At 48.4% G+C, this 57,671-nt stretch carries 50 protein-coding genes, 1 tRNA gene and 4 pseudogenes (2 of these 55 only partly in view); 11 read left to right on the top strand and 44 right to left on the bottom strand.

Going from position 1 to position 57,671, the window contains the following annotated elements:
- The 12 genes and pseudogenes from C1A09_RS06520 to C1A09_RS06465 form a co-directional block, all read right to left on the bottom strand.
- A protein-coding gene (locus tag C1A09_RS06520) for a hypothetical protein (RefSeq protein ID WP_005809185.1) crosses the window boundary here: on the bottom strand, window positions 1-750 show its 5' portion. The gene continues 42 nt to the left of window position 1, outside the view; only the first 750 of its 792 coding nucleotides appear in the window; its start codon is at window positions 748-750; its stop codon lies off the left edge, out of view.
- A gap of 160 nt (window positions 751-910) precedes the next feature.
- Window positions 911-1,438 (bottom strand): glycoside hydrolase family protein, encoded by a 528-nt coding sequence (locus C1A09_RS06515; protein WP_005809187.1) that lies wholly within the window; start codon window positions 1,436-1,438, stop codon window positions 911-913.
- On the bottom strand, window positions 1,435-1,941 hold the full coding sequence (locus C1A09_RS06510) for a DUF3872 domain-containing protein (RefSeq protein ID WP_005809189.1): 507 nt from the start codon (window positions 1,939-1,941) through the stop codon (window positions 1,435-1,437). Before C1A09_RS06510 ends, C1A09_RS06515 begins: the two co-directional genes overlap by 4 nt.
- A gap of 11 nt (window positions 1,942-1,952) precedes the next feature.
- Window positions 1,953-2,843: a DUF8464 domain-containing protein gene (locus C1A09_RS06505; protein ID WP_005809191.1), complete on the bottom strand. Its 891-nt coding sequence runs from the start codon at window positions 2,841-2,843 to the stop codon at window positions 1,953-1,955.
- Between the two features lie 8 nt (window positions 2,844-2,851).
- A complete protein-coding gene (locus C1A09_RS06500) occupies window positions 2,852-3,427 on the bottom strand; it encodes a conjugal transfer protein TraO (RefSeq protein ID WP_005809192.1) in 576 nt (191 codons plus the stop codon).
- A gap of 2 nt (window positions 3,428-3,429) precedes the next feature.
- Window positions 3,430-4,488 (bottom strand): conjugative transposon protein TraN, encoded by a 1,059-nt coding sequence (gene traN, locus C1A09_RS06495; protein ID WP_005809194.1) that lies wholly within the window; start codon window positions 4,486-4,488, stop codon window positions 3,430-3,432.
- A gap of 54 nt (window positions 4,489-4,542) precedes the next feature.
- Window positions 4,543-5,961, bottom strand: a complete 1,419-nt coding sequence (gene traM / locus C1A09_RS06490; RefSeq protein ID WP_005809196.1) for a conjugative transposon protein TraM — start codon at window positions 5,959-5,961, stop codon at window positions 4,543-4,545.
- A complete protein-coding gene (locus tag C1A09_RS06485; protein WP_005809197.1) occupies window positions 5,942-6,250 on the bottom strand; it encodes a TraL conjugative transposon family protein in 309 nt (102 codons plus the stop codon). The genes traM and C1A09_RS06485 overlap by 20 nt, the downstream gene beginning before the upstream one ends.
- 6 nt (window positions 6,251-6,256) lie before the next feature.
- Entirely contained in the window at window positions 6,257-6,880 is a 624-nt protein-coding gene (traK, locus tag C1A09_RS06480; RefSeq protein WP_004308925.1) for a conjugative transposon protein TraK, read from the bottom strand.
- A 31-nt stretch (window positions 6,881-6,911) separates the two neighbouring features.
- Complete coding sequence (gene traJ, locus C1A09_RS06475; protein WP_005809199.1) at window positions 6,912-7,916, bottom strand: conjugative transposon protein TraJ; 1,005 nt, start codon at window positions 7,914-7,916, stop codon at window positions 6,912-6,914.
- A 3-nt stretch (window positions 7,917-7,919) separates the two neighbouring features.
- Window positions 7,920-8,333, bottom strand: a pseudogene (locus C1A09_RS06470) (DUF4141 domain-containing protein); the annotation flags it as partial.
- 115 nt (window positions 8,334-8,448) lie between these two features.
- Window positions 8,449-10,254, bottom strand: coding sequence for a reverse transcriptase/maturase family protein (locus tag C1A09_RS06465; RefSeq protein ID WP_101542997.1), 1,806 nt, complete (start codon window positions 10,252-10,254; stop codon window positions 8,449-8,451).
- A 431-nt stretch (window positions 10,255-10,685) separates the two neighbouring features.
- Between C1A09_RS06465 and C1A09_RS16300 the strand changes: the two genes are divergently transcribed.
- Window positions 10,686-10,826, top strand: a complete 141-nt coding sequence (locus C1A09_RS16300) for a hypothetical protein (RefSeq protein ID WP_005944145.1) — start codon at window positions 10,686-10,688, stop codon at window positions 10,824-10,826.
- Here the strand turns inward: C1A09_RS16300 and C1A09_RS06460 are convergent.
- The 8 genes and pseudogenes from C1A09_RS06460 to C1A09_RS06425 form a co-directional block, all read right to left on the bottom strand.
- A pseudogene (locus tag C1A09_RS06460) lies at window positions 10,820-11,032 on the bottom strand (DUF4141 domain-containing protein); the annotation flags it as partial. The gene C1A09_RS16300 and the pseudogene C1A09_RS06460 sit on opposite strands and share 7 nt — an antisense overlap.
- Before the next feature lie 26 nt (window positions 11,033-11,058).
- Window positions 11,059-11,442 carry a DUF3876 domain-containing protein gene (locus tag C1A09_RS06455; protein ID WP_005809203.1) on the bottom strand — a complete coding sequence of 128 codons (384 nt, stop codon included), beginning with the start codon at window positions 11,440-11,442 and terminating at the stop codon, window positions 11,059-11,061.
- Window positions 11,443-11,475: 33 nt separating this feature from the next.
- The gene (locus C1A09_RS06450) at window positions 11,476-13,977 is read right to left on the bottom strand and encodes a TraG family conjugative transposon ATPase (protein WP_005809205.1); all 2,502 of its coding nucleotides are present in this window, start codon (window positions 13,975-13,977) and stop codon (window positions 11,476-11,478) included.
- The gene (locus tag C1A09_RS06445) at window positions 13,974-14,306 is read right to left on the bottom strand and encodes a DUF4133 domain-containing protein (protein ID WP_005809208.1); all 333 of its coding nucleotides are present in this window, start codon (window positions 14,304-14,306) and stop codon (window positions 13,974-13,976) included. The genes C1A09_RS06450 and C1A09_RS06445 overlap by 4 nt, the downstream gene beginning before the upstream one ends.
- A 10-nt stretch (window positions 14,307-14,316) precedes the next feature.
- A complete protein-coding gene (locus C1A09_RS06440; RefSeq protein ID WP_005809211.1) occupies window positions 14,317-14,628 on the bottom strand; it encodes a DUF4134 domain-containing protein in 312 nt (103 codons plus the stop codon).
- A gap of 200 nt (window positions 14,629-14,828) precedes the next feature.
- Entirely contained in the window at window positions 14,829-15,545 is a 717-nt protein-coding gene (locus C1A09_RS06435; RefSeq protein WP_005809212.1) for a hypothetical protein, read from the bottom strand.
- Window positions 15,542-15,823 (bottom strand): DUF3408 domain-containing protein, encoded by a 282-nt coding sequence (locus tag C1A09_RS06430; RefSeq protein WP_255419346.1) that lies wholly within the window; start codon window positions 15,821-15,823, stop codon window positions 15,542-15,544. The genes C1A09_RS06435 and C1A09_RS06430 overlap by 4 nt, the downstream gene beginning before the upstream one ends.
- Window positions 15,804-16,157 (bottom strand): DUF3408 domain-containing protein, encoded by a 354-nt coding sequence (locus C1A09_RS06425; protein ID WP_005809216.1) that lies wholly within the window; start codon window positions 16,155-16,157, stop codon window positions 15,804-15,806. The genes C1A09_RS06430 and C1A09_RS06425 overlap by 20 nt, the downstream gene beginning before the upstream one ends.
- A 216-nt stretch (window positions 16,158-16,373) precedes the next feature.
- On the opposite strand from C1A09_RS06425, the pseudogene C1A09_RS16500 reads away from it, so the two are divergent.
- Window positions 16,374-16,481: pseudogene (locus C1A09_RS16500) on the top strand (IS110 family transposase); the annotation flags it as partial.
- 2 nt (window positions 16,482-16,483) lie between these two features.
- On the opposite strand, the gene C1A09_RS06415 reads toward C1A09_RS16500, so the two are convergent.
- Window positions 16,484-16,924, bottom strand: a complete 441-nt coding sequence (locus tag C1A09_RS06415) for a DUF3408 domain-containing protein (RefSeq protein ID WP_032538179.1) — start codon at window positions 16,922-16,924, stop codon at window positions 16,484-16,486.
- 2 nt (window positions 16,925-16,926) lie between these two features.
- Entirely contained in the window at window positions 16,927-17,688 is a 762-nt protein-coding gene (locus C1A09_RS06410; RefSeq protein ID WP_005809222.1) for a ParA family protein, read from the bottom strand.
- A 709-nt stretch (window positions 17,689-18,397) separates the two neighbouring features.
- On the opposite strand from C1A09_RS06410, the gene mobA reads away from it, so the two are divergent.
- The 3 genes from mobA to mobC are packed head-to-tail and all read left to right on the top strand — an operon-like array spanning window position 18,398 to window position 22,092.
- A complete protein-coding gene (gene mobA / locus C1A09_RS06395) occupies window positions 18,398-18,826 on the top strand; it encodes a conjugal transfer protein MobA (RefSeq protein ID WP_005809224.1) in 429 nt (142 codons plus the stop codon).
- The gene (gene mobB, locus C1A09_RS06390) at window positions 18,805-20,052 is read left to right on the top strand and encodes a conjugal transfer protein MobB (RefSeq protein WP_032543188.1); all 1,248 of its coding nucleotides are present in this window, start codon (window positions 18,805-18,807) and stop codon (window positions 20,050-20,052) included. Before mobA ends, mobB begins: the two co-directional genes overlap by 22 nt.
- Window positions 20,053-20,082: 30 nt before the next feature.
- Window positions 20,083-22,092, top strand: coding sequence for a conjugal transfer protein MobC (gene mobC / locus C1A09_RS06385; protein ID WP_032543187.1), 2,010 nt, complete (start codon window positions 20,083-20,085; stop codon window positions 22,090-22,092).
- Window positions 22,093-22,173: 81 nt separating this feature from the next.
- Here mobC and C1A09_RS06380 read toward each other — a convergent pair whose 3' ends face one another.
- The 15 genes and pseudogenes from C1A09_RS06380 to C1A09_RS06310 all read right to left on the bottom strand — a co-directional run bounded on the left by C1A09_RS06380 (window position 22,174) and on the right by C1A09_RS06310 (window position 44,478).
- Window positions 22,174-22,779, bottom strand: coding sequence for an RteC domain-containing protein (locus C1A09_RS06380; protein ID WP_032543186.1), 606 nt, complete (start codon window positions 22,777-22,779; stop codon window positions 22,174-22,176).
- Window positions 22,780-23,017: 238 nt separating this feature from the next.
- A complete protein-coding gene (locus C1A09_RS06375) occupies window positions 23,018-23,440 on the bottom strand; it encodes a dihydrofolate reductase family protein (RefSeq protein ID WP_004291474.1) in 423 nt (140 codons plus the stop codon).
- A 301-nt stretch (window positions 23,441-23,741) separates the two neighbouring features.
- A complete protein-coding gene (locus tag C1A09_RS06370) occupies window positions 23,742-23,993 on the bottom strand; it encodes an efflux RND transporter periplasmic adaptor subunit (protein ID WP_005809234.1) in 252 nt (83 codons plus the stop codon).
- On the bottom strand, window positions 23,993-25,036 hold the full coding sequence (locus C1A09_RS06365) for an ABC transporter permease (protein ID WP_005809236.1): 1,044 nt from the start codon (window positions 25,034-25,036) through the stop codon (window positions 23,993-23,995). Before C1A09_RS06365 ends, C1A09_RS06370 begins: the two co-directional genes overlap by 1 nt.
- 2 nt (window positions 25,037-25,038) lie before the next feature.
- Window positions 25,039-25,266: pseudogene (locus tag C1A09_RS06360) on the bottom strand (hypothetical protein); the annotation flags it as partial.
- Window positions 25,267-25,387: 121 nt separating this feature from the next.
- The gene (locus C1A09_RS06355; protein WP_005809240.1) at window positions 25,388-26,746 is read right to left on the bottom strand and encodes an efflux transporter outer membrane subunit; all 1,359 of its coding nucleotides are present in this window, start codon (window positions 26,744-26,746) and stop codon (window positions 25,388-25,390) included.
- Window positions 26,747-29,860, bottom strand: a complete 3,114-nt coding sequence (locus C1A09_RS06350; RefSeq protein WP_005809243.1) for an efflux RND transporter permease subunit — start codon at window positions 29,858-29,860, stop codon at window positions 26,747-26,749. It lies immediately after the preceding gene.
- Window positions 29,857-30,978, bottom strand: a complete 1,122-nt coding sequence (locus C1A09_RS06345) for an efflux RND transporter periplasmic adaptor subunit (protein ID WP_005809248.1) — start codon at window positions 30,976-30,978, stop codon at window positions 29,857-29,859. Before C1A09_RS06345 ends, C1A09_RS06350 begins: the two co-directional genes overlap by 4 nt.
- A complete protein-coding gene (gene tet(Q), locus C1A09_RS06340) occupies window positions 30,975-32,921 on the bottom strand; it encodes a tetracycline resistance ribosomal protection protein Tet(Q) (RefSeq protein WP_101542859.1) in 1,947 nt (648 codons plus the stop codon). Before tet(Q) ends, C1A09_RS06345 begins: the two co-directional genes overlap by 4 nt.
- Window positions 32,922-33,578: 657 nt before the next feature.
- Entirely contained in the window at window positions 33,579-39,395 is a 5,817-nt protein-coding gene (locus tag C1A09_RS06335) for a helicase-like domain-containing protein (protein ID WP_004291462.1), read from the bottom strand.
- Window positions 39,385-39,837, bottom strand: a complete 453-nt coding sequence (locus tag C1A09_RS06330) for a DUF1896 domain-containing protein (RefSeq protein ID WP_004304266.1) — start codon at window positions 39,835-39,837, stop codon at window positions 39,385-39,387. Before C1A09_RS06330 ends, C1A09_RS06335 begins: the two co-directional genes overlap by 11 nt.
- 162 nt (window positions 39,838-39,999) lie before the next feature.
- Window positions 40,000-42,087, bottom strand: a complete 2,088-nt coding sequence (locus C1A09_RS06325) for a type IA DNA topoisomerase (protein WP_032542968.1) — start codon at window positions 42,085-42,087, stop codon at window positions 40,000-40,002.
- 55 nt (window positions 42,088-42,142) lie between these two features.
- Window positions 42,143-43,744 (bottom strand): DUF3945 domain-containing protein, encoded by a 1,602-nt coding sequence (locus tag C1A09_RS06320; RefSeq protein WP_005809263.1) that lies wholly within the window; start codon window positions 43,742-43,744, stop codon window positions 42,143-42,145.
- A gap of 20 nt (window positions 43,745-43,764) precedes the next feature.
- Window positions 43,765-44,115: a helix-turn-helix domain-containing protein gene (locus tag C1A09_RS06315; RefSeq protein ID WP_032538123.1), complete on the bottom strand. Its 351-nt coding sequence runs from the start codon at window positions 44,113-44,115 to the stop codon at window positions 43,765-43,767.
- Window positions 44,116-44,118: 3 nt separating this feature from the next.
- On the bottom strand, window positions 44,119-44,478 hold the full coding sequence (locus C1A09_RS06310; protein ID WP_032538124.1) for a helix-turn-helix domain-containing protein: 360 nt from the start codon (window positions 44,476-44,478) through the stop codon (window positions 44,119-44,121).
- A gap of 207 nt (window positions 44,479-44,685) precedes the next feature.
- On the opposite strand from C1A09_RS06310, the gene C1A09_RS06305 reads away from it, so the two are divergent.
- Genes C1A09_RS06305 through C1A09_RS06295 form a run of 3 tightly spaced genes read left to right on the top strand, consistent with a single transcriptional unit; the run spans window position 44,686 to window position 46,384 of the window.
- Window positions 44,686-44,979 carry a helix-turn-helix domain-containing protein gene (locus tag C1A09_RS06305; RefSeq protein ID WP_023056835.1) on the top strand — a complete coding sequence of 98 codons (294 nt, stop codon included), beginning with the start codon at window positions 44,686-44,688 and terminating at the stop codon, window positions 44,977-44,979.
- A gap of 30 nt (window positions 44,980-45,009) precedes the next feature.
- Window positions 45,010-45,315 (top strand): helix-turn-helix domain-containing protein, encoded by a 306-nt coding sequence (locus C1A09_RS06300; protein ID WP_032538125.1) that lies wholly within the window; start codon window positions 45,010-45,012, stop codon window positions 45,313-45,315.
- A gap of 34 nt (window positions 45,316-45,349) precedes the next feature.
- A complete protein-coding gene (locus C1A09_RS06295) occupies window positions 45,350-46,384 on the top strand; it encodes a DUF2971 domain-containing protein (RefSeq protein ID WP_245874968.1) in 1,035 nt (344 codons plus the stop codon).
- 107 nt (window positions 46,385-46,491) lie between these two features.
- Here the strand turns inward: C1A09_RS06295 and C1A09_RS06290 are convergent, their stop codons facing one another.
- Complete coding sequence (locus C1A09_RS06290) at window positions 46,492-46,854, bottom strand: hypothetical protein (RefSeq protein WP_005809276.1); 363 nt, start codon at window positions 46,852-46,854, stop codon at window positions 46,492-46,494.
- Between the two features lie 12 nt (window positions 46,855-46,866).
- On the bottom strand, window positions 46,867-48,102 hold the full coding sequence (locus tag C1A09_RS06285; protein ID WP_032542969.1) for a site-specific integrase: 1,236 nt from the start codon (window positions 48,100-48,102) through the stop codon (window positions 46,867-46,869).
- A gap of 463 nt (window positions 48,103-48,565) precedes the next feature.
- Here C1A09_RS06285 and C1A09_RS06280 point away from each other — a divergent pair, with 463 nt between their 5' ends.
- A complete protein-coding gene (locus C1A09_RS06280; RefSeq protein ID WP_101542858.1) occupies window positions 48,566-49,759 on the top strand; it encodes a BamA/TamA family outer membrane protein in 1,194 nt (397 codons plus the stop codon).
- Window positions 49,746-51,458, top strand: a complete 1,713-nt coding sequence (locus C1A09_RS06275) for a phosphoethanolamine transferase family protein (RefSeq protein ID WP_101542857.1) — start codon at window positions 49,746-49,748, stop codon at window positions 51,456-51,458. The genes C1A09_RS06280 and C1A09_RS06275 overlap by 14 nt, the downstream gene beginning before the upstream one ends.
- 93 nt (window positions 51,459-51,551) lie before the next feature.
- On the opposite strand, the gene C1A09_RS06270 is transcribed toward C1A09_RS06275, so the two are convergent.
- The 3 genes from C1A09_RS06270 to C1A09_RS06260 all read right to left on the bottom strand — a co-directional run bounded on the left by C1A09_RS06270 (window position 51,552) and on the right by C1A09_RS06260 (window position 53,981).
- Window positions 51,552-51,624 (bottom strand) — tRNA-Lys (locus C1A09_RS06270).
- 93 nt (window positions 51,625-51,717) lie between these two features.
- Entirely contained in the window at window positions 51,718-52,521 is an 804-nt protein-coding gene (locus tag C1A09_RS06265; RefSeq protein WP_101542856.1) for an MBL fold metallo-hydrolase, read from the bottom strand.
- Window positions 52,522-52,598: 77 nt separating this feature from the next.
- Window positions 52,599-53,981 (bottom strand): peptide MFS transporter, encoded by a 1,383-nt coding sequence (locus tag C1A09_RS06260; RefSeq protein ID WP_101542855.1) that lies wholly within the window; start codon window positions 53,979-53,981, stop codon window positions 52,599-52,601.
- A 136-nt stretch (window positions 53,982-54,117) separates the two neighbouring features.
- Between C1A09_RS06260 and C1A09_RS06255 the strand changes: the two genes are divergently transcribed.
- Complete coding sequence (locus C1A09_RS06255) at window positions 54,118-54,522, top strand: BT0820 family HAD-type phosphatase (protein ID WP_101542854.1); 405 nt, start codon at window positions 54,118-54,120, stop codon at window positions 54,520-54,522.
- 14 nt (window positions 54,523-54,536) lie between these two features.
- On the opposite strand, the gene C1A09_RS06250 is transcribed toward C1A09_RS06255, so the two are convergent.
- Both C1A09_RS06250 and C1A09_RS06245 read right to left on the bottom strand, forming a co-directional pair.
- On the bottom strand, window positions 54,537-56,885 hold the full coding sequence (locus tag C1A09_RS06250) for a GumC family protein (protein WP_101542853.1): 2,349 nt from the start codon (window positions 56,883-56,885) through the stop codon (window positions 54,537-54,539).
- A gap of 29 nt (window positions 56,886-56,914) precedes the next feature.
- A protein-coding gene (locus C1A09_RS06245; protein WP_101542852.1) for a polysaccharide biosynthesis/export family protein crosses the window boundary here: on the bottom strand, window positions 56,915-57,671 show its 3' portion. It continues 35 nt past the right edge of the window; the window shows 757 of its 792 coding nt (coding positions 36-792); the start codon falls outside the window, past its right edge; the stop codon is at window positions 56,915-56,917.

Genomic DNA, 57,671 nt, shown 5'->3' with positions numbered 1-57,671 from the left:
TGTTAATTTATTGTTTAGTTTTTTGTACACAGAATTACTATTCGGAGATTTATTATATGCCAATGTCGTTTCATATTCAAGTACCATATATATAGCATCCTGAATAGTTTTATTTTTAGTTGATTTAGGTGTGCTAAAAATTTGTTTGAATTTATCACACAAATTCTTTAATCTAAAAAAGAATGCTATGTGGTATATCAGTTCTATTAAGAACAATGACGATAAAAATAGTTGCAAGAATGGTATGGCAACGACGTTATCTTTTATTCCGTAGTATGCAAATATCAAAAGCAAACCAAATAGTATTGTGTTCTTTATTGCCATTTTAGGCAACATCACTTTAATGATATTATATGTAAAAAAACAATTCTCATAACAATTAACCAACATTTTATATGGTCCTTTCTCAATAGAATCATTATCGTAATAATTCAAAACTGGCTTTTCCAGCAATTTCGTGCCTAATGAATTGTCGATAAATCCTTTCCGTCTTTCATTAGCAGCCATAGGTTGCATTATAATTTCTACGATTATATATAATATACCATACCCTATAATAGAAATATAATTCAAAACATTAAACAAATTAGCAATCCATTTTATAGAATCTAATGAATGGCTTATACAATTTATTTGGAACGTTTGGAGTAATATTGAACATATGAATGTACTCCAGAGGAATCCATTTTCGATATTGCGCCAAAAAGCAATCGTCTTGTAGCTTATCTCATACGGTAATTGTCTATCCATATCCTTTATTTTTTGCAAAGTTACATGAAAAAAGCGAAACTACTTGAATGAGTCACTTGTAAAATCAAGTACTGACCATCAATTAAAATATTGATATAACATAAACTCCGATAAAGCATCCCCAACTTCATCGGAGTTTATGTTGTCGGACACTTACTTTTTATGGTACATACAGTAGCGCAAACTCCGCCTTTCTCCGTTTGAGCAGCATGGCATGACGTTTACCCTTGTAGTTGCAGAAAGCGATATACTCCCGATAGATGTTCCTATCGCCTGCCTCCAACTTTCGGATCAGCGTGCTTTTGGGTATCTTTCCGCTTCCCAACAGACGGTACGGACCGACATTGTAGGCGAGCGTGGCAAGCAAGAGCGAATCCTTCCCGAACTGCCGGAACATCGCGCAGAACTTCCGCAGGTCTTTCCGCAGAAGCGCGTCCGCCTGCCGCTTCGTCATGGTGCGTGCCGAATACCTTTCGCCCGGCTGCAACCGATGTCCATATCCTACATACGGGTGATGTTTTTCCGAATGCCAGCCCTCAAAATACTTCGTGCATCGTACTGCCCTCTCGAATGGTGGCAGCCGGTAGATAGCCGCCTGCCCGTCCGTTCCCTCATGGCGGCTGTCCCGTGCGGACACGGAACAGACCGTCAGAAGCGAACAGAGGATAGCCATGAATACACGCATCATCGTGTAAGGGGCTTGAAGTTCCCGATGGGGACAACAGTGATAACCCCGTCATCCTTCACGTTTCGGTTGTTGAAGTCAAATTCCAACTCATAGGAGTTGCCGAAATTGTCCTCCACTACCACGATGAAGTTGTGCGCCTCCTCACCATCCGCCGTGTAGTACAGCCGGAACTTCTCGTTTTCGAGCAGGTAGCGGTCATTGGGCAGGAACGTGATACCGTTGTCCATTTTCAGCGTTCCTTCTCCCTCGAACTGGAAATACCGGATAGTATAGAGGGTATTGGCGAAGTCGCCCGTCTTTTTCAGCTCACAGCGTATTTCAACCGTCTGTCCCTTCGTCACTTTGTTCGGCACAGGCATAGTTTCCACCGTGAAAGGATAGGATTGCTGGATGTCCATATCGTCGTCACACGAAATAAGCGTGAGCGACACGGCGGCGAACAGGCAGAGTGCCAACGCCTTGAAGATTGATATTCTCTTGTTCTTGTTGTTCAGTATGTTCATTGTCTTTTGATTTATAAGTTATTGTTCATTTCTTTTTTCGTTGTCAGTTGCAGATACTCGTTCAAGTCCTTGCAACCGTCATAGAGGGCGGAACGGTCACAGACACGTTCCCCATAGTGTCCTTTCAGCATTTCCAACGTCCGCCGTCCGGCTTCGTCACGGTCGAGGTAACAGTCTATGCGCCCGTAACCGTCCAGATACCTCATAGCCTTTTCCACATTGGCGACGGAGTTCAGCACAAGGCAGTCGCCCGTTTCCAATCCGAGCGTGACGGCGGAAAGAAAGTCCATGAAGCCCTCGAACACGCTGCACACATCAGCCTGAGAACTTTCCATTTTGACCAGCGACACATCCTTCGGAGGCACGCTGCCTTTGAAAAAACGGCTGCGGATTTCAAAGCCGCCCGCTACGTTCGGAAAACCGACGGCGAAATACCGCTTGCCACGCACTCTATAATTCAGTCGGCAACAATACCGGGATGCAATGCCGTAAGGGATGCCACGTTCCGCCAGATAGTCCGTCAGTGGAGAATGAAGCAGTGGGGCGGTTTCCATACCCTCAAAGGCAGGTTCTGACCGTTTAGGCAGGAAAGTCGGTTTACTCACTTCGGGAACAGGCATAGGCATATTGGCGGTTTCCGCTATGAACTTCACTTGTTCCATGAAGTCGTTGCTTCCGATAAACTCCCCGGCAAGCGTGAAGATGTCACCGCCCTTGCCCGTTCCGAAGTCGTACCAAAGCTGTTTTGCCACGTTCACACGGAAAGAGGGCGTGCGCTCATTGCGGTATGGCGCACGATACCACAACTCGTTGCCGCTTCTTCGGACAGGCTCATGTCCTAACCGTGCGAGGAAGTCCGCAAGGGGTATCTGCCTCATGGCGTCGATTTCCGTCCGTTCCATGCAGTGCGTTAGTTAATGATAAACTTGATGCCCACGCCCCACTGCGTATGAAACTTCCTCGTGTCGCCACCCCACAGGCAACGCTCCCGGAGATTGGCAAGCAGAGCAATACGGTCAGCCACGTAAAGCTCCATATCGAGCGTCAGCGCACCACCGTAGATGAAGGCGTCCCGGTCATGGAGCGTGGAGCCGTCATGCAGCACCTTCTCGCCCCAGTTCACTGATTCATATCCGGCAAGAGCCGAAGCCCCTGCATAGACGAACACGATTTTTCGGGCATCGGAAAGTATTTTGAAGTAGTATCCGCCCTCCGCCGTGAACTGCGCCACGGGTATTTTCCCGTCCTTGTAAGGGTTGTTCTTCAACAGGTATTCGCCACCGAACACCCATTTGTTCCCCTTTTTCGTGTAGGTGGAAAGAGCCGCCCCGAAACTGTATCCGCCGTCGTTGCCGCCGGGATTGAAGCCGTCCGCCATATTCGCCCTGACCTCGATGCCCTGCATCTTCGGCAGGCATCGCTGGGCGTGCGCTTGCCCCGTACACAGGGCAAGCGACGCGATGATTATTGCGATGTACTTTCTCATGGTCAGCGCACTTGAAGTTCGTTGATGGTATTGGCACGTACCAAGTCCTCGTTTTCAATCACGAAAGACTGGTGGCGACCTCCGTTCTTCTCGTTGAGTTCCACCACGATGCATTTGTCATCGGGGATGGTGAACTTCGCCATCGTGAATACCGTGCGCTCGCTCTTCTTGCCCGGCACGAGCGTGGCGTAATTCTGCGCACGGAGCGGCAAGATGATCTGCTCCTGCACGGCGGTACGCTTCGCCACCTTCTTGTCCACGATTTTCCATGTGACGTAGTCCACATCGAAAGGCACGTTGCTCTGGTTCTTTATCTCCGTATGGAAATAGAGCAAACCGTTATGCGTGTAGATACCTTTAAGCAGGTACTGGATGCCGAATCGCTTGCAGCCGATGTGCTTCACCTCGCGCTTGTTCTGCTTGTGGATGGACTTCATGATAAGGCGCACCAGCATCGGGCTTTCGCTACCCAGTTCCTTCAGATAGATTTCCTGCGCGTTGTTCGGGCGGTTTACCTTCTCGCCGTCATGGATGAAGTCGCACATCTCCACGTTGAGCAGCAGCGGTTCGGCTGCATATTTCACGTTGAAGGTATAGAAACTACCGTCCTCCGTTATAACGGACATATTGGTTTCGTTCGGGAAGTTCCTCACGGTAGCTTTCACGCGGATGACGTTCTCCGCTCCGTCGGCTTTGCCCGCAATCAGGTCGGGCGAGCCTAAATCGACATAACGCACTTCCGAGGGGAAAATGACGTGGACGGTCTTGTCGTAGGTCACTTCCAAACCGTGCGGGGGAACCATGCGGTCGAAGGTCAGCTTCTTTGTCAGCCCGTGATACAGGTCGCCGTCCGCCTCCTTCTGCGGATAGACCTCCTTTGTCAAGGTCGGTTGTTGGCTTTGCCTTCCTCCTCCTTGCAAGGCATAGTCAAGCGAGCTTGCCTCTGCTCTCGCTTCGTTCGTCGGTTCACTTCCATTGTCCGTTCCAACGGTTACGTTCTCCTGCGCGTTGGCAGTTACGATGCCCATAGCGAGGGCAAACATGATGATTACTTTTCTCATTACTTTGGATTTTAGTGGTAAATAAAAATTGGATTGTTGTTGCTTTTTCTGTTTTCAATTTCTGTCCTGATAGAGCATGACCTTGTACCCGGCTTTCAGATGCACTTTGACGGTACGCATCTTCTTGGCGATATACTGGCTCGTGCCTTGTATCAGCCCCTTGCCCAAGTCGGAGGCGAGCTGTGCCCCTGCGTTGGTGGATATATTGATGCTGCTGCCCAGCGATCCGCCCATGTTGGCGGCAACCTCCCTAACGGCATTCATTTCCATAGAGTTCGGAATGAAGATACCGGGCTGCCCGTCCGTGTCATACACCTCCAGCTCTACCGGGATAATCGTACCAGCATATTCCAGCGACGTGATTTCAATATCAAGCCGTTCGCCCTGAATCTTTGCCGTGCCTACCACCACCGCATTACGGGGGATGATTTTGTCCGCTACCGCCATCGGCTCCAACAGACGGAGCTTGACAGCCTGCCCGTCCGTCACACTCTGCGCCCCATAAACGCACGCCGATATGGTGTTTTTGTCCGATACGGTCGTGACGCCCACCGCCGTATTGAAACTGCGGTTACGCTCTTGCGAGAAGGAGGCGACAAACTCGGCGTTGCTCATCGGCTGTGAGAGCGAGGATACAACCTGATGCGCCACCAGCCTGACAGGTGCAGCCGTGTTCTTTCCGGTTTTCTGCACGGGGCAAGGCTCTGCCGCCTGTCCGACAGGTGGCTGTGTGCCGTTCTGTCCGCCCATGTACTTTGCCGCCAGTTCATAGGACTTCTCCATGAGTGCCACTTGGTCATCCATAGCGGACACCTTGCCTTTCTCGCTTTCCAATTCCGATTCCAGCGAGGCGATACGCTCCAACAGTTCATCCATTTCCGCATTGTCGTTCTTCGGTTGCTCATAGAAGTTGCCGAGCGTGGCATTGAGGTCGCGGTAGGCGGCTGCGGAGGATTGGATGGTCTTCGGTGCGGACTTCACGTTCTCTTCCGTTCCTCCGGGATTGGCAAGGTCGAAGTCCCTGCCGCTGTCCGTTTCCGCCACCTCGCGGTCGAACATATCGCCCAGTTCCTGCATGGCGCGGCTGCGGTTCTCCTGCCGTTCCTCCATCGCCCCCTGTTCGTATGCTTTCGCCTTGTCGCCGATAATCTGACGGTTCGCCTTGTCTGCGTCGGGCATTTCGATGTTGTAACCTCCCGTCCCCGGTTGCTGCTCCTTGTCGGAAGATGGGGCGAATATCAGCCACATCGCCCCGATGAATACCAGCACCATAGCGGGCAGCACTATCATTTTCTGACGTTTCAGCCTTTGGGCTTCGGTCAGCGGCTTGCGCTCCTTGGCTTTGCCTTCCTCCTTCGCGCCTTGGCCATTCAAGCAGGCTTGATGGCTCTCGGCTTGGCGTCGGTTCTTCGGTTTCCCGTTGTCGGGAGCCGCCTTGTTCTCGTTTTTAGGTTCATTCTTCGTCTGTTCCATATAAATAAAGTATTACATTATGATTGTTGTCCGGCTTTACGGACAGTTCCACCTGTCCGGCATGGTCTGTTGCTATCCGGCTGCCGTCATTCCTGCCGATGTCATAGACGGCTTTGCCGAAGGTGTAGAGGGCAAGCACCGCGAAAGCGGCGAGCATCGCCAGCACGATGCGTTTGCGTGTCTTCGGGGGCAAACCGTCCAGATAGCCTTTGAGCCTTGCCACCAGCATTTTCTTTTTGTCGTGGATCCTCCAGTACGCACGCCAAAATGATTTTCTGATTTTCTTCATATCCGTTTACCTTTTGATGGTTTGTAAATCCTTGTTCTCGATGATGGTGAATCCCTCGATGGTGAAACCGTTGGGATTGTCGTCCGAACGGGACGAGTTCAAGAGGCGGCACGTGGTCACGAGGCTGCGCTCGGTGACGTTGCTTTGCCGGATGATCTTCTGTGTGGCGTAGGTCACGGCACGGTAGGGATAGCCGTTGAAGTCGCATACCACGCTGTCCACCTTCAGCACCTGATTGATGTTTCCGGCGATGATGCGGTTGTAGTATCCCTTCTCGGCGAAGTCCGAATAGTAGTTGTACACGCTTTTGTCTGCCAGCAGCAGGGCGCGTTTCACGTTATGCTCTATCGCGCTCTTTTCGGGTGAGAGTGTGAAGAAAAGCTCGTGGAAGCGGCGCACGTGTTCCCTTGCCTCCGCCGGACGATTCTGCGACAAGTCCTGCGAGAGAGCCAGCATCAGCGACTTGCCGTTGTCCAGCACGTAAATCTTTTCCCGTTGCCGTTCCGCAAAGCGGTAGGAACTCCACACGCTCCATACCGTTATCACGGCGCACAGCGAGAGGAAGACGATACCGAACAGGCGTATCTGCCTGAACGATGATTCGATGTTTTTAAGTGACTTAAATTCCATTGTTATTTATTCGTTTTTAATTGTCAGTTGATTATTTCAGCAGTTTCCCGGCACGTCCGACCACGTTTCCTGCGGTTGCACCCGCCACGCTGCCCGCCATGCTTCCGGCTCGTCCTGCCGTCTGGTTCACGTTGCGACCGTAGCTTCCCATGCCTCCGGCTTGGATAATCCAGCCTGCTACCGTGGGGATGGTGAAATAGCCGATGATTCCTATGATCATGAAGACGATATACACACCGTCGCTCGAATCCAGCGAGAAGTTCGGGTCAGCCTGCATGCGCTCGATGTCGCTTTGCAGCATCAGCACCTGAATCTTCGCCAGTATGGTGCTGAACATATCCGACACGGGCAGCCACAGATAAACCTGTATGTAGCGGCATATCCACTGTGTGAGTGTACTTTGAAAGCCGTCCCATACCGATATGGCGAAGGCTATCGGACCGAGTATCGCCAGCACCACGAGAAAAAAGGTGCGGATGGTGTCTATCACGAGGGCGGCGGCTTGGAACATCAGTTCCAGTATCTCGCGGAAGAAATCGCGGATGCCTTTCTTCATGTTGTACATCCCACGTTCGATATACATTCCCGCCATCGTTACCATGTCGCCGGGCGACCAGCCCAGTTCCTCCAGCTGTTTGTCAAACTCCTCGTTTGACACAAGGTAGGCGGTTTCGGGGTTGCGCATCATCGCCTCGTATTCCAGTTTGTCTTTCTGCTCACGGTACTGGTTCATGTCCAGCGTTTCCGCCTCCAGCATCTTTGCCGTGCCCTGCACAACGGGCGACATGATACTGTTTATCGTGCCTAATACCACCGTCGGGAAGAACATGATGCACAAGCCTATCGCAAAGGGGCGGAGCATGGGGAACACGTCTATCGGTTCGGCTCTCGCCAGCGACTGCCACACCCGGTAGGCGACGTAGAACAGCGCACCCAGCCCGGCGATGCCTTTCGCCACGCCCGCCATGTCCCCGCATAGCGGCATCATCTGCTCGTAGAGCGAGCGCAGAATCTGGTGAAGGTTGTCGAAATTCATAGGCTACCAGTATCTTTCGTTCATGTTCCCGTACAGCCCCATGATGCGGTCGAGGTCGTTCTTCTTCTTCGCCCGCAGGTAGCTCACGCTGATGTTCTTGTTGGTGTAGTAGCTCACGAGGTTGCGGTAATGCTTCATCTTGGAGTAGCAGCGTTCCACCACATCCATGCGCTCCTTGTCCGTCATGGAGAGCGTGGTGATGTTCACCACGTTCCTCAGCTCCGTCAGCACGTCGTTGGATTCCTCCAACAGCTTGGTGTAGCCAAAGGCGATGGCTCCCAGTTCCTCCACCGTGAAGTTGTCGTCACGCATCATCCTCTGGAAGCTGGTCACATAGGTGTCGGTGATGTCACCCACCATCAGGATGGTCTGCTGCACCTTCCGGGCGTCCTTTACCAGATTGTTCACGGATTTGAGTGGTAGGCTAAGCATCCAACGCCCTGCCGTATTACTACGGTGGGTTTTCGGAAGCTCGCCCCCAAACCGGACGTACACGTCTCCGCGTATCCGGCTTTCTACTAATAATATCAATCTATCCATTGTTACTGAGTTTTTTGTAGCACTTACCACATATGGCAATAGTCTTTCGTTTGCGAGCCATCATTTGTTTTTCGCAGGTAGTTTTCCCTTGAAGATTTTTTAATTTTCTCACATGGTGCATCACTAACTTATCGACTGCTCCACATAATTCACATTTTTCCGCTTTCAGCCTATCTATAAGACTTGTGTTTGTAGGATGATATGTGAATTTGGGCAAGTTGTCTAAATCCTTAATGTTCATTGGATTTTTCTTTTTGAACCCACCATGATAAAAGGTCAAGTCTTTGGTAGTACCGTTCTTTAAATAGTATCTAACTGAAAAAAGTCCATTCTTGGTGTACTTTTTTCGGATTTGCGACATCGTTGTCCGATATTTCTGCGCAAATGTTTTGTACATACTATATTTCATGATATACCCAAGTTTTGACAGACTACTACAATTATTAGCCAAACAATAGTAATTGTAAATGCCCTTTATTTCCTTGTTGTACCTGTCAAGTATCTCAAAGTCATTGTTGTTTGAAAGTTTGGGACGGGATTTTGCTTTCCAATACTCCTTGCCGTTGTGTATCTTTATTTCTAAAACACGATATTCGAGCAACTTTTTCTTAAACGTATCCTTTCCAAGTGCCAATTGTATCCTCTTATTGAAGACACGTCTTAGTACTCCGTATTTGCTTCTTTTGGTGTCATTGGATTTCCTTACAAAAATCTCATATCCGAGAAATTTTGCAGCGTTTTCAGCATGGGTGATAAGTGTTTTCTCATCGGACAGTGTAAGAGCCAACTTTTCATAGAGGAAGTTCTTTATGTCCTCTTTGATGATGATAGCATCTTGTTTACTGCCAATAATTCCAATTAGAAAATCATCCGCATATCTCACATATTTGAGTTTTCTGTAGTTCATATCCATTTCGTCACCATCAGAATACTGCAAACCTTCTTTTTGATAAGCCTTATATTGTCTTATCAATTCTGACCTTTCACTTTTGTCTTTTACCACTTTCAACTTTTTCAGAATACGGTGTCGTTTGCCTTCAAGTGATACTACCTGTTTAGTTCTTTTCCGTTCTTTCCCCTTATCAAATTTTTCAGTGTATTCCTTCATGAATTTATCCAATTTATCAAGGTATATGTTTGCCAAGATAGGGCTGACAATTCCGCCTTGCGGTGTTCCGCTGTAGGAGTTATGAAAGTTCCAGTCTTCGATATATCCTGCATTCAGAAATTTTCTAATCAAGCGAATAAATCTTTCGTCAGCGATACGTTCTTTCAGAATACCTATCAGTATCTCATGATTGATATTGTCGAAAAATCCCTTAATATCACCTTCTACGAACCATTTCACGCCCGAAAATGTCTTCTGAATATCAGACAAGGCAGTGTGGCAGCTTCTTAGAGGTCGGAAGCCATGTGACGTTTTTTCAAACTGTCTTTCATAGATGGCTTCCAATATCATTCTGACCACTTCCTGCAATAATTTATCATTAAAAGCTGGTACACCTAATGGACGCATTTTCCCATTTTTCTTTGGGATATACATCCGTTTTGAAGGTTGGGGCTGATAACTCTCATCTTTCAACGATGTTATCAGTTGTTCAATTCGGTTCAGGCTCATTTGGTCAATGGTTTTCCCATCTGCACCTGCTGTCATATTGCCCGGTTTCGCATATATGCGTTGGTAGGCAACGTAATACATTTCCTCATTGAAAAAGATACGGTACAAGCGTTCAAACTTGTAATTCAAATTTTCACTGTGTTCCGTTAGACTGTTTAATACATACTCTGGACTTCTCATAATGTCTCTCACATTTTCCGTTATTTGCATTAAAATTATTAGCTGCTTCCCTTCGCCATGTACAGGGCTTTCCCCTGCTCAGACTACTACGGAAGCTCCGTTGCCTTGTCGGATTTTCATAGGTCTGTACCTAATAGCCTTGCGGCGTTCCGATTTAGGCAATCCCCGTTTACGATATAATAACATGGCTATGATAGATTGTCGGATATGACTTCCGCCCGTTACCGCTTACTGCGGTTGTGCCGTAATTTGTTCCTGCCTCTACTACACGACGCTCGCAACAGAGGTATTACGGTATAGCGAGTTAAGTTATCTTTCACTATAAAACATACTGGGTTCACTTGGACTATCATTCAATCAGTTTGGATTTTATCCTCGTATCTATCTGTTTCATCTCACCATTCAGTTGCAATTTGATAACTAATTGACTTATGGCTTTCCAGCGTGCTATACTCCCTGCCGTCCTTTCGTGGGCAGATAAGCTGGTGATGATAGGTAAATATTGGAACACTTACCTAATAGCTTGCCAATGCTACATTTATTATATCGCCTATACGGGCGCACCGTCGTAATACTTCTTGCCCTGCTCGTAAATCTTCACCGTCTCTTGAAAATTTTTTATCATATTCTGGGCGGTCGTGGAAGTGTGTACCACGTTCTTGGAAGTGTTCACGATGCTCTGCGCGATGTTGGACGGGTCTATCACCGCCCACTGTGCGCTTGCCCTGCCGACTGCAAACAGGCACAGGCAGATAATAAATGTTATTCTTGTTCTCATGTTACTTTGGATTTTAGTGGTTATCGTTATTGCTCGCTTATCGGATGGTCCGGTTTCGGATTCACACGCACGTAGTCCCCGTTCGGCGAGAAGGTCAGGATGTCCGTCGCTTCGTTGTAGGACACGTCGATACGGAAGCCGGTGTTCATGAACAGGTTGCCGTTCTCCTCCTGCAAGAGATAGGTTTCCGGCTTTAGTTTGCGGCGGATGCCGCTCCGCTTGAATACCGTCACCTTATAGGCTTCGCCCTCCTTGTAGATAAGCACGTCGGGCTTGCCTTCCACACTTTCCCAGTTCCCGCAAAGCAGATCACGGCGATTGTCCGCTACATCGCAGGATTGCAGCATCATGACCGCCAGCCCGATTAAACACTTGCTGACTTGCAGCATTTTCGTTCTTGATATACTCATACGCATTTTCTTTTTTAGTTGATGAATCTGTTTTTACTTATTCCTTCGTCTTTCGGCAAGCTGCCGGATGGCGGCTTCGATGTCGCCGCCCAGCTGCTCCGCCAGACGGTAAACCTCCACCTTCTCCGTTTCTTCAGTGGTGTACGCCAGATACTCTTCAGCACTAACTTCGGTGGCATAGACCGCCGACTGCGTGCCGCCCAGTCCGATCCAGACTTCCTTGTAGAGCCTTGACGGGTTGTTCGCCATGTTGATGGAGAGTATCTGCGACTTCTCCTTCTCCGTCAGCCCCAACAGGGACTGTATGGCATCAAACTTGTTCATGTACTTCCGCTGGTCGAGGAGTATCTTGCAGTCGGAATTATTGATGATGCTCTCCTTGACGACGGGCGAGGAAATGATGTCGTCCACCTCCTGCGTCACCACGATTGCCTCCCCGTAATACTTGCGCACGGTCTTGTACATATAGCGCAGGTACTCAGCCATGTTCGCCGAAGAGAGAGCCTTCCAAGCCTCTTCCACTATCAGCTGTTTGCGCACGCCTTTCAGACGGCGCATCTTGTTGATGAAGGCTTCCATGATGATGATTGTTACCACAGGGAAAAGTTCGCGATTTTCCTTAATACTGTCAATTTCGAAGACAATGAACCGCTTGCCGAGCAGGTCGATGTTCTCCGTGGAGTTGAGCAGGAAGTCGTAGCGTCCTCCCCGGTAATACTGCCGCATGGTGGTGAGCATATTGTCGATGTTGAAATCGGACTTCTCCACCTTTATCTCACGTTCTGCCAGTTCGCGGCGGTAGTCGTCACGCATATACTCGTAGAAGGTGTTGAACGAGGGGATGATGCTCCTGTCAGCCCTGATACACTCGATATAGGCGTTCACCGCACTGCCCAGTTCGCCGCTCTCCGTCTTCGTCACTTTGTCGTCCTCCGACTTCCAGAGCGTCAGCAGCAATGTCTTGATACTGTCCTTCTTCTCCACGTCGAACACGTAATCATCGGTGTAGAACGGGTTGAACGAAATCGGTTTCTCCTCCGTGTAGGTGAAGTACACGCCGTCCGCCCCGTTTGTTTTGCGCCGGATCATCTCGCACAAGCCCTGATAGGAGTTTCCCGTGTCCACCAGCACTACGTGCGTACCCTGCTCGTAGTATTGCCTCACGAGGTGGTTCATAAAGAAGGATTTGCCGCTGCCCGAAGGACCTAATACGAACTTGTTGCGGTTGGTGGTGATGCCCCGCTTCATCGGCAGGTCAGAGATGTCGAGGTGCAGCGGCTTTCCCGTTAGCCTGTCCACCATCTTGATACCGAAGGGCGATAGCGAACTGCGGTAGTTAGTTTCCTCCGTAAAGAGGCACACAGCCTGCTCGATGAAGGTGTGGAAACTCTCTTCCGCCGGGAAGTCCGCCGCGTTGCCGGGCATCGCCGCCCAGTAGAGCGTCGGGCAGTCGATGGTGTTGTGGCGCGGCACGCACTCCATGCTCGCCAGCTGGCTGCCCACGTCGTTCTTGATATGTTTCAGTTCCTCCGTGTCATCGCTCCACGCCATGACGTTGAAGTGCGCCCGTACCGATGTCAGCCCGTAGGAATGGGCTTCGTTCAGGTACTGGTCTATCCACTCGCGGTTGATGCTGTTGCTCCGGCTGTATCGGGATAGCGACTGCATATTCCTCGCGGACTTCTCGAACTTCTGTAAATTTTCCTCGCTGTTGTCGATAATCACATACTGGTTGTAGATGTGGTTGCAGGAGAGCAGCAGCCCCACGGGTGAGGCGAAGGAGAGACGGCAGTCCGAGCGGTCGGTGGAGAGTTTCTCGTAGCGGATGTCGGTAGCCACCTTTCCGGGCATATCCTCCGCGTCGGAGAGGGTGTGCAGGCACAGGCGGTTGTCGCCGATGCGCATTTCCTTTGCCGAGAGGTCGATGTCCTGCAAGGTCGTGTCGCCTTCAGGCATGAGCGAGAAGTAACGCTCTATCAGCCCGGCGGACTTCTCCGTCCCGACAATCTCATCGATGGAGAGGCGGCGGAGTCTCACGAAGCCGCTGTCGTTCATGATGCGCTCGAACTGTTCAGCGGCCTCCATGAACTTCCCGGCGGTTTCCTTGTCCAGCTCCTTCGGGATGATATGCCCACGGCACAGCGTGCTGAAATTGCTCTGCATCCGGTTACGCTCCTTTGTCGTCTTGGTCAGGTAGAGGTAGCAGGAGTGTTTCAGGTACGGACGCTCGTTGAAGTGTCGTTCAAATGAACGGCTCAAGAAACTCATGTCGTCTTTCTGTAACTCCGGCTTGTAGCGTTCCTTGATGAACCAGTCCTGCTTATGCACGACGCAGAAGTCCGGCAGTACCTTGATAGCCTTGCACCAGCAGCCGTGTATCGCCTCGTACTCCGCGCCCGTCACGGTATAAAGCTCCGGCAGTTCCACCTCAAAAGCCACCGTGATGTCGGCGTCTTTGGAAATGATGCAGCCATGTTCCACAGCCAGCAGGGGGAACTTGTTTTCCAGTGTTGTCATTTTGGATGTATTTCTCATGTCGTTTCTTCCTTTCGTTGCCGTTTGAATAATCGGGTGATCCGCCGCCGGTTGATAAGGTATCGGGGATGGCTCCTTATAGCTCCTAATTTCATAAGCCCGTGTTCGCCGTACCGGGCGTTCAGCGCGAAGGTCTGCCATACGAGGACGGAAGACGATGCCGCGCCGAAGCCGATACATATCCACTGGTCGATGCCGACCATATAGAGGATGACGAACAGGATGAAGAGTGCCAGCAGGCCTCCGCAGAAGATGAAGAGGTACTGAGCCTTTAGACCCTTGAACTCGACCGGACGACCGATACCCTTGTTTATCGGGTATTCAGCCATACATTGTTTATTAAAGGAAGAATGAGCGCAGGATAGTCGCAGCTACAATTAAAAAAATACATGCGCCGAACCACGAGGCTGCGGTTTTCGAGGTATCCGGGTCGCCGGATGAAAACTTGCCATAGACTTTTACGCCTCCGATAAGACCGACCACCGCGCCGATGGCATAGATAAGTTTCGTGCCGGGGTCAAAATACGAACTCACCATAGAGGTGGCTTCGTTGATGCCTGCGATGCCGTTTCCCTGCGCAAATGCGGAGGCGGTTGCGGCAATCATAAGTGCCGCAGAGATGATGAACTTTTGTCTGATGTTCTTATTCATAAACTGTTCTTTTTGTGCCGTCCAAAGGGTGGATAGTCCTTTTTCGGGCGGTTGATACTTGATTACTTTACTTTGGTTTAGTGGTTGCCCGTTTGTTTCCACGGACTTGGGTGTGTCCGTTGCGGGTTGGCTGTACCTTGTACTGCCGTGCGCATGGTGTGATGCCGTCTTACGTTTTCATTTCCACTCTTTTTTAGCCGTTATACATAGTCCCGGATATTGAACTCGTCAATGTTGTCGGGTACGGTAAATTCCTTTTTCGGCTTCTTCAGCCGGACTTCGATAAGCCCCTTGATACGGATGCTCAGTTCCGTCGAGCCGGACATCAGTTTCTCGTACAGTTCCGTTCCTTCCATATCGGAGAAGACCTTTGCCGCACGTTCCCGTTCTGCCGTTGTCGCTTCCGGGTTCTTGGCTGCCCTGACCGCATCGTCTATCTCGTCAAAACTGCTTCCCGTAGCTCTCGGTGTGTCGGGCGTTCCGTCCTCCGGTTCATCCTCCCCGAACTCCAGTTCCGAAGGCGGGATGCTCGTGAAGGTTTCATCGAGTTTTTCCTCCGGGACTTGTGCCGGGTGGGACACGGTTTCCGTGTTTCCATCGTCAAAAGTAGCCTCTTCCTCCGACAGCTCAATGCCTTTTTTCGAAGTGGCGGCTTCTTGCGTCAGTATGGCAGCGGTTGTCCGGGTTGATGCCATCTTGAAATGGCTCCTGCCGATGATGTCCGATGTTTCTCCGGGAGGTGTTTCCCGTGCCGTTTCCTGCTTCACCTCCGTGCCGCCCAATGACCGCCAAAACCCGGCAATGCCTTTAAGGAAGCGGACGAATCTCGTTTCCATGATGCGGTCGTAGAGCAGCAGGAACAGGAACCACAGGTTGCAGCCGACCGATACGGTCAGGAGAATGTCAGTCATGTTCATAATTCTACTCTGGGGACTGCGTTTAACATACGGTTCAGTTCGTCACGGTGTGTACGGAGAAACTCGCTTACCACGTTCTCAGTGAAGTCGGCCATTGTGACTTCACCATCACCCAGCCAGCGGACAATCATGGCAACCTTGTCATGGGTCTCTTTGCTGATGGACACTTGTTTCCCTTCCCTTGCCTTGAAACCTGATTTTTTCAGGAAGGCACGATAATCATTCTTTTTTCTTCTCATTTCTTTTTCTTTTTGATGATTAAAATACTGCGTCGTAATTCCGGGCGTAAAGGCTCTTTATCGCCTCTTCGCACTGGTTGAAGTGGTGTGTAAGCACATGGTCGATGTAGGCGGACAGCGAAAGCCTGTCATGCCCGATTACACGGGTTATGCGCATGATGCGGTCGTGATACTCCGGGCGCACGTATGCCATCTTCCCCTCGCGTGCCTTTACTTCGGGTTCACGGATGAAAAGCCGTTCATAGTCCTTTTCTCTGCATTTGCCGCCTACCGGCACGGGCGACAGGATTTCCACACTCGCCTGCACTTGGGCAAGCAAACCTCCGCCGTCATGGTGCGGACTTCTGTTTTTCTGATTCTTTTCCTGATTCATATCCATTGTATATTATTTACTCTTTATACTTTTGCATAAACATTCAACATCAAAGTGTGGAATAAGACCGAGTATCCATTAGTCAAAAAGACCGTAGAATATGTTCTGCCCCCACACTTTTACATCAGAAACCGGATAGTTCAATGGGCTTTTGACCCCGCATTCGCAATGGTGGTTCAAGATGTATAGATGTTGTCTCAATAAATTGTTAAGACTATGACCTACGTTGGAATTGATGTCAGTAAGGCTACTTTCGTCGTGGCTTATTCTTCTGCCAAGAACAGTAAGACCAAGACTTTCAAGAACACGACCAAAGGTGTTCATATTCAAATTAAGTCTTCACGTTGTTTCTTGTACAGTTCGTTTATTTTCTCCTTGTGCTGTTCCAGATGTTGGCGCAGCACGGTGTCCACGTAGCCGCCTACCGAGATTTCCCGTCCGGCGATGTCATTCACGATTTTAAGAATCTTGCTGTGTACGTCCCGGCTGATATAGACGCACTGGCGTGTCTTTATCTCGTTGCGGCGGAGGAACAGACCGGAATAGTCGTCCTCTTGCCGTTTGCGGCGGGCGATGTCTTTCTGCACCTTCTCCCTTGACGGGGATGCCGTGGGCGGTGGTTCCGTTTCCGGGACGCTCTCTTCTTCGGGGGCAGGCACGGGCGGCTCCTGTGCGCGGTACAGAGTCCCGTCCTGCTTGCGCCTGCCGATGGAGGCTATCAACAGTTCCTCGTCAATGCCTTCGGTGTTCACTTTCCTGCTGCCCATGCTCATTGAGGTTTGATGATACGGCTGATTTCTTCCGAGAACTCACGGATACCGCTCCCTTTCAGAAGGGACACATCCATCGGGAAGATGGTAGAGCGGAATACGCTCTTGCGCTCTTCCGAGAGGTCACGCCGGAACTTCTTGCTGTCGGGCAGGCGGGTGGACAACACCGACAACCCCATTTCGGCAATCACATCTTCATACAGGTCGTACAGCCCGTTCTTCTCCCTGCCGTCCACCATCGTCCAGAACAGGTACAGCCCTTTTGTTTTCGCCTGCCCCGTCGTCATGAGGTTGTCACGGAACATCACGGCGAATTGCAGGGTGCTTTCCACGACAAAGCGGTCGGCACTCATGGGCGCGAAGATGTAATCCATCTGTGAGAGGGTCTTTACCACACCGTTGCTTTTCAGCGTTCCCGGCATATCGAAGAACACGATGTCCGGTTTCGCATCTTCTTCGGCAAGCATCCTTTCGGCATCGTCAAGGGCGTTGAGGGCGTCGCTTGCAATGACCGGATAGGCGTTCTTTTTTATTTTGCGGAAGTGGTCACACGCGAGTGCCTTGAAATAGAGGCTCTCGTCGATAAGTTTCGTTTCACGTTCACGCAGTCCGTGGATGCTGTGTTGCGGGGCGTCGCAATCTATGACGGCGACATTGTGACCTTGCACGTTGTGGAGGTAGCTGGCGGCAAGAGCCGTGACGGTCGATTTTCCAATACCTCCCTTTTGTGTTGCGAATGCAACGAAGATTTCATTACTCATGGTTCTATTGCTTTTAATGGTTGATAAATTGTTTTCCTGTTCCTGTACGGAAGCGGTGACATACATATCCGCGTCCGTGAATCATTATCCGGGCGGTCCGTCACGTATCCGCTTCAATGGCGAAGCCGGGATTCGGATAACCGGTGAATGACGGCATTGCGTCATGAAGTCATTGAATCCGTGAATCACCACGTCACTGGAAAACCGGGTATCCGACGGTTCGGATATTCGGTTTGGCAAATATCCGCCGAAGCGGTTTGCCGGGTATCTGAAAGTTCCTTTTTCCATATCTTCAAATCGTTCGTTTCTTGAATCATGCTGCAAATAAACAAGGATATTTTTGAATCTGTATCACTTCTCCGGCAAGTGGCAGCACGTTGCGCCGGTTGGCACTGATTGTCCGGGTCAAGCCTCTGTCCGATACCGCGTTAAGGGCGTAACTTTGCACCCGAACGGCAGGGTTCGCCGCAGGTGGCGCAGCCCGGGGTTTGAAAGGCATTCCCCCAATCCGTCCCCGACGGATTTTTATGTTCACCTGAACATAGCAAGGTATGTTTTCAGCCGCTCAAAATATTTTGAGCAGCCACGAAAACGCCTTGCCCTTGCAGGGGGGCGGGCTTACCCTCCGAAGTCGGGAAGCCTCTCAAACCTGCGGTGCTGTGCCTCGAAGCGGCGGCTTATGCCGTCAAACCGCTAAATCCAAAGTAATATGAGTGAAAAAAGAAGAAACAAAGGCGGGAGAAATCCCAAACTCGATCCGGCGGTGTTCCGCTACACCGTCCGTTTCAGCGAGGAGGAACACAACCGTTTCCTCTCCATGTTCGAGAAGTCGGGCGTTTACGCCAAGTCGGTCTTCCTGAAAGCGCACTTCTTCGGGCAGCCGTTCAAAGTGCTGAAAGTGGACAAGACGCTGGTGGATTACTACACCAAACTGTCCGATTTTCATGCGCAGTTCCGCGCGATAGGCACGAACTACAACCAAGTCGTGAAGGAACTGAGGCTGCATTTTTCCGAGAAAAAGGCGATGGCGTTGCTCTACAAGCTGGAGCAACAGACCGTCGAACTCGTGAAACTGAGCCGCCGGATTGTGGAACTTTCAAGAGAGATGCAGGAAAAATGGTCGCAAAAATCAGTGTAGGAAACTCGTTGTACGGCGCACTTGCCTACAACGGGGAAAAGATCAACGAGGCGAAAGGGCGGCTTCTGACAACCAACCGCATCTACAATGACGGTTCGGGGACGGTGGATATCCACCGGGCTATGGAGGACTTTCTCGCTCTGATGCCCGTGCGGTCGAAGGTGAAGAAACCGGTGGTGCATATCTCGCTCAATCCGCATCCCGACGATATTTTGACGGACACAGAACTTCAGGACATCGCACGGGAGTATCTGGAGAAGATGGGGTTCGGCAACCAGCCGTATCTCGTTTTCAAGCATGAGGACATCGACCGCCACCATCTGCATATTGTGACGGTCAGGGTGGACGAGGAAGGCAGGAGCATAGACACCCGGAATAACTTTTACCGGAGCAAGCAGATAACACGCGAACTGGAACGGAAATACGGGCTGCACGACGCGGAACGCAAGAACCGCCGTCTTGATACGCCGCTGCGCAAAGTGGACGCTTCTGCGGGCGACGTGAAGAAGCAGGCGGGGAATCTGATTAGAGAACTGAACCGCAGATACAAGTTTCAGACGATGGGCGAATACCGCGCCCTTCTTTCCTTATATAATATGACGGTGGAGGAAGCGCATGGCAATGTGCGCGGACGTGAGTATCACGGGCTGGTCTATTCCGTCACGGACGATAAGGGTAACAAGGTCGGTAATCCTTTCAAGTCCTCACTGTTCGGGAAGTCCGTCGGCTATGAAGCCGTACAGAAGAAGTTTGCCCGTTCCAAGCAGGAGATTAAGGACAGGAAACTTGCTGACATGACGAAACGCACCGTCTTTTCCGTGCTGGAAGGCACGTATGACAAGGAGAAGTTTGTTGCCACGCTCAAAAGGAAGGGCATCGACACCGTGCTACGCTACACGGAGGAAGGGCGCATCTATGGAGCCACGTTCATCGACCACCGCACGGGCTGCGTGTTAAACGGCTCACGCATGGGCAAGGAACTTTCTGCCAACGCCTTGCAGGAACACTTCACGCTGCCTTATGCCGGACAGCCGCCGATTCCGCTCTCCGTTCCGGTGGAGGAACTGGAGAACAGGCAAGGATATTCCGGAGGGGAATACGAAAGCCATTCCAGCGGCATGAACCTGTTTGCCCCCGAAGGTCCGGCAGTGGACGCTGAAGAGGAAGCCTTCATCCGGGCGATGAAGCGCAAAAAGAAGAAAAAACGCAAGGGCTTGGGTATGTAATCAGAGTATCAACAATTAAAAAATCAATGTATGTCACAACAAGAAGACGATTTGAGGGCATTGGCGAAAATCATGGATTTTCTGCGTGCCGTGAGTATCATTTTAGTGGTCATGAACGTGTACTGGTTCTGCTACGAAGCCATCCGGCTGTGGGGCGTGAACATCGGCGTGGTGGACAAAATCCTTCTGAACTTCGACCGCACGGCGGGGCTGTTCCATTCCATTCTCTACACGAAGCTGTTTTCCGTCCTTTTGCTTGCCTTGTCCTGTCTGGGTACGAAGGGTGTCAAGGGTGAGAAAATCACTTGGGGGAGAATCTGGACAGCATTTGCCGTCGGGTTCGTGCTGTTTTTCCTGAACTGGTGGTTGCTGCCCCTGCCGCTGCCGCTTGAAGCGGTGACGGGACTGTATGTCCTTACCATTGGAACGGGCTATGTCTGCCTGTTGATGGGTGGTCTGTGGATGAGCCGCCTGTTGAAGCACAACCTCATGGACGATGTATTCAACAACGAGAACGAGAGTTTCATGCAGGAAACACGGCTCATAGAAAGTGAGTATTCGGTCAATCTGCCGACACGTTTCTATTACAGGAAACGCTGGAACAACGGTTGGATCAATGTAGTTAATCCCTTCCGTGCGTCCATCGTGTTGGGTACGCCGGGCAGCGGCAAGTCCTATGCCGTGGTAAACAATTTTATCAAGCAACAGATTGAAAAGGGCTTTAGTCAATACATCTACGATTTCAAGTATCCCGACCTATCTACTATTGCCTACAACCATTTGCTGAACCACCCGGACGGCTACAAGGTAAAGCCGAAGTTCTATGTGATCAACTTCGACGACCCGCGACGCTCTCATCGGTGCAATCCCATTCACCCGGATTTCATGGAGGATATTACAGACGCTTACGAGAGTGCGTACACGATTATGCTCAATCTCAATAAAACGTGGGTGCAGAAGCAGGGTGACTTCTTCGTGGAATCACCTATTATCTTGTTTGCCAGTATTATATGGTATCTCAAAATCTATAAGGGTGGTAAGTATTGCACGTTTCCCCATGCCATTGAGTTCCTGAACCGCCGTTACGAGGATATTTTCCCGATTCTTTCTTCATATCCCGAACTTGAAAACTACCTCTCACCATTCATGGATGCTTGGCTCGGTGGGGCGGCTGAGCAGCTTCAAGGGCAGATAGCATCGGCGAAAATTCCGCTCTCGCGCATGATTTCCCCGCAACTCTATTGGGTAATGTCGGACAGCGAGTTTACGCTGGATATCAACAATCCCGAAGAGCCGAAAATCCTGTGCGTGGGTAACAATCCCGACCGTCAGAATATTTATGGTGCGGCTCTCGGTCTGTATAACTCCCGTATCGTAAAGCTCATCAACAAGAAGGGGATGCTGAAGTCGTCGGTCATTATAGATGAACTACCGACGATATATTTCAAGGGGCTGGACAACCTTATTGCCACCGCACGAAGCAACAAGGTTGCCGTGTGTCTGGGCTTTCAGGATTTCAGCCAGTTGGTGCGCGACTATGGCGATAAGGAAGCTAAAGTCGTGATGAACACCGTCGGTAATATCTTCTCCGGGCAGGTGGTGGGTGAAACCGCCAAGACGCTATCCGAACGCTTCGGAAAGGTCTTGCAGAAACGGCAGTCCATTTCCATCAACCGGCAGGACGTTTCCACCTCTATCAATACGCAGATGGACGCGCTTATCCCGCCCAGCAAGATTTCCGGCTTGACGCAGGGAATGTTTGTCGGTTCTGTGTCCGATAACTTCAACGAGCGCATTGAACAGAAGATTTTTCACTGCGAGATTGTCGTGGATGCAGAGAAGGTGAAACGCGAGGAAAAAGCCTACAAGAAGATACCCGTCATTACCGACTTCACGGACGAGGATGGCAACGACCACATGAAGGAAACGGTGCAGGCGAATTACAGGCGCATCAAGGAGGAAGTCAAGCAGATTGTTCAGGAGGAACTGGAGCGGATTGCCAACGACGACAATCTGAAACACCTGTTACAGCAGAAATAACCGGGCTGACGTGAGGCAATGAAAGCGGGCGGAACAAAGTATCAAACTTGCTCCGCCCGTTATTCTTTAGGGATTCTTAGTCTATCTTCTCATACGCTCCATCTCTTCGTCACGGAGCATCTTCTCGTTCAGTTTTTCCTGCATTTTGTCAAGGAAGTAGGTGCGGCTTTCGTTCTTCCGGCGTTTGATATCAGTGTAGAAGCGGTAGCAGTCTTTAGAATCAACCCCGAATATCTTATAGAGAAGTGGGGCGAGCTGTTTGAGCGGCATATTGCCGTTGTTGATGCAGCCCATCACGTCTATGCCGTAGATAAGTTCCACGAGGTCGATGGCATTGCCCGTCCATTGAAGAAGGCTGGCGGTGGTTTCTGTTGCGTTGTTGGCGGATATTAGTGGTGGCACTTGGGGCGTGGCAAGGAATTTCTGCATCTTTCTTACGAAAGACAGAGCCTTGCTGACGTAGGCGGCAATCTCTCTTTTTTCTTCTGACAGATTACGTACGGGATGGTGCTGCAACTCGATTTCGATGTAGGCAAGCGCGATGACGGTAAGGTTCATGTCCATGCCGCCGTTGCACAGTTCGATCACTTGGGTGGCGAAAGCCGTGTATGCCGTTTCCATATTGCAGTCGCCGGCTTCGTTTATCAGGCGGAAAAAGTCGGTTTCCGCCAGCAAGAAATAATTCATGGTTCTGTCAATTTTGAAAATTACACTTTGTTTTCTGCGTGCGCACATGAATATAATTGGCAAAAAACGCGGCAGAAAATAAAAAATCCAACACTCAATTTTACAAAGTGCTGGATTTCAGAGGTATAAAATTCAGTATTTTTTCACAAGGACAAATTATCTCCGACTTAAATTGTTTGTAATCGGAACATTTATTCTATTCCTGAAAATAGAAATGTATGCTTGCCGCACATTTTGGCTATCTTGCTTTTTTATCAAGGATATAGATAATGCGACATACACCGTTGGGATAGCTTTTCAAAGAGGAAAGCGTCCAGTGTTGCTCTGGCAGAGCCGACTTAAAAAAATGTCGTCCGCTTCCGGATATGAAAGGAACGGTGTATAGTATGATTTCATCCACAGCGTGCATCCGCAGCAGTCCGTTTATATAGTCTGCCGTGTCCGGTGTGGCTTCCGCGAGGTAACGGATGTTTGTGCAGTCTTTTCTCCATTCGTGCAGCATTGAAATGGAATAGTCCGGTGTCACACGGTAAAAGGCTTTCTTCCTGATTTCATCAAGACCGCAACGGTCAAGGCACAAATCCTGATGTGCTTTATCATATAACTCTGAAGAAAGACATCCGTCCATCGTCAGTACGGCGAGAATCTGAACTTTACCCATAATCGTTTCCTTTCGTTAGGCAAGGGTAAAAAAGTAGCGTGCAATTCACACTACCTTCAAGCGATGGCTCTGGTAAAGCCTTTACGGAGAGTACGTGAATGCACGCTATGCGTAAGCATAGCATAAGCATCACGCAATCGTCTCCGTAGTTCCAATTTACCAGATTTTCGCTTGAAACGCCTTGCGGTCTTATCCTATATGTTGGCGGCGAAAAGCTCCTGCCAATCGCCGTTTTTCTCAAATGTTATGCAAAGATAGCCAAATTCAGTGAATTACGGGCTATGATTGCTTGAATTTATATTTAATCTCCTATGCGCACTTTATCTCCTATCGAAACATTAATCTTGTCCAGGACTCCCGATATCTGCGATTTTATTTCGATCTCCTTCATCGGAAAAACATTGCCGGATATGTTTATTTCCTCTTTGATCTCGCGATATTGTGGTTGTGTAGTTTCGTAAATTGCCTTTGTACCTCTTAGCGAAGAACGAAAAGCAACAAATGCCAGTGTGGCGGAAAAGATGCAAATTAATATAATCTTAAATGTCTTCATTATCCTATATTTTCGTTTCTAATGGCGTCAATGGGTTGTATAACAGATGCTTTCATAGCCGGAAATGCTCCGGCAATGACACCGGACAAAATCAAGATAACCAAAGCGAGAACAGCTACATTTATATCTATTTCTGCATGCTTTATCATTGTCGCGTGACGGGCGCTTTCGAGCAACCAATTTATAATCTCAAGAATAGCTGCACCTGATATCAATCCGATGATACCGGAGATTACAGTTATGATGACAGATTCCGTCAGCATTAACACAAGAATGGATTTAGGAGTTGCTCCTACAGCCTTACGGATGCCTATTTCGCTACTCCTTTCTTTGATCACGACAAACATGATGTTGCTTACTCCAACAATACCACTTATCAGAAAACAAATTCCTACGATCCAGATAAACATTTTCAATCCATCAAAGAGTCCCTCAAAAGCAGATGTTTGTGTCTCAAAATTGATTATCTGTAAGGCTTGCTTATCAGAATAAGCAAATTGGTATTTATTAGCGATGAAGGCTCTCAGCTCATTCTCAAATCGCTTGGAATCAACTTCTTTGTTCAGATATAAACAGAAAGCGCGCAATGGAGTCTTATTGTCAATACAGTTTATGTAACTTGAGAAGGGCACATATACCGAATTGATTTCCGAAGCGCTGAAAATATCATCATTCTTTAGTACGCCTATCACCTTAAAATCAATACCGGCAATGTTGATCGACTTACCCAACGCTTTTTGATTATTAAATAAGGTCGTACTGACATTTTCGCCGATAATGGTAACATTACGGGTATTCTCGTCATCTCCTTTATTAAAATATCGTCCATCTTCGTTGATTTTAAGTATCTTAATTCCCATATAGTTTTCATTGATTCCTATAATCTTAAAAAGTCCGCTTTTAGCTTTATTCATCACTTGCGAATAAGGTCCTGTTATTTCAGGCGAAATAGCTTTTATCCCCGGGAACTGTTTCTTTATGCGGTTAAGAAAATGCAAATCGAAATGCAATTGTTCCCCTTCTCTGATATTCTTATACTTCACCCAGAATCCTCATCATTCCATACCATGACGGATTCACCATAAGTTACTAACGTGGTCACATAGCGGTGTGTGGTATTGATATTGTGCTGGGTTTGAAAAATAGCGATTGATTCATTCTCTATTTTCTGTACACGACTACGCTCGTGCAGAACAATAGCGACCATGCTGCCAATGATCGCCATTAAAAGAAAGTATCCTATAAATATTTTATGCTGCAAAAGTATTTTCATTGGCTTGATATTTTACAATCCAAATATTGCTTTCGTACAATATCTACATGCGGCAGAATCACGAAAAATATCCGAGATGAATAACACTAATAATAATTTCAAATTTTTCTATTTATTGCAGTTACATTCCTCCTCCCAACACATGATAAAGTTTGATTACACTTTGTATGCGTTCAAAACGAGTTTGTAGCTGTTGCACTTCCGCTTCGAGAAGAGACTGTTGGGCGGTCAACACTTCCAGATAGGTGGCATTGGAATGACGCATAAGCGATTCTGTCTTTCGCACAGCATCGCATAATGTTTCAACCTGTCGAGCATTGATTTCAATTTGCGATTTTGCCGTCTGCCATGCAGTCAGAGCATCGTTCACTTCTTTTCCAGCGTTCAGCAATGATTGCCGGAACAACAGTTTGGCTTCTTCCTGACGGCTTTTGGCTATCTTCAAGTTGGCGATGTTTGTGCCCCGGTTGAATAAGGGCTGTGTCAGGGAACCGATGGCATTGAGCAACCATTGTCCGGGATTTACGATTACGCCACCGCCGTTATTAGTCCATCCAAGAGTCCCCGAGAGGGTAATATTGGGATAGAAGGCGGCACGAGCCGCATTGGTGGCGTAGAACGCCTGCGCCAGTTCCATTTCAGCCTGACGCACGTCGGGACGGTTGGAAAGCAGTTGCAAAGGGACTCCAATCGAGACAGTATCGGGGAAAGCAGCCTCGGCCAGATTACTTCGTCCAATCGAGTGTGACGGCATGGCAAGTATCGCAGACAGGGCATTTTCTGTTTCGGAAATACTCTTGCGTATGGATAACAGGGATGCTTCGAGTCGCATCACGTTCGCCTTTGCCTGCAATACGCCGGCTTCGTTTGATTTCCCCACTTTTTTCAACGCTTCAAGAGTACGTACGGTAGTCCGCCAGTTCTCCAAAGTCCGGTTACTTATTGCCATTTGTGCGTCAAGCATGGCAAGGGTGTAGTAACTGTCTGCAATAGTGGCGACAAGCTGTGTCTGTACGGCCTGCCGGTAGGCACGGCTTCCTTGTAACGCGGCGGCTGCACCACGCTTTGCCGCCGTAAGTTTGCCGAAGATGTCCAGTTCCCAGCTTGCCGACGCTCCCACATTATATGTCTTTGCCGTTGCTCCGTCATGTTTATTGGCATTACCTTCGGCAGTCAGTCCCAGTGATGGAAGATATGATAGTCTGGCAGTCATCAGGACGGCTTCTGTCGCTTCCACGCGTAACCGTGCCACATTGAGGTCTGTGTTCCGTTCAAGTCCGGTTTCAATCAAGGACTGGAGTTTCGGGTCGGTAAACATTTCCCGCCACGACAGGGACGCGATGGTCGTTGTATCAATGTCCGCCGGTACGTCCCGATACAGATTCTCCGTTGAGAGGTCAGGACGATGATACCGGCTGTATGTGCCACAACCGGCAAACATCCATCCTGACAATATGATATATATTACTGTCTTCTTCATTTAATTATGCTTAACACGTTCTTGAATATATTGGAATACAATAAACAATGACGGCACAAGGAACAACAGAGCCAAAGTACCGACAATCATTCCACCGATTACACCTGTGGCAAGCGAACGGCTGCCGTTGGCACCCACTCCGTGCGCCATCATCAGCGGGACAAGACCGAACACCATGGACAGCACAGTCATCAATATAGGGCGCAGGCGGACTTTTGCCGCACTGTATGCTGCCTGTGCCAGCGTCATGCCTTCCGACCGCCGCTTGCCGGCGTATTCGGTAAGCAGGATGGCGGTCTTGGCAAGCAGGCCGATAATCATGATTAATCCGGTCTGCATGTAGATGTTGTTCTCCAGACCGAAGAGCCACGCAAACAGGAAACTGCCCATTAGTCCGCAAGGCACCGACAACAGAACCGCGAAGGGTATGAACACGCTCTCATACAAGGCGCACAGAATCAGATAGACCAGAACCATGCAGAGCAGGAATATAAGCGTGGCATTGTTGGTCGTCTTGCTTTCCTCACGCGAAATGCCGCCAAACTCGTATGTGTAATTTGACGGAAGCACTTCACGTGCCGTCTCGCCGATGGCTTCGAGCACCTGCCCTGAACTGTAACCCTGCGCCGGCGACCCGCTAATCGAGATGGCGTTGAACAGGTTGAAACGGGTGAGGTCTGACGGGCCGTTGGTCTTGGTCAGGCGCACGAACCGGCTCAAAGGCGACATGCCGCCATCGGAGGCGCGCACATACATGTGGTGCAGGGATTCCGCATTCACACGATATTCCGCCGGAGCCTGCATGGTCACATGGTAGAGCTTGGAGAACCGGTTAAAGTCGGAAACATATTGTCCGGTATAATAGCCCGACAATGTGGAAAGCACATCTGCGGGCGACACACCCGACTGCTCACATTTGGCGGCATCGATATCCACCCAGTATTGCGGATAGTCCGTGGCAAAGGAGGAATAGACTTCGCCGATTTCGGGTCGTTGCGACAAGGCTTCGACAAACTTGTCCGCCTCTTCCTTGAAAGCGGCGATGTTTCCGCCCGCCTTGTCCTGCAAATAAAGCTCGAAACCGTTTCCCATGCCGTACCCGGCAATCATCGGAGGCGACATGGCGAACACCGTGGCATCGGGAATATCTGAAGTGGCGGCATAAATCTTTCCGATGACATCATTCACCGACTGCCCCTCTCCCTTACGATCCTCCCAGTCTTTGAGTGTCACGAAATACATCGCCTGCGAGGGACCGGAACCGCTGAAAGAGAAACCGGCTACCGCACCGCTGTATTCAATCTCGCCGATGCTGTCGAGACGGCTGTTGATACGCTCCATCACCTTACTTGTCTGAGCCATGGATGTGCCGGGCTTCGTGTTCATGCTCACCATGACCGTCCCGGTGTCCTCTTCGGGAATAAGTCCCGTCTTTGTGACATTGACCAGCAGCACCAGCAACCCGAAAGAAATGCCTATGATGCTCCACAACAGCCATCGGCGATGGATAATGAACATCACTCCACGTACATAGCGTCGGCTCAGACTGTCGAAGACGGCATTGAACGCTTTACGGAAACGGGCTGCAAAATTGTTCTTAGTGTTGCCCTGCTCATCGATATAGGGTTTCAGCAGCAGCGCGCAAAGTGCCGGTGAGAGTGTGAAGGCATTGACTGCCGAGATTCCCACGGCAACAGCCATCGTGATACCGAACTGCGTGTAGAACGCTCCCGAAGTCCCGCCCATCATGGCTACGGGGAAAAACACTGCCATAAAGATTATGGTAGAGGTCAGGATAGCCGACGAAACGCCTTTCATGGCATCATCAGCCGCGAGAACTGCTGATTGATAGCCCTCATCGAACTTCGCCTGCACCGCTTCCACCACCACAATGGCATCATCGACCACGGTTCCGATGGCAAGCACAAGCGCGAACAGGGTGAGCAGGTTGATGGAGAATCCAATCATGGACATCACGGCAAATGTGCCGATGATGGAAACGAAGATGGATATGGTAGGGATAAGCGTTGACTTGATGTCCTGCAAGAACACATACACCACCACGATGACCAGAAGTATCGCTTCCAATAAGGTGCGGAGGACAGAGTGGATGGAGGCATACAGGAACTTGTTGGTATCGGTAAGCACCACGAATTCCGTCCCTTCGGGCAAGTCCCGGCTAAGGTCGTCAAGCACTTCGTGAATCTCCTTGATGGTGCTTGATGCATTGGACCCGGCTTTCTGGTTGATGAGCATCATAGCTGCCGGATGCCCGTTCACCTCGGAGGAATAGTTGTAGTATTCATCGCCCAGTTCCACATCGGCAACCTCTTTCAACCGAAGCACATTGCCGCCCGGCAGTGACTTGACGACCAGCTCACCGAACTCTTCCGCTCCGGACAAGCGTCCGCGGTATTTCATCGTGTATTCATTGGCGGTAGGATGATTGGCACCGAAGGAGCCGGTGGCGGCCTCGATGTTCTGTCGTGCAAGTACGGCAGAGATGTCATCGGGGATAAGCCCGTATTGCGCCATCTTGTCGGGACGCAGCCAAAGTCGCATGCTGTAGTTGGAACCGAACAACTGTGCCTTTCCCACGCCGCTGATACGTTTCAGCCTCGGCTCGACATTGATTTTCACGTAATTGCTCAGGAAGGTCTGGTCGAAGCGGTCATCGGGCGAATAGAGCGCGAAAGTCATCAGTTCGGCATTCTGCTGCTTTTCAGTGGTGACACCGGTCTTGGTGGCTTCCGCCGGAAGTTGGCTCAGTGCGCCGTTCACGCGGTTCTGCACGTTTACCGCCGCCATGTCCGCGTTGGTTCCCTGTTTGAAATAGATGTTGATGGAAGCATCTCCCGTATTCGATGCCGTGGAAGTCATATAGGTCATGTCTTCCACTCCGTTGATGGCTTCTTCCAGAGGGGTTATCACTGCCTTCTGCACGGTTTCAGCGTTTGCTCCCGGATAAGTTGCGAATACGTTGATGGTCGGAGGTGCGATGTCGGGGTATTGTTCCACCGGCAAGGAAAACATGGAAATCATGCCCAACAGTACAATCACCACCGAGATAACGCCCGAAAACACCGGGCGGTCTATAAAAAATCGCAGGTTCATTTCGTTTCGTTTTTAGGGGTTATGCTCATGCCTTCTCTCACCAGTCCCACGCCTTCGGCGACAATGGTGTCACCGACCGAAAGACCTTCTTTTACGATAAACCGGTTGCCGTCGTTCAGGCGGTCCACCGTGAGATAGGCGGCTTCCGCCTGTCCGTTTTTCAGACGGTAAGCGATAATCTTGTCCTGCAGTTCCACGGTGGCGGTCATGGGAATGGTTACGGCCTCCGTTTTCGGGTTTTGAAGGATGACATTGCCGATGCTGCCACTCAACAGTTCGCGGTCGGGATTGGGGAACAGGGCTTTGATTTGTACCGTTCCGGTAACAGGATCCACCACGCCGCTTACGGTTTCAATACGTCCTTTCGCCTTGTACAGGCTGCCGTCGTTGAGTTGCAGGCCCACTTCCGGCGTCCCGGCTATCATGCTGTCAATCGAGCCATAGCGAGCCGAATATCGCCGTAGCATATTCTCCGAAATGGAGAAATAGGCATACATCTCCGCATTGTCGGACACGACCGTGAAAGGCTGTGCCATATTGGGACCGACAAGCGCACCGATGCGATAGGGCAATGTGCCTACTACTCCGTTGCTCGGGCTTTTGATTTCCGTATAGGAGAGATTGTTGCGTGCATCCGATTCTTGTGCCTTTGCCTGTTCGAGTTCAGCACACGCCACTGCCAGTTGGTTCCGGGCGAGAGAAAGCTCGTAGTCGGATATGACCTTCTCGTCAAACAATGCCTGCTTGCCCCGCAGCTCGATTCTTGCCGTTTCCACTTTTGCCTGTGCCGCGCTGACATTGGCCTGCGCCGTGCGTAATGCCGCCCGATAGGGCACTTGGTCAATTACAGCCAATACTTGACCGGTCTTCACCCGTTCACCCTCTTTCACTTTCAGACGGATAATGCGCCCGGATATTTGCGGCAGGATGTCCACATCCTGCCGTCCGCGTATGGCGGCGGAATAGGACTCGGAGATTTCCACCGGACTTGCCGCGACCTTTATGACCCGATAACTCTGCACCGCATCCTGCTTGCCGTCCGCCTGCCTGCATCCGGTCGGCAGGAACAGCATGAGAGCAAATGCGGCGAAATTCGTGATAATGAATTGCTTGTTCATATTTTCTTCTTGTTTTGTATTAATTCATAAATTGATTTTTGGAACATGAATAAAAGTTTATCTTTTTCGTTCATGCGGATATTATCAGAATAACCGTCTTTTGTTATTTGATACCCACATGGCTTAACCATAAAAATGCCTAAGCCCTTAGTGTACGAACTTACTTCTGAGGCATAGTCTTTACTTGTATTTAATGGAACTTTCCCTTTAATATGACACCACTCATTATTACAACTGATGTCTTCAATCTCAGACATCAGTTTTTGCAAATCTGTAATAGCTTTGGAACTCGCTACTTGGGGTATCTGCAACTCAAAACAGAGCATCGGTTCGAGAATGTCCACACCTGACTGTTGCAAAGCCAGCCTGAAGACATAAGGGGTCAGCTGTCTGAAATCAGCAGGTGTACTTACCGGGCTATAATACTCGGCTTGAGTAAAAGTTACTTTCAGATCTGTCACTTCCCATCCATGTAAACCAGATTGGCAAGACATACGAATCCCTTCAAAAACGGCATTTTGAAAAGAATGGTTCAGATAACCATAGGAGATGTCACTTTCGATTTGCAACCCTGCCCCTAACGGTAAGGGTTCAAGAGTCAGCCCTATTGTGGCCCAGTAAGGGTTGGGTGGTACTTCGATCTGAATAATCTTATTGACCTTTTTTATAGGTCGTTCTTTGTAGATAGTCTTGATCTCATCAAAATGGACCTTTACGGAAAATCGTTCTTCCAGCAATGTCTGTATGATTTCCTTTTGGGTCAAACCATATAACGAGATTTCCAATTCATCACTATATGAGTTTATGGAAAAGGACAAAGACGGGTCTTCAATCCACAATGTATTCAGAGCGGATATCACCTTGCTTCTCTCTTCGGGCTTATTTGGCCGGACGGAGGATTTGAGAGCGGGATGCTGATGAGATAATCCTTGAATCAAACAAGGTTTAGCACCTAAATAATCTCCGATTCGAAAATCTTCTATATCTTCTACAATCGCGATATCATTGGCACCCACTTCATCAACATTTATCTCTCTGCCCTGATAAATAGTCTTTAGATTTTTAATCTTGATGAATTTTTCCGAATCGTTGATTCTTACAACGTCTCGAAGTCTCAGACTTCCGTCAATTATTTTAAGAAAACTTCTTTTATGCCCTTTGGGGTCATGCTCTATCTTATAGAGATAAGCTGAAAGTCTGTTTGAGACTGATGCCGGAGGAAGTATAAAAGAAGAAATGGCGTCCAACAACTCATTGATACCGATATTGAACATTGCTGATCCATGTAGCACCGGATAGACTTTGGCTTTTGCCACAAGAGCGATTATCGTATTCCAATAATCAGCCGGTGAAATTTCGCTATCCGCCAAATATCGTTCTAATATATCGTCGTCATGGTTGCATACAAATTCTTTGTATTCTTCCTTTATATATGTTTGGGAGCAAACCGGATAAACCGATCCATCGACAACAGTTTGCATAAACAGGACATCTTGCGACAGATTTGTTTTTATATCCATATACAAACGCTCCAAATTCACACCGGCACGGTCAATCTTATTGATAAATATAATTGTCGGGATTTGCAGCTTTTGTAAAGTACTGAACAGCAACTTTGTCTGCGCTTGTATGCCTTCCTTTGCGGATAAGATGAGGACTGCTCCATCAAGCATTTTGAATGTCCGCTCCACTTCCGCAATAAAATCCATGTGTCCCGGAGTGTCAATGATATTGCATTTCACTCCATTCCAGATAATAGATGTCGTAGAAGCCCGGACAGTAATTCCTCTACGTTTCTCTATATCCATAGAGTCCGTTATGGTGTCACCATTATCCACACGGCCGCACTTTTCCGTTGCTCCACTGGCAAACAGCAGATTCTCGGTTACGGAAGTTTTTCCTGCATCAATGTGAGCAAGAATTCCTAAATTTATAATATTCATTTGGATTAAGCAATAATATACTACAGTAGATGCATTGTCGAAACGCACCTTTTAATACCTCCTCGTAGCATATGAGAACTACAGGATTACTAACTCGTATTAATATGTATATTATTACTGCCGCATAACGATTACAAAATTACACAAAAAAATATATCTAACAAAAGTGGGAGGATTTTTTAACTTTTTACCATAGACATTTTATTAGGGAAGCGTAGGTTCAACTGGCAAGTACAAATAAGTAGAAATGTTTGAACAACACCGTTTTAGGAAGTTGAAAAATCAAGTTTCTCTCTCGGTATAGCGTTTATTTTGGCCAATATCTTCTTTAGTTTAGCATTTGTGTATTTCCCATTCGTGTTCTATTTAGCTCCTTATTATGAGTATGTAGCAAGTTACTTATCAAATTCAGCCTCTTTGAGGGTCAAATATGGTTTTGCAAATGGTGACTGACAAGACATAAACAAGGTCAGCAGGAATTTTTTACATAAATGGACATGAATGTATATAACCTAAAATAAGAATAAATTTTAATAAGGGCTGCCCAAAAAGAAAAAAATGCAGTTGCCATCCTATAGATACTTGCAGAAAGGATAAAATTTACTTTTAGACCTTTTGGGATAGCCCTTATTAATACTTCAGATAAAATTCCTTAGGTTATATTTTCAATCCTTTGGACCGGGTTTCCTCCTTGGCATACAGTCCCGGACGCCCGATTATGACATGGTTGGCAACGATACTATCCGCCGGACTGCGTATCTGCGGCGGTGCATTTTCGGGATATTGCGCCTGCCTGTTCCTCACATCTTCCGCTTCCGGCTTGAGCTGTTGCCCTTCATTCTCCTTTTCTGCGACTTCGGGCGTGGGTGGCGCAAGCTCCAGCTGAATTTTTCGGTCAAGGGCGGCAAGTTCGGACTTCAACTGCTTCAGCTCGTCCTCCTTCTTCCACACCTTACCCGCTATCTCCTGTAACTGCGGTATCTCCATCTCCAGCACCTCGTTCTTCGCCTTGTACTGGTCGATGATGGAGGGTATCCTCTCCATCGCGTTGAGGAAGTTGCGGGCGGCGGCCAACGGGTCAGCCATCGCCAGATGCCCGTTGTTGTAGGTGTACTTGTAGTTCCCCTCGACCACGAAGCGGTTGTCGGTGAACTCCAATCCCTCTTTGAGTATCCTTTCGCTCACCACCTTTATCGGAAAACCGTAAAGTTCACCGACCTGCGTGTACAACCCTCCGGTCGTGGCATTCTTGGCTATCTCCTGCAAACGCTTTCCGATGACCTTCTCATCGGCGGAATCCACTCCGTCCACCTTTATTATATTAAGGCGGTTGCCCTCCTTGTCGGTCTGCACCACCGACAGGAAGCGGTTCCAGTCCTCCGTCATGGCATCTATGAAAGCCGTGTTGTTGCGCAACTCGCCGGTCTTTGACTCCAGCTTGAACTCCGAATCACGCTTGCCCTTGTTGAACGACTTGCGTTCCCCTTCGAGCGATGCGATCCGCTTTTCCAGTTTCGCCTTGTCCAACAGGTCGGTATTGCCGGAGAGCAACGCCATGTATTCCGAGAAATTCATGCCCGATTTTTCGTCCATTGCCCCCTCGTCGATGGTACGCGCACCCATCGCACCGCTTTTGAGCTGGCTTATGAAAGTCTGCTTGCAGTGCAGGAGGTTGAACTTGTAGCTGTCCAGTGACTTCTCCACCGCGTAGATGATTACATCCACGTTGTTCCCGGCGAAATGTTTGGCAATCTCATTACCTGCCCTAACTCCGCGTCCGTCACGCTGTTGCAAGTCGGACGGTCGCCACGGCGTATCGAGATGATGGATAGCCACACACCGTTTCTGGGCGTTCACACCCGTTCCGAGCATAGAGGTAGAGCCGAACAGCACACGCACCGTCCCGGCGTTCATGGCGTCTATCACCGCCTTCCGCGCCTTGTCGGTCTTGCACTCCTGAATGAAGCGCACCTCGCTTGGCGGTATACCGTAGTCCTCCGTCAGTTTGCGCTTGATTTCCGAATAGACGTTCCACCCGTCGCCCGGCTGGTATGTCCCCAAATCAGAGAAAACGAACTGCGTGCCTTTCTGGGCGTCGTATTTTTGATAATACTCCGCGATCATCTTGGCACAGTGACTCGCTTTGTTGTCGGGATGATCTTCGTAATTCGGGTCTATCATGCGCATGTCGAGTGCCATTTTCCGGGCATAGTCCGTGGCGATGAGCATCTTCGCCTTTTCTTCCGTTTCCGAAAGCGGCAGCCTGCCCAACAAGGTGGCATCGCCCGTCTTGGCGAACTGCATCAGTTTCTGTATGAAGTCCTCCTGTTCCGGCGTGGGCGGTATATGGTGCAGTATCTCGTTCTTGGCAGGACGGTCAACGCCCACATCCTCCGCCGTGCGGTAGTCCGTGATTTCATTATAGAAGGCGGCAAGCTCCGGCACTTTGATGAAGTAGCGGAAACGCTCCTTCTGGACCACATTGTTCGTCACGTTAAATTCAAAATCCGTCGTCTTCTTGGCAAATATCGCCGCCCAAGCGTCGAAACACCTTATGTCCTGCCGTTCCAGCTCCTTCGGGCGCAGGTACTTGAACAGCAGGTACAATTCAGTCAGTGAGTTGCTGATAGTCGTGCCGGAGAGGAAGGTCGCACCCAAGTCTTTTCCTGTGCGCTCCTGTATGGTGCGTATGGCAAAGAGCATGTTAAGTGCCTTCTGGCTTCCCTCGCTGTTTCCCAATCCCGCCACACGGTCGTGGCGCGTGTTGAAAGTCAGATTCTTGAACTGGTGGCTCTCATCTATGAAGATGTGGTCGATGCCCATCTGCTTGAAATCCACCACGTCGTCCGTGCGTGACTTTATGGCGTGTTCCACCTTCTCCAGCTTCGCTTCAAGGTTGTGCTTGCGCTTCTCCAATCCTTTCAGCATCGCCCGCGACACGTTCTTTCCCTGCTGCCGTAGCACTTCGAGGTTTTCCTCCACCGTGTCAAGCTCTGCTTGCAGGATGCGCTGCTGCAATTCCGGCGACTGCGGTATCTTGCCGAACTGGTCGTGCGACATGATGACGCAATCGTAGTCGTTGTTCTTTATATTATTGAAGAAGCGCACACGGTTGGCGGTCGAAAAGTCCTTCTCCGAAGCGTACAGAATACGTGCGTTGGGATATGCCGCCTGATAGGTGGCTGCAATCTCCGCAACGTTGGCTTTCAGCCCGATAATCATCGGCTTGTGTGCCAAATTCAGACGCTTCATCTCATGCGCGGCGATGCACATTATCAGCGTCTTACCGGTTCCCACCTCGTGGTCGCAAATTCCGCCGCCGTTCTGTTTCAACATCCAGACGCAATCCATCTGTGAGGGATAGACGCTCTTGATACCCCGGCTTGCCAGCCCTTTCAGGTTGAGGTCGGGAAAGGTCTGATGGGAGCCGTCGTAGCGCGGGCGCACGAAACAGTTGAACTTGCGGTTATACATCGTCACAAGCCGCTCCTTGAACTGCGGCGACTGCTCTTCGAGCCATTCGGAGAAGCCGTTTCGTATCTCGTCAATCTTGGCGTTGGCGAGTTGTATTCCCTCGCTGTCGCGCATCTTGATGTCGTTGCCATGCTCGTCCTTGCCGATGGACTTCATCATGTCAGGGCAGGTGTTGTGCAGGGCGTGTTTTAGGAGGTGCATACCGTCATAGTTCCGGTAATACCCCTTCACCAGAAACTCGTCCGTGATTTTCATGGTGCGGTAGCCGCACACCACCGAAAACTCGTCCATGCTTGCGGAATAGGCGATTTTCACCTCCGTGTCGAACAGCCGGCTCATGTAGGCGGCATAGACACCCGTCGGAATCCAGCGTTCCCCGAAATTGAAGTCCAGATCCTCGAAGGCGATGCGCTGCGGCTCGGCATCTTTCAGAGCCTCCAACGCCTGCTTCACCTCCGGCATACGCTCATTTTCGGGATTGTCACCCATCCATGCCTCTATGCGTTCCGCTTTCTCTATGACATTTCCGGCGATGAAACGGTCTTTGATTTCGTAACCGGTCACGAGCGGATTGTAGTAGATGCGCCCTTGCAGGGCAGTGAGCAAATCCTCCGCCGTGCTGTCGGTTATCTCCCGCATATAGTCGAGATTGACCGTACCATATTTGTTGAGCGACGCAGACAGGGCTTCTTCGGGAGAGCCTACGTTGGCATGGCTCTCCACCGCGAAGGAAACAGGATGCTCGAAGATGTCCGCCTTGACGAACTTTCCGTTTTCCATCCGTTCCAGCGAAAGGATGTCGCGCCCGCCCGCATCCATCATCACTAACTTCACGTTCTGCTTGGCGTTGAGGTTGCCGTAGCGCATGACAAACTCATCGTAACAGGTATTCAGATGCTCTCGCCACGGAACATTTGCCTCGCGCCGGAGCGATTCATAACGGTACAGACGCTCGTAGGCGTCACGCAGCGACACATACAACAACGCCTTTTCCTTCTGGTATCCTTTCAGGTCGAGCGGCTGGAATGTCGCCCCGTATGGCGTGATGTCTTTCAGGTAGCCGATGTTATGACGCCCCCGGTCAGCCACCAGCGACCCTTCGCGCAGGTGCATCTCCGGCGTGCGGTGGTAGGCACGCGGAGAAAGGTCCACGACTTCCTCCTTCGGCTTTTCCGCTTCGATGTCGGGGAAAAGGAAAGTCCCCACCGCTTCCGATGGGGTATCTGTAACGGCAGGTGCGGCGACTGCCTCCGGCTGTGTTTCCTCCTGTCGTGGCTGCTCACGGGAAGTTTCCGGCACGGCTTTCACTTCCGTCTTTTCCGCCACTTGTTTCTCGTTATGCTGCCTTGCCAGTTCCCGAAGTTCTTTCCTACGCTCCGGCGTCAAACCCATCATCATTTCATAGAAACCGTTGATGGGAGGATTGGTATCCCAGTCCAGTGTGGCATAGATGTCGTCCGGGTCGGCAGGCTTGGCGGTGTTCTCCGCTTTCACCTCCTTATTCTCCATTGCGGGTTTTGCAGTTGGAGCTGTCGGTGTAACCGTGACTTTCGGTTTGGGCGGAGTGGACTTTGCCGTAACTGCCTTTTTCACCGTCTTTTTCTTTTTGGAGGTTTTCGGTTGGCTGACCTCTTCCGTCATCCCCCAGAGGTCAAGCAGGGTGAGCTGCACGCCTGCGGAATATTGCGGGCGCGGTTCTATCTCCGGCTTTTCATCTGCGGGTTGCGGCTTTTCTGTCGGAGTTTCCACCGTCTGCGCCGAGGATACTGTTTCCAATTTTATGGCAGGACGCTCTACTTTATTTTGAACGGCAACTTTTTCTTCCGTTCCTGCCTGCCGGATTGAACCCGAATACAAGCGCATGGCAAGCCTGTAATGGAAATCCTCGTCGAGCATACGGCGCAAATCCCCGGCGATGCCTGCTGCCTTGCCCTCGTGCAGATAAACCATAGCGGGCTTCCCGTAGGGGTCTGTGTCAAGTTTCGCCATCGTATGCACGATGCGTTCCGGGTGGTGGATGAAATAGGCGTTGTCGGTCAGGGCGGTTTTCGTGTCCGTCTGTATCACGGTCATCAGCCGCTCGTCCTGCGACATTTCCTTCTTGCTGAGGTTCTTTTGCAGGACAATCAGGTCACTGCCCACCTCCGTGCCCGCGTTGTCCGTGAACAGGTTGTTGGGCAGGCGTATCGCGGATACCAGATTGGCCTGACTGAACAGCTCGTTACGCACGGAGGTCTTGGTGCTATTCAATACCCCTTGCGAGGTGATGAACGCCACGATACCGCCGTCACGCACGGCATCCAGTCCTTTGAGAAAGAAATAGTTGTGGATGGTTTTCTGGGCGGAGCGTCTGCCGAAAGAGTCGCTCCGCTGAAACTCCGCGTCGAACACGGCAATGTCACCGAACGGAATGTTGGACACCGCCAAGTCGAAATAATTGTTGAACGGTCTTTCGATTTTCTCAAAACCGCAGGTGCGCATTTTCTGGTCGGGATAGAGATGCCTCAAGATTGTACCCGTGAGCAGATCCTTCTCGAAAGCCATCACATCCGCATTGGGGCTGTGCCGCAGCATGGAATCCACGAACACGCCGACACCTGCCGACGGTTCGAGCATACGGGCGGGGCGGACGCTGTAATCTGCCAGCACGTCCGCGATGGTGTCGGTTATCTCTTTGGGGGTGTAGAAAGCGGTCAGCACGGACGCTTTCAGCGAATCCACAAACCGCTTGTACTCTGTTTCGTCCTTGCTGTTCTCACGGATAAGCCTGTGCAGCTCCACCGTCGGGGCGAACAGTTCGAGGTCGGATTTCGCCCACCGGACGGCATCCGTCAGTTCCTTTGCAGGGTTGAGGATACATTTCAGACCGCCGAAACCGCAGTACCTTTGAAGTATGGCACGCTCTTCGGTTGTCGCTGTCCTATTTTCCCTGTCAAGGATGAATGCCGTCCGTATCGCCTCGATGTTGTCCCGCAGTTTCTGTTTGCGGTTAAACGCCATATTCGTCTAAGTAAAGGACGGTTGCTCCCGTCAGCTCCGTGTAGAGCAGGTCGTAATCGGAAGACAGGGCGAAATTGTCATCCGAGAGGTCATAGACGGAGAACACGTTGCCGACAAGCGGCAGCAGTTTCAGGACAAAGGCTTCACGCTTCTCTTCCGGCACTTCATCGGCAAACTCGTTTTCCACGACTTCGCGGAGGATGGCGTAACGGGAATAATGCAGCCCGCGCAGCAGCGTGTCCATCGCCAGTTCCTGCGCACCATCGGCGGGATAGCCTTCAAGCCGTGCCCTCTCATACGTTTCGGCGGCACGGTCGGCCCGTTCCCGTATGAAAGCGGTGTCGTCAGCCTGTTCAAACTTGTTCGTGCGGAGATAGTCCAGCAGGTACAGACCGTAATAGGAAAAGTCGGTCTGACCCTCGTTTTTCTTCTTGTTGTTCATTACTTTGGATTTAGCGGATTGATAATTAACGGGATAATCGGTTGGAAAAAGGAAGAAAAAGGCACTCGGTATCCCTCCGAGTGCCACCACTAAATCCAAAGTATGAGTGTAATCCGGTATCGAAGAACAATTCATTACTCTGAACAAGTGGCAAAGTTAATACTATTTCTTCCGTCCTGAAAATTTCTTGTCCTTTTTAGCCTCCGGGAACACAAAAGTCGTGTTATATTCCCCGTCAAAGGCGACAACAGCATCGAAACTCTTGCCCTGTTTGCTCTTGAACCCTTTGAGCAGCTTGGTATGCCCTTCGGTGAGCAGGTCTTTGATTTCATCGTCGGACAGGGTGCGTCCCGCTTTCAGCCGGAACACGGGCAGTCCGCACTCCGTGTTGTCGCAGCGTACCACCTTGCCGTAGAACCGCATCCTGCCCGTGCCACACTTGGGACACGCGCAGCCGGAGTCACGGCTGCCGAAGAGCTTGTCGCACGAGATCAGTTCGGAGGTTATCTCACGTGTGTACGCCTCTATCTCCTTGCGGAAGGTGTCGTCGGACAGTTCCCCGCGCTCGATACGCGCCAGCTCCTTTTCCCATTCGCCCGTCATGGCAACATCGGCGATGCGCATCGTCTTGACGACGGAATTGAGGGCAAGTCCTTTTTCGGTGGGAACAAGCGACTTCTTGCAGCGTTCCATGTAACCGCGCTTGAAAAGCGTTTCGATGATGGAGGCGCGTGTGGCGGGAGTACCGATGCCACAGTCCTTCATCGCCTGCCGCAGTGCGTCGTCCTCAATTTCCTTGCCCGCCGTTTCCATTGCCGAGAGCAGGGTGGCTTCGGTATGCAGCGGCTTGGGTTTGGTCTTTCCTTCGGTAATGGACGAGCCTTTCGGTGTCAGCGTGTCGCCTTCCTGCCAGCCGGGGATGGTAATTTCCTCTTTTTCCTCGCCATAGACGGCACGCCATCCGGTTTGCTTCACGACGCTGCCTTTTACGGTAAACTCCACTCCGGCACATTCCGCCGTGACAGTGGTCACATCCTTGACGCATTTCTCAGAGAATGCCTCGACCATGCGCCCGGCAATCATCTGATAGATGGTATTGTCCTCTTTGGAGAGGAAGAGCGGTTTCTCACCCGTGACGAGCAGGGCATGGTGGTCTGTCACCTTGCCGTCGTCCACGCTGCGGCGTGTCGGGGCGGCTTTTGCCCGCACCTTGTCTTTCCATTCGGGCTGCGTGCCGATGAAAGCGAGCAGTTTGGGAATTTCGGCAAACACGTCTTCGGGGATGTAGCGGCTTCCCGTTCTCGGATAGGTTATCAACTTCTTTTCGTAGAGTTTCTGCGCGATTTCAAGCGTCTGTTCCGCCGTGAAGCCGTGCTTGGCGTTGGCTTCCTTCTGGAGCGTGGTCAGGTCATACAGGAGCGGAGTTTCCTCTATCTTCTCTTTACGTTCGGCTTTTGTGACAGTGGCAAAGCCGGCTTCCTTTACCTTATTATATAGTGCTGTGGCAGGTTCTTTCTCTTTCCATTTCTTGGAAGATGAGAGTTTCACCACTTCGCCGTCGCCTGTGTCTGCGGCGATATGGAGCTGCCAGAAAGGTTCCACCGTGAAACGGCGGTTTTCCCAATAGCGAGCGCACACCATCGCCAGCGTGGGTGTCTGCACCCGTCCGACGGAATATGTGCCGTGTCCGGCTGCGATGGAGAGTGCCTGCGTGCCGTTGATGCCCACAAGCCAGTCGGATTCGCTCCGTGCTTTGGCGGCAAGGTAGAGGTTGTCGTATTTGTCGCCCGCTTCGAGGTTACGCAACCCCTCGCGGATAGCCTTATCGGTGAGCGAACTTATCCAGAGGCGCACGAAAGGCGTGGTACATCCGATATAATGGTAGAGGTATCTGAAGATAAGCTCACCTTCGCGTCCTGCATCGGTCGCCACAATGATCTGCTCGCTTTCCTTGAAAAGACGGGCGATGATTTTTATCTGCGACACCACGCCGCTGTCGGGTTTGTAGCCCTTCTCTGTCTTTTCCTGACGGGGAATGAGCGTGAAGGTTTCGGGAATGACGGGCAGGTTGTCACGGACGAAGCCGCGTATGCCGTAGCCGTCGGGCATGGCAAGCTGGACGAGGTGTCCGAACGCCCATGTCACGGCATAGCCGCCTCCCTCGAAATATCCTTCCTCTCTCTTTGTCGCGCCTACGATGCGGGCGATTTCACGTGCCACGGATGGCTTTTCTGCAATGATTGTCTTCATGCTGTTTTACTTTTTAATGGATTATTACTTTGGATTTAGTGGCGGACACGGGATGTTACATCTTCATGCCCTTGTTGTTTTTCTTCTGAGGCTTTTCCTGCTGCTTTTGCTGTTTGTCGTCTTTCGGAGCGGTCTGCCCTTTCAGCAACGGCTCTTTCAGGTTCTTGGTCGCCTCGTTGGTCTTTCCTTCGCTGTTCACCGCCACCTGTGTGCGGCTCTCGTTGGACGGGGCGACCTTCTGCGCGTTGTCGGGGTTGGTGTCGTAGCGGTACGGACGTCCCTTCTCCGGGTTGAACTTGATGTACATCGTGGCGTGGAAGCCTTGCTTGTCGGTCACGTTCTCCAGTTTGATGGCTTTGCCTGCCGCGTAATCGGCTTTCTGCTGGTCGGTGAAGTTCACACCGCTCCATTTGCTGATGGGGCGGATGCTGCCGTCGGCGTTCGTCCACGTGTTGCGGCGTTGCTCTTTCTGTGGGGCTGCGGAGTTTTCCATGCCCTGAGCCTGTCCCTGCGTGGGATTGTTCTTGGCTTCCTGCGTCTGGGCGGTACGGGGCGACCTGCCGGTTCCCGGTACGAACTCCACGCCTCGCTGCTCTACATTCACTTGGAGGGTGGTGACGAACTTCCTGCCGTCGTTACGCTCGATGAGCTTGTCGCGCACGGGCAGCCCGGCACGCAACATATCCTGTTCCTGTTTGGTGATTTCCGTCTTTCCGATGCGCTCCGGTATGCGTACCTTGTTTGCTGGTATGTCTGTGATTTCATTCGTCTTGCGGTCTATGCTGATGAACGAGGGGATGATTTCACCCGTTTCCCTGTCCACGATGTCCACGACCCTGCCGAGGTTGCCCGTTTCGCGCAGGTTCTTACGGTCTTCGTCGGAGAACTTGTGTTCCTTGTACTCGTCGAGTTTCTGCTCCTTGCGGATGAAATGCGGCACGAGGCTGACATTGCCTTCACCGTCTTTCTTGAAGGAAAGGCGGGCATCCAGCTCGAAAGCCTCGCCGCCGAACTTGGGCGACACTTTCACCAAATCGGACTTGCCGTAGTTGAGCATCTTCTGAAGGTCGCCGGACTTTTCAAGGTCGTCACGTTTCACGCCCCATTTCTCTTCCAGCTCCTGCCAGTTGATTTTGCTCTCGTCAATGGGCTGGTAGCCCCGTCTGCCTTGCGTCTGTTGTTGCGGGCCTTCCTGATTCTGTTCCTGCTTCTTTTCCATTTCTTCCTGTTTTGGGGTTTCTTTGGGCTGCTCTTCCTGCTTTTGTTCCGTCTGCTCCGTCTTTCCGGCGGTCTGTTCTTCCTTCACCTGCTTTTCGTAGCCGGAAGTGTCCACCTTGTGGGGCGCAAGCAGTTCCTTGTTGGCTTCGGGGTCTTTCAGCAGGTCTTTCATCACCTCCATCAGTTTGTCGGCTTGGTCTGCCGCGACACGGTAGAAACCGAAGCGGCTGGGTTCCTTGCACTGCCGGAAGAAGTTTTTGAAGAAGTTGTCCAGCACGTCGCCGTGGCGGTCGAATTGCAGGAAACTCTGCGCGTTCTCCGCTTTCGCGGGGGTGCGCTTGGGGGAACCGTCGGCATCCAGCCCGGCTACCACGCTGATCTCGCCCGTCTTCTCATCACGGACTATCAGCACGTCCTTTTCGCTTTTTTTCTTTGCCATTTGAAAAATGTTTTAATGGGTTATTTTTGAAAGAAATTATGGATACGAGCCTTGTAGAAGGCTATATCTTCCTTTTTGAAGTCCTTTACGTGTCCGGAAAGGAACGTCAGCACGTCCTCTTCGCTGTAATAGGTCTTTTTGCCGAGCGTCTTGTACGGCAACGCGCCGATGCTGCGGTAGCGTTGCAGGGTACGCTTGCTTATCTGGAGCAGCATACAGAGGTCTTGGTTGTCGAACATCCTGATACGCTCCATCGGGTTCGGGGCTTTGCCGGACGGCTGCAAGGACAGCAGCAGTTCGTCCTGACGGTCGAGCCGTTCCATCAGCTTCCGCATCCAGCTCTCAAAATTGTTTCGGGTAAGCAGTTCCATATGTCACGTCCTCCTTCTTTTGGGTTTGCCGCCGCCCGTGCGTAGCGTATGGTTGCGTTTCAGTTCCGTCGGTGTCGCCGCGTCTTCCATGACGGTGCAGTCCGCAAGCAGGCGGTCGATTTCAGACTGTCGGTAGCGGCATTTGCCGCGCAGCACTACATAGCCGATGCGATGCTCGTTACGCATACGCTGGAGGGTGCGGGTACTCACATTCAACAGGTGCGCCGCCTCACGGGTGGTGAGCAACCTGTCTGCGGATTTTTCCTTTCTTTCGCCGGAAACGGCACGCACGTGTGCCGCTATCTCGGCTATCTGTTCCGTCAATGCGGTGAAAGCGGAACTTTCCATCGTTATTACTTTCATATTCAGTCCTTTCTTTTGGTTTCTGCGGCAAAATTCGGCAATAAACAAAAGGGGCTTTAACAGCTCACTACGTGTCTCACGTAAGATTTTTATTGGAAATGGCTCCATTACCCGGACAGACGGCGCAACATACAGCCTTTCAGCGGGAAACGATATGCGTTCATGAGGATGGCGTTACCTTTGCGGCAAACCTGAAATGTTTTGAATATGGAAATTGTATCTATCGAGAAAAAGACCTTCGAGATGATGGTGGCGTCCTTCAACGCCCTCTCGGAGAAGGTTGCCGCCCTGAGGCGCAAGAGCGACGGCGGGCGGTTGGAAAGATGGCTCACGGGCGAGGAAGTCTGCGGGCAGTTGAGAATCAGCCCGCGCACGTTGCAGACGTTGCGCGACAAGCGGCTTATCGGCTACTCGCAGATAAACCGCAGGTTCTATTACAAGCCGGAAGAAGTTAGGAGGCTGATTCCGCTTATCGGTACGCTCTATCCCGGCGGCAGGTAATCTTATTATTCACCCACTGAATCCAAAGTTATGATGAACGAGAACAACGATGTTTTTACACTGGAGGACGAGCCGCTTGCCACCGTGGTGCAGAATATGCGCAAAGGCTCTAAATGGCTCTCTGCATTTTTGGAAAACTACCGTCCACCGCTGGACGGGGAACGTTACCTGACGGACAGGGAGGTGGCGGAGTTGCTCCGTGTGAGCCGCCGTACCTTGCAGGAATACCGTAACAACAGAGTGTTGCCCTTTATCCTTTTAGGCGGGAAGGTGCTTTACCCCGAATCGGGATTGCGTGAACTGCTGGAGGCGAATTACCGCAAACCGATGGAGTAATGTCCTGACATTCCGGAATAAAATGCGTACCTTTGTGGTTAAAACGAATACCATTATGCTTCGGAGTGAATTTGCAAAATTGTTAGAATCCACAATAATTCCTGAAGGAATTGAGCAAGAGGACATAAAATCCCGAATCTATCCTATAAGTGCAGCATTGATGTCAATGTTGCCACAAAAACTGTATAGATATAGGAGTTGTTCAACATTAAACCTTGATGCTTTTGACAAGGATCTGGTTTATGCTGTTACTGCTGATAAGTTTAATGACCCCTATGACACTCTTGTTTATTATAGTTTGGATAATATTCAAGAGCAAATGAGAGCTTGTTGTACAGAAGAATTTCTTGAACAATTCAAACAGATACTTGAAACTAAAGATTTCGAATTTCCTCCAAGTGTAATCCAATTTTTCGGAAGAAACAATTTGACAGGTTTAAAAAAACAGGTAATATCGTGTAACGGCATAAATCCATTGACATTAGCTCTTTTTAGTGTTGTAATGGAAAACATATTGAAAGAAATCCTATTAAAAATGGGGGATACATTAAAGGTCGTATCTACAATAGCATGTTTAAGTGAAAGCATAGATTCTGTTATAATGTGGAGTCACTATGCCCAAAATCATGAAGGGTTTGCATTGGAATATGATTTAAGGTTCTTATTAGAACAAGGAGAAATGAATTGTTGTATCTTGCCTGTTATATATGATAATAACCGCTTTGATGCAAATAGTTTTATTCAATGGTATATAGCAAAGAGCTTGGGGCTGGATGTTAAAAATATAGATTCACTATCGCATTTGAAAATGGCTATTCACAAATCCACACAGTGGGAATATGAAAATGAATGGCGTATTATTCATTCAGAGAAACAACCTGCCGCACATTCTCGTGCAACAAGCCTGAAAATTGTTCCTAAAGCAATCTATTATGGAGAGAGAATTTCAAACATCCACAAGAAAACTTTGCATTATATAGCACAAGAAAAAGGAATTGCGGAATATGATATGTACATTGATTGTGGCTCGTTAAAGTATGAGATGTTATATAAGCCATCTCAATTTTGATACCTCATATTCTTTAGCACATAATTTGTATATTCAAAATTGACTATTTTAAAGTTAAAACGGACAGCTTGATGGTTGTCCGTTTTTAATTGATTTTCATCGTCTTTTCAGCAGTAACCGCCTTTTCCGCTATGTACGAATAACATGTAGGCGGTATGCTTGTCTTTTGCAAGTGCCTTGTCCATCAGCCAGCGGCGGAAAAGATGGGCATGGTATGTGCTCAGCCGAAAGGTGACGGGGATGATTATCTCAAGCGAGTAAACATCCGCATACAGACCGTTTTCAAGTTGGATGTAGCGGCATGCCTCGTAGTCGTTCAGCACGTCCGTTTTGAGGATGGCTTTGATGGCGGCGTTCACTGCCGGGACACCCGTGTGGAACAGTCTGGCGATTTCTCCGGCGGTCATCCATACATCGTTACCGGTTACGCTGACCGCCTTGTCCTCAATGATGATTATGTCACGTTTCATGGCTTCTCTGTTTTAGATGGTACGACCTGCAAATTCTTCGATTTGGTTCAATCTCGCGGCAAGGTTCTCCATGTCTTGATTGAGCTTCTCTTTGGTTATTTTCGCGTATATCTGCGTTGTCTTTATGCTTTTGTGTCCCAGCATGGAACTGACCGTTTCGATGGGTACGCCGTTGGAGAGGAACACCGTCGTGGCGGCCGTGTGGCGGCTTTGATGCCATGTAATATGCTTGGTGATACCGCAACGCTTGGCGACGGCACGGATTCCGGCAAGGCACGTGTTATAGTGGGGTACGGGGAATATCCTGCCGTCCCCACACAGCCCACGGTATTTGTCGATGATGCGCTTCGCTATGTCGAGCATACGGATGTTGGACACCACACCCGTCTTCTGGCGGTTGATGTTTATCCACTCGTGTTCGTCAAAGTAGGTGCGGATATTCTCTTCCGTCAGGTTGCGCATATCGGCGAACGACAAGCCCGTGAAGGCGCAGAACAGGTATAAATCACGATACAGTTCTTGCTTCGCATTCTTCAGCTTACCTTCCATCAGCAGGCGGATTTCATCTTTCGTCAGAAAGCTGCGGGTCGTTTCCTCCTTCTTGATTTCATACTCGCGGAACGGGTCGCGCGTGAGCCACTCATTGTTGATGGCGATGAACACCATCGTCCGAAGCGGGCAGACATACAGCCACACGGTGTTGGTGCAGCAGTGTTTGTCCGTGCGCAGGAACATTTCAAAATCGGAAATGAAAGCGGGGGTAAGCTCTTTCAGGGCGATGTCCTTCACGTGGTAGCGGATGGTGAGGAACTCTTGCAGGTGCTTGTAAACGATCTTGTATTTGTCAAACGTGCCTTTGGCTTTCATGCCTGCCTCCACCTGCTTGGCATAGTCCTCGTTGTGTTGCCGGAACACCTGCAATAGCGTGTGGTAGCGGTGTTCCAGTCCAAGAAAGGCGTTTTTCACCTTTTCCGCAGTGACGAAGTTGTCACGCTCCATGATTTCCTGATAGTGCTTGTTGATGCGTACGCGCATCTTGTCGAGCATACGGTTCGTTTCGAGTGCAGCCGTGCTTCTGCCCGTGACACGTCCTCCTTTGGTGTCCCACAGCTTAGGATCGACGGTCAGTTTGCAGCTGAACTGTGTTTGGCTGCCGTCCACCGTGATACGTCCCATGACGGGTACTGTCCCGTCCTTTTTCACTACCTGACGTTTGAGGTAGTAGATAACTGAAAATGTACTCTTCATCGTCCTTAATTTTTTTAGGTTCAAAATTAGTCGGTGAAGAATCCTTCGTCGGTACGCAAAACACGGAGGAACGACGCAATCTTTTTCCGTAACTGGATTTGTCGCGTGAGTTGTTAGTAACTCACTATATCACAACGCCTTGTTTTGCCATTCGTGCCAATTTCGTCACCTATATGGTGTGGTTACGAACAAGTAACGTTGCGACGTCTTGACTTGGCTTCGGCAAGGATTGTGGTGGCGTTGGAGATAATCGGCTGCTTAAATGAAACCTCTGTAAATCAATTCTATTACTTCATTCTTCTGTATTCCACTTTTTTGTAGTATCTTTGTAAATCAAATAAATTATTCATTTATAAAGGGAATTTTAAAACATTAAAACAGAAGAAACGAAAACAAAAAGAGACGTAACATTGTTGTAATCAAAATAATAAAAACTAACTTTGTCACTGAAGTTTTCTATCTAATGAGCACAAAATTAGCGAGATTGATATTTTCGATATTGTTGGTGATAACAGAATCATCTGTTAATGCACAAACTCTTTTAGCAGAAACGTATACTTCGGTAGATAGTTTGTCTGTTTCTGCTCAGGATTTACTTCCTGCAAAGAAAAAAATCTTCAAGAAAATCCTCGATTACTTTAATGATGCTAATAAAGGAGATAAGAACAAGAAGTTTGATTTCAGTATTATTGGGGGACCTCATTATTCTAGTGATACAAAGTTAGGACTTGGATTGGTGGCGGCCGGACTTTATCGGACTGAGCGGAGAGATACAATTTTGCCTCCTTCTAATGTATCATTGTATGGTGATATATCAACTGTCGGTTTTTATCTGTTGGGAGTTCGAGGTAATCATCTTTTTCCGAAAGATAAATACCGCTTGAATTATAATCTATATTTCTATTCGTTCCCAAGTCTATATTGGGGCATAGGGTATGCCAATGGTGTGGACAATACGAATGAAAGTAAATACGATCGTTTTCAGGCTCAGTTTAAGGTGGATTTTATGTTTAAAATGGTAAAGAATTTCTATATAGGTCCTATGGTAGAGTTCGATTATGTGAAAGGATATGATTTTGAGAAACCAGAACTCTGGGAAGGAATGAATTCACGAACAATTAGTTTTAGTTTGGGCTTTTCATTGCTATACGATTCGCGTGACTTTCTGACGAATGCTTATAAAGGTTATTATTTAAGAATAGATCAGCGTTTTAGTCCTAATTTCCTTGGAAATAAGTATGCATTCAGTAGCACGGAATTAACTACAAATTATTATCATTCTATTTGGAATGGTGGAATATTAGCAGGGCAGTTTCATACCTTATTAAATTATGGTGACCCTCCTTGGGGGTTAATGGCTACTTTGGGAAGTTCGTACTCCATGCGTGGCTATTATGAGGGACGTTATCGTGATAAGTGTGCTATGGATGCCCAAGTGGAACTTCGTCAACATGTATGGAAACGAAACGGAGTGGTGGTATGGGTGGGAGCAGGAACCATATTTCCGGAAATATTGGAATTCAAGTTAAAACATATTCTCCCGAACTATGGCTTCGGTTATCGTTGGGAATTTAAGAAAAGAGTAAATGTACGTTTAGATTTAGGATTTGGAAAACGTCAGACTGGTTTTATATTTAATATCAATGAAGCTTTTTAAGGAAATAAAGAAATGGTTTGATAACCAAGAACACTTGTTTTATTTGTTCTTGGGAATTTTGATAGTACCTAATATAGTACTTTGTTTTACAGAACAGATATCATTGGTTGCAAAGATATGTAATGTGCTGTTACCATTATCAGTTTATTATTTCGTAATGACTTGGTCAAGGAATTGCAGCAGAACATTTTGGGTATTATTCCCGTTTATCTTTTTGGGAGCTTTCCAGATTGTATTGTTATATCTTTTCGGGCAATCTATTATTGCAGTCGATATGTTTCTGAACTTGGTGACGACAAACTCAAGTGAAGCTTTGGAATTGTTGGATAATTTGATTCCGGCTATCATAATTGTCGCTATTCTTTATATTCCCGCTTTAATTTTGGCGATGGTATCTATTGTGAAGAAAAAGAAATTATCTGAGAATTTTTTATGTAGAGAACGGAAACATGCCTGGGTGGGATTAGGAATAGGATTATTGTCGTTATGTGCCACTTACCTAATGGATAACCGTTATGAATTAAAATCAGAATTATATCCTGCCAATGTATGTTATAACATTGAGTTGGCTTTTCAGAGGACTGTTTTAACACAGAACTATCAGGACTCATCGAAAGATTTCACTTTTCATGCGAGATCTATTCATCCGATGAGAAAAAAAGAAGTTTATGTAATGGTAGTAGGAGAGACTTCTCGTGCAAATAACTGGGGGATATATGGTTATAACCGTGATACTAATCCGAAACTCTCTAAAGTTTTTGGACTGACTGCGTTTAATCATGTACTGACGGAGTCCAATACAACGCATAAAAGTGTTCCGATGTTACTTTCTGCTGTAAGTGCTTGTACTTTTGACTCCATCTATCATCAAAAAAGTATAATAACTGCATTCAAAGAGGCGGGGTTTCAGACTGCTTTTTTATCTAATCAGCGTTATAATCATTCTTTTATCGATTTTTTTGGTAAAGAGGCTGATACTTATGACTTTATTAAAGAAGATATTCCTAATTCCAGCTACAATCCATCCGATGATGAATTGTTGAAACTTGTATCTGTAGAATTGGCGAAAGGTACAGGTACTTCTAAGCAATTTATTGTATTGCATACTTATGGTTCCCATTTTAATTATCGTGAACGTTATCCGTCGGATAGTGCTTTCTTTTTACCTGATTTTCCTGTAGATGCAGAAGTGAAATTTAAAGATAATCTGATAAATGCATACGATAATTCCATTCGTTATACAGATAATTTTCTAGCCCGTCTCATATATCTATTACAGGAACAGGATATAGACGCTGCTATGCTTTACACTTCTGATCATGGAGAGGATATATTTGATGACAATCGTCATCTTTTTCTGCATGCGTCGCCTGTGCCATCCTATTATCAGATACACGTTCCTTTTTTGATATGGATGTCCGACAGCTATCGGAAGTCTTATCCGGAACTCCAGCAGGCCATCCAGTTAAATGTACAGAAGAACATTTCTTCAAGTATCTCTTTTTTTCAGACTATGTTGGAATTGGGTGGGATAGAAACTCCTTATCGTAATGACTCTCTTTCCGTTACTAATATTTTATTTACAGAAAGACCGAGAGTTTATTTGAATGATCATAATGAGGCTCGATCATTGAATGATATTGGGATGCGGGAGGAAGACTTTGAAATGTTACAGATGAAAGGAGTAGATATAGAATAAGATATAGCCCATTTCTACCATTTTGTAGTCTCATTGATATGATAAAATATAGAGAAATAAAAAAATAGGGAGCAAAAAACATTGTCCCTTTTGTACACCCTCAGGGACTCGAACCCTGGACCCACTGATTAAGAGTCAGTTGCTCTACCAACTGAGCTAAGAGTGCATTCCTATTTTTTTTATTTGCGGGTGCAAAAGTACCCCTTTAATTTTATCCAACCAAACAAAACAACGTATTTTTTCGATGAAATCGACGTTTTTAGTCAAATATATATAATTCAGATGGTGTGGTACGTTTCAAAGCACATAAATGAACATCCTTCCCTACGATTATGCCTTTTTCTCTTAATTTCCATTCTACGGTTTTGTAAGCCAATTCTGGATGATTGTTGTCCTTACTTAGATGGCAAAGCCAAATATATTGTAAATGTTCCGTGATATTTTCAGCAAGAAATTCAGCAGTAGCAATATTGCTCATGTGTCCGGTACGACTGGTAATACGTTCTTTCAGGTACTGCGGGTAAGTGCCCATACGTAACATTTCTTCGTCATAATTAGCTTCTAATATCAGATAATTTGCTTTGAGGATATATTCAGCTGCGGTGGGGGTAATTTCTCCAAGGTCAGTGAGGAAAGAAAATACTTTTCCATCTATTTCAATACAGTAACCTACATTATCTGTACCATCATGGGGAACTTCAAAAGATTCTATACAAAAATCCTCCAGCTGCATAGGCTGCTGTTTTTCCAGATAACGAACAGATGAATATAACTTCTCCGTCATACAATAACTTCTATTGATACCTTCATGAATACGTGCTGTTGTGTAAATAGGTATATTCAATTTTTCACCTAATCCACCTACTGCTTTAATATGATCGGCGTGATCGTGAGTGACAAATACTGCGCGTATAGTTTCTATTCCAATACCTACCTCTTTCAATCCTTTTTTAATAGTACGTACTGCAATGCCTGCATCTATAAGTATTCCGTATTTTTCAGTGCCTATATAATAACAGTTGCCACTACTGCCACTTGCAAGGCTTATAAATCTTATTTTCATTCTAATCTCCTAAATTAAAAGCCGTCACTTTTAGAAAAAGTGACGGCAAATATACGTAAAATATACAATATAAGTAACTATGCTTTCTTCTTTTTGTCGATGAATTCGGTGGTTTTAGCGAAAATCAGCAGAGCTATTGCCGCTATTAATCCAATACCCGCAAAGTAATACCAGATGTAATGTGCATTGGCACTGGCAGTTTCCCAGGCTTCCCGGGTTGGGAACAAGGCGGGATCGGGGCAGTATTTGGTTAATAAAACCCCGGCTATACCAAATCCGAAGATTGAGGATAAGAATGAATGTAGATGACTGAACCCTAAATACATACCTTCTTCTCCTTTGGGAGCTTGGAAAGAGAAGTATTCCAGATAACGGGGCGAAATGAAACACTCTGCTAGAGCTTGTACAACAATTCCGAGAATCATCATTAAAGTGATATTACTCATTCCGGTAATTACATCATTACCCAGCAGGTTGCCGCATGCCATCAGCAAGGCTGACACCGGAATGAGGAACATACCTACGTTCATGGAAGTAATGGCGGTGCGCTTTGCCATCCACCGAGTGATGAAACTGACACAGCAAACAACCACAAATGGATTGACATTGGCTATCCATCCCGGTTTTGCCGTTTCGCCCGCCATACGGATTACGTACTTGGGCATAGTGGCATACAACTGTTGCTGAACCATCCAGAAACCTGTTACAATCAGGATCAGAATTAATAAACGCCAGTTGGTGATAATACGCAGAAAACCTTTACCGATTTCACGCATGCTCTTTCCTTCGCCTGCCGTATGTGCCGACTTATATAAAAGGATAACGGAGAGCAGCGCCAATATGGTCATCGTGCCCGAGAAGTAATTGATATAGATATAGGCTTGATCTCCGATGGCATTGCGTAATGGGTCTACGACGGTTTTACCGGTGAATGCACCGAAGTTCACCATCATATAAAAGATGGAATAGCCACGGGCACGGGTAGCCTCGGTTGTTTCTTTGGCTACGGAGGCCGAAATGATGGACTTTATAAATGAACCGCCTATCATAATTACAAATAATACGGGGACAATCATCCAGCGGTCGTTACTGTCCGGTAGTCCGGAAAAACGGGTTGTTTCACCATATTCTACCAGTCCCGCCGCTTCCAGCAGAGTGGGCAACAGTCCTAAGCCCAGATATCCGATTGAAAGTAAGGAAAAGGCAATAATCATAGATTTCCTGAAACCTATCTTGTCGGCATACGCTCCTGTAAATATGGGTAACAGATAAAGTCCGCCCGAGAACAGACCGGAAATCATACTCGCTTCAAAATCATTGAAACCTAAAATACTCGAAAGATAGATGGTAAGAATAATAAAGACGGCATAATATGCCATGCGTTCAAACAGTTCTACTGTGTTGCTTACCCAAAAGGCTTTACTAAAACCTTTGGACGTAGTTTGGGGTGATTGGGTCATCCTTTACGTTGTTTTTTATATGGTTTGATTGAAAAATGATTGCAAAAATACATTTTTAGGGTATTATATGCAACCCCTTTATATGTAATCGCCGGAAAAATTGTATCTTTGTTTAATAATCTTTCATAACAAAAATATGACAATAGCGGTAGATTTTGACGGAACCATCGTAGAGCACGATTATCCGCGCATTGGTAAGGAAATACCTTTTGCAATAGATACTCTAAAAATGTTGCGACAAGAGCAGCACCGGCTCATCTTATGGAGTGTGCGCGAGGGTAAACTTCTGGAGGAAGCCGTGGCATGGTGCAAGGAAAGGGGGCTGGAGTTTTACGCGGTCAATCGTGATTATCCCGAAGAGAAGCTGCAAGACAAGGGCTTTTCGCGCAAGTTGAAAGCGGATATTTTCATTGACGACCGTAATTTGGGCGGTCTTCCCGATTGGGGGATAATCTACCGTATGATAAAGGAACATAAGACATTCCGCGATGTTTATTCCGGAGAAAATATGGTTACAAAAAAGAAAAAGTGGTGGTTTTGAAGAAATATCCCTGACTATTTTTTGTGGTTTTTATCAGTATTTCCATAACCGTATCCGTAGCCATATCCATGTTTTCCACCATATCCGTATTTCTTTTTTGTCAGTTCACCTCCGTTTACTACCAGTGAAATCCGGCTTAACTGTTCCTGACGTTGCATTTTTATGATTTCCGGCAAAGCATTCTTATACGTATAATTCATGCGGCATACATACAGGGTGATATCCGTCACTTTACCCAGGCAAAAGGTATCGCTCACTAACCCTACGGGAGCGGAGTCCACAATTATATAATCGTAGTGCTGGCGAAAATAGGTAAAGGCTTCCTTTAACTTCGGTCTTTCCAGCAGTTCTGCCGGATTGGGAGGAATGATTCCCGCAGGCGCCACAAACAACAGTGGGTGCATACCCGATGGGAAAATGATATCTTCCGGGTTTACATCATTACCCGAAAGATAGCCGGTCATTCCCAACCGGCTCTTAATTCCGAAATATTCTGCCAGTCTGGGGCGGCGGATATCCAGTCCGACAATGAGTACCCGACACCCCAGAAAAGCAAAAGTGAGTGCCAGATTGATGCTGATAAAGCTTTTACCCTCTCCACTGACAGTGGAAGTCATCAAGATACACTTCTTACCGTCTTCTTCTGTAAGAAAACGCAAGTTGCTGCGCAAACGCCGGAATGTCTCTTCCAGGATGCCGTTTTGCCCGTCTTTCACACAGTTGTCTTTACCTTCCATATAAGGTATCACCCCCATTACGGGAAGCTGTGTACTCTCCACCTCAGCCATTGAAGAAATCCGGGTACGGAATATCCCGCCAAACAAGATAATTCCGGCAGTTACCACCCAAGTCAGAAATATACTGCCGGCATATATTATCATGTTGCGCGGAGCAACCGGCGTATCTCCTGAAAGAGGTTCGTCAATCACTCTTGCCTTGCTCATGGTGGCAGCCAGGGAAATAGCCGCCTGTTCCCGTTTCTCCAGTAACATCAAGTAAAGGTTGGCTTTTATTTGCTGCTGGCGGTCTATGTTCTTAAATTCCCTTTCCTGCTTCGGCATGTTGCCGATGCGGGTATTGAAATAGTTCGTCTTGCGCAAAATGTCATTTCGGGCAATATTGAGTCCATCCTTAACTCCGGCAACGGAACTTATGACATTTTTTCTTAGCGCGCTGATTTTGATATCCTGGTTTACTACCGTAGGGTTATCCGCTTTCATCGTATTCAATAATCGTTCACGTTCCAGTAATTCTTTATTGTAATCGTTGATTAGGCGCATAAGCTCCATATCAGAAATGCCGGTATTTACGGGTAACAACGAAAACAAATGTTTTTCATCCTGTAAGTAGTTGTATATATAGACAGTCATGTTTAGCTGTGTTTCCACATCCAGCAGTTTCTTTTCATATTCATTGTTTGTATTCAAGTCCAGCGTTATATTGGTTTTAAGGTCGCTCAGTCGTTCCCGTTCTTTATATTGTTCCAGATGCTTTTCTACAAATCCCAGTTCGTAGCTGATGCTATCCAGCCGTTCTTCCAGAAAAAGGAGGGTATTTCCGGTCACTTTGTTTTTGTCGTTCACGGCATCCCGGTTGTAGACCTCTATCAGTTTGACAAGAAAAGCTTCCGCACGCTTTTTGTCCGTATCTGTAAATGTCAGGCTGATGATAGAGGTGTTCTTTGAAGTGGTATTAACGGTGAGATGCTTTGAATAGTAATTCATGGCATCGACAGGACGGCTGATAATGATTTTCATGGTTTCGGAGAAACTCTTTCCCGGTTGTAGCCTCAGAGTACAACGCCCTGCAGGCGTAGAAATAAAAGCCGGAAAGCCGGTGAAATCTTCTGTCACACAAATATCATTTACAGCGCTGCTCACAGTATAACGGTTGCCGTTTTTCTCTATTTGCAGCAATAAAGTTCCGGGCAGGGTATCCATAGAAGCCTTATCCAATTCTGCATGGAGAGGAGGAGCGATGGTTTCATCATAGAACAGTCCGTTTTTTACCTTATACTTGGTGTGTAAATTCAGTTCGTCAATCACTTGTAACAAGATGGAGCGCGAACGTAATATCTCCATTTCATCCTCTATCTCGGTGTGTGAGGCAGCCAATGGGTTTGAAACGATATTTTGAAACAACTCATCGATCACCTTATTACCACCTTCCGAATCTTTGATGATTACAGAAGCGGATGCCTGATATACGGGTATGGTGATATGTACATAGACATAAGCTCCGGCAAGGGCTATCACGGTAGCCAACAAGAACCAGTTCCAATGTGCCAATAATTTATAGAATAGTTCAATCAGGTCTATTTCCTGTTCTTGTATCTGATTATTATCTGTGCGTTGAGTATCCATGTTGCAAAGTATTAGTTATAATGGGTATGCTATCTTAAAATATTAACCATCAATCCTGCCAGTGATATCAGGATGGATGTGATTGAAACCAACAGATTGGTCGATGAACCGATATTGGCGCTTTGCTTTTTTGCCTGGTTGGGTTCCACATAGAGGATGTCATTCTGCCGTAAATAAAAATCGGGGGAATAGATAATGTTCTCGTCATTCAGATTTAGGGTGATGAGCTTTTGCCGTCCGCCTTCATTACGGATGATACGTACGTTATCCCGTTTCCCATAGATGGTCAGGTCACCTGCCATGGCTACGGCTTCAAAGATATTTATCTGTTCGTTATTCACTGTGTATACTCCCGGACGGCTTACTTCACCAATAACGGAGACTTTATAGTTAACCAGACGCACTGTGACGATAGGCTTTTCCTTCAAGTAACGTTCCAACTTGCCGATAATCATTTCCGAGGTTTCTTGTGTGGTCATTCCGCCCACCTTTAAGGTTCCTAATACGGGGAAGGTTATTTCCCCCTGATTATTCACCAGATAATTTTGTAAAGTGGGTTGTGAAACAAGGTTTGTGGGATTGATATCTACCTGAGATACAGGTACTATCAAATTGAAGGGAAGGGCGGCTTCCGGGTCGGAACAACTGACAGAGACGGTTAGCAAGTCTTTAGGCTTGATGCGCGCATCGTAAGTCTGGAGGGTATCGTGCAATTCTTCTCCCAACTTTTGTAAATACGAAACCTGCCTGCTCGACGAACAGGAGGAACAAAACGTGCACACAAGC

The sequence above is a fragment of the Bacteroides cutis genome, assembly GCF_900241005.1.
In the GTDB taxonomy this organism is placed as follows: Bacteria; Bacteroidota; Bacteroidia; order Bacteroidales; family Bacteroidaceae; genus Bacteroides; species Bacteroides cutis.
The sequence above is the reverse complement of the archived record's forward strand: the minus strand, read 5'-3'. Positions and strand labels throughout refer to the sequence as shown.

Coding starts and splice junctions, on each gene's coding strand:
- C1A09_RS06515 (WP_005809187.1), bottom strand. CDS start 1,438: ATGATGCGTGTATTCATGGCTATCCTCTGTTCGCTTCTGACGGTCTGT.
- C1A09_RS06510 (WP_005809189.1), bottom strand. CDS start 1,941: ATGAACATACTGAACAACAAGAACAAGAGAATATCAATCTTCAAGGCG.
- C1A09_RS06505 (WP_005809191.1), bottom strand. CDS start 2,843: ATGGAACGGACGGAAATCGACGCCATGAGGCAGATACCCCTTGCGGAC.
- C1A09_RS06500 (WP_005809192.1), bottom strand. CDS start 3,427: ATGAGAAAGTACATCGCAATAATCATCGCGTCGCTTGCCCTGTGTACG.
- traN (WP_005809194.1), bottom strand. CDS start 4,488: ATGAGAAAAGTAATCATCATGTTTGCCCTCGCTATGGGCATCGTAACT.
- traM (WP_005809196.1), bottom strand. CDS start 5,961: ATGGAACAGACGAAGAATGAACCTAAAAACGAGAACAAGGCGGCTCCC.
- C1A09_RS06485 (WP_005809197.1), bottom strand. CDS start 6,250: ATGAAGAAAATCAGAAAATCATTTTGGCGTGCGTACTGGAGGATCCAC.
- traK (WP_004308925.1), bottom strand. CDS start 6,880: ATGGAATTTAAGTCACTTAAAAACATCGAATCATCGTTCAGGCAGATA.
- traJ (WP_005809199.1), bottom strand. CDS start 7,916: ATGAATTTCGACAACCTTCACCAGATTCTGCGCTCGCTCTACGAGCAG.
- C1A09_RS06465 (WP_101542997.1), bottom strand. CDS start 10,254: ATGAGAAGTCCAGAGTATGTATTAAACAGTCTAACGGAACACAGTGAA.
- C1A09_RS16300 (WP_005944145.1), top strand. CDS start 10,686: ATGGCTTTCCAGCGTGCTATACTCCCTGCCGTCCTTTCGTGGGCAGAT.
- C1A09_RS06455 (WP_005809203.1), bottom strand. CDS start 11,442: ATGAGTATATCAAGAACGAAAATGCTGCAAGTCAGCAAGTGTTTAATC.
- C1A09_RS06450 (WP_005809205.1), bottom strand. CDS start 13,977: ATGAGAAATACATCCAAAATGACAACACTGGAAAACAAGTTCCCCCTG.
- C1A09_RS06445 (WP_005809208.1), bottom strand. CDS start 14,306: ATGGCTGAATACCCGATAAACAAGGGTATCGGTCGTCCGGTCGAGTTC.
- C1A09_RS06440 (WP_005809211.1), bottom strand. CDS start 14,628: ATGAATAAGAACATCAGACAAAAGTTCATCATCTCTGCGGCACTTATG.
- C1A09_RS06435 (WP_005809212.1), bottom strand. CDS start 15,545: ATGAACATGACTGACATTCTCCTGACCGTATCGGTCGGCTGCAACCTG.
- C1A09_RS06425 (WP_005809216.1), bottom strand. CDS start 16,157: ATGAATCAGGAAAAGAATCAGAAAAACAGAAGTCCGCACCATGACGGC.
- C1A09_RS06415 (WP_032538179.1), bottom strand. CDS start 16,924: ATGGGCAGCAGGAAAGTGAACACCGAAGGCATTGACGAGGAACTGTTG.
- C1A09_RS06410 (WP_005809222.1), bottom strand. CDS start 17,688: ATGAGTAATGAAATCTTCGTTGCATTCGCAACACAAAAGGGAGGTATT.
- mobA (WP_005809224.1), top strand. CDS start 18,398: ATGAGTGAAAAAAGAAGAAACAAAGGCGGGAGAAATCCCAAACTCGAT.
- mobB (WP_032543188.1), top strand. CDS start 18,805: ATGGTCGCAAAAATCAGTGTAGGAAACTCGTTGTACGGCGCACTTGCC.
- mobC (WP_032543187.1), top strand. CDS start 20,083: ATGTCACAACAAGAAGACGATTTGAGGGCATTGGCGAAAATCATGGAT.
- C1A09_RS06380 (WP_032543186.1), bottom strand. CDS start 22,779: ATGAATTATTTCTTGCTGGCGGAAACCGACTTTTTCCGCCTGATAAAC.
- C1A09_RS06375 (WP_004291474.1), bottom strand. CDS start 23,440: ATGGGTAAAGTTCAGATTCTCGCCGTACTGACGATGGACGGATGTCTT.
- C1A09_RS06370 (WP_005809234.1), bottom strand. CDS start 23,993: ATGAAGACATTTAAGATTATATTAATTTGCATCTTTTCCGCCACACTG.
- C1A09_RS06355 (WP_005809240.1), bottom strand. CDS start 26,746: ATGAAGAAGACAGTAATATATATCATATTGTCAGGATGGATGTTTGCC.
- C1A09_RS06350 (WP_005809243.1), bottom strand. CDS start 29,860: ATGAACCTGCGATTTTTTATAGACCGCCCGGTGTTTTCGGGCGTTATC.
- C1A09_RS06345 (WP_005809248.1), bottom strand. CDS start 30,978: ATGAACAAGCAATTCATTATCACGAATTTCGCCGCATTTGCTCTCATG.
- C1A09_RS06335 (WP_004291462.1), bottom strand. CDS start 39,395: ATGGCGTTTAACCGCAAACAGAAACTGCGGGACAACATCGAGGCGATA.
- C1A09_RS06330 (WP_004304266.1), bottom strand. CDS start 39,837: ATGAACAACAAGAAGAAAAACGAGGGTCAGACCGACTTTTCCTATTAC.
- C1A09_RS06325 (WP_032542968.1), bottom strand. CDS start 42,087: ATGAAGACAATCATTGCAGAAAAGCCATCCGTGGCACGTGAAATCGCC.
- C1A09_RS06320 (WP_005809263.1), bottom strand. CDS start 43,744: ATGGCAAAGAAAAAAAGCGAAAAGGACGTGCTGATAGTCCGTGATGAG.
- C1A09_RS06315 (WP_032538123.1), bottom strand. CDS start 44,115: ATGGAACTGCTTACCCGAAACAATTTTGAGAGCTGGATGCGGAAGCTG.
- C1A09_RS06310 (WP_032538124.1), bottom strand. CDS start 44,478: ATGAAAGTAATAACGATGGAAAGTTCCGCTTTCACCGCATTGACGGAA.
- C1A09_RS06305 (WP_023056835.1), top strand. CDS start 44,686: ATGGAAATTGTATCTATCGAGAAAAAGACCTTCGAGATGATGGTGGCG.
- C1A09_RS06300 (WP_032538125.1), top strand. CDS start 45,010: ATGATGAACGAGAACAACGATGTTTTTACACTGGAGGACGAGCCGCTT.
- C1A09_RS06290 (WP_005809276.1), bottom strand. CDS start 46,854: ATGAAACGTGACATAATCATCATTGAGGACAAGGCGGTCAGCGTAACC.
- C1A09_RS06285 (WP_032542969.1), bottom strand. CDS start 48,102: ATGAAGAGTACATTTTCAGTTATCTACTACCTCAAACGTCAGGTAGTG.
- C1A09_RS06280 (WP_101542858.1), top strand. CDS start 48,566: ATGAGCACAAAATTAGCGAGATTGATATTTTCGATATTGTTGGTGATA.
- C1A09_RS06275 (WP_101542857.1), top strand. CDS start 49,746: ATGAAGCTTTTTAAGGAAATAAAGAAATGGTTTGATAACCAAGAACAC.
- C1A09_RS06265 (WP_101542856.1), bottom strand. CDS start 52,521: ATGAAAATAAGATTTATAAGCCTTGCAAGTGGCAGTAGTGGCAACTGT.
- C1A09_RS06260 (WP_101542855.1), bottom strand. CDS start 53,981: ATGACCCAATCACCCCAAACTACGTCCAAAGGTTTTAGTAAAGCCTTT.
- C1A09_RS06255 (WP_101542854.1), top strand. CDS start 54,118: ATGACAATAGCGGTAGATTTTGACGGAACCATCGTAGAGCACGATTAT.
- C1A09_RS06250 (WP_101542853.1), bottom strand. CDS start 56,885: ATGGATACTCAACGCACAGATAATAATCAGATACAAGAACAGGAAATA.